Raw genomic sequence first — 57671 nt, 5'->3', positions numbered from 1 at the left:
CGCGGGCAGCGGCGCGGGCGGTCCTGGTGGCTCGGGCGGGCATGAGGGTGCGGCGTACCGGCCCCGGCAGTCGGAGTTCGGCGCCTTCTACTACCCGTGGCTGCGCGTACGCGACCCGATCAGCGGAGAGCTGGAGCTGACCCCGCCGAGCGGTCACCTGGCCGGCATCTGGGCCCGCACCGACGCGCTGCGCGGCGTGCACAAGGCGCCGGCCAACGAACCGGTACGCGGCGCCGTCGACCTGGGCTACCTGGTCACCCGACCGGAGCACGACGTGCTCAACCCCAAGGGCGTCAACGTGATCCGCTACTTCGCCGGTGAGGGCATCCGGGTCTGGGGCGCCCGTACGCTCGCCGCCGAGGCCAGCGAATGGCGCTACCTCAACGTGCGCCGGCTCAGCATCGCCATCGAGCAGGCCATCGCCAATGGCACCCGGTGGATGGTCTTCGAGCCCAACGACTTCACCCTCTGGCGCTCGATCCGGCGCGACATCGGGGCGTTCCTGACCCGGGTGTGGCGCGACGGCGCGCTGCTCGGACGCAGCCCCGAGGAGGCGTTCTTCGTCAAGTGCGACGAGGAGACCAACCCGCCGGACGTCCGCGACGCGGGCATGGTGATCGCCCACATCGGCATCGCCGTCGTCAAGCCCGCCGAATTCGTGGTGTTCAAGCTGAGCCAGTGGGCCGGCGGCACCGAGACCGAGACGATCGGAGGCTGACGACATGCCCACCACAGCCACCCCGCAACCGGGTGCCCCGGTCGACCCGTACCGGGCGTACAACTTCCGGTTGCTCATCAACGGCGTCACCAACGGCCACTTCACCGAGATGAGCGGTCTGGAGGTTAACATCCCCGGCCAGCCGTACCGGGAGCACGGGCTGGGCCGGATGCGGATGGTGCCGGGTCAGGCGGAGTACGAGCCGGTGACGCTGCACTTCGGGCTCACCGCGTCCCGGGAGCTGTGGGACTGGGTGCACGCCACGGCCCAGGGCACGCTCAACCGCCGCAACGTCTCGGTGGTGCTGCTGGACTCCGTCGGGACCGCCGAGGTGCTGCGGTGGAACCTGATCGACGCCTGGCCCACCCGGTGGCGCGGGGCGCACCTCAACACGCTCAGCCACGAAATCGCCATCGCATCGCTGACCCTGCGCTACGAGGGCCTGGAGTTGGAGACCGGCGGTGCCACCGCGCCGACGCCCGCGTAGCTGGCTGGCCGGCCGGCTGCGCTCGGCGGCCGGGGCAGTGCAACGCCTGGCCGGGCGCGTCGAATCGGCCGGCGCGACCGGGCACCGGCCGTCGGACGTCCGTGCGGATGCGCCACGCCGCTTCGGGGAGCCACCGCAGCACTGGTTGGACCTGGTGGCCGCACACGCCCCCGGTCTGCTGCAGGACCTGGACCTCGACGGGCCGCCGGCCGGGCACACCTCGACCGGCCCGCCCGTAGACGGTACGGACGGACACCACGGCCGGGAGGATGCGGTCCGTGGCGCTGGCGGTGGGGTGACCGGGCCCGTCCCGGGCTCGGACCGTCACCGGTCCACAGGCGACCCGTCGGGTGGGTTCGGGAGGTATGACGCTGCTGAGGTCAGTGGTCCGGCCGGCGTCGACGGCCCGGACGCCAGCTCATTCCGAGGTCCTGGTGCGGGCGTGTTCGAAGTGTCCGGTGCGAGTGATGGATCCGGCGGGCCCGGAGCCGGCGGTGGATTCAGCGAACCCGGTGCCGCCGGCCGGTTCGGGGGGCCGGAGGGTCGGCGGGCGACGGGTGCGTCCAGGGTCCGGGACGGCGGGTCAGGCGCAGCTGGTGGACTGGCCGATGCTGGCGCTCCCGGCACCGCCGGGGTGTTCGGCGCGGGGATGGAGTTCGGGGCGCCGAGTGGCCCGACGTCCGGCGGGTCGACGCCAGCCCGACTGCCCTTCCGCCGTGGGTTCGCTTCGTCGGACGGGCCGGGTGCGGCGGCAGGGTCGACCACCCCGGCGGGATCGGCGGCCGGATCGGGTGCCAGCTGGGGGCTCGGTGGACCGGCGCGACGGGCTGCTTCCGGCGGCGTTGCCGGCTCGGGTGGGGACGGACCGCCGGGATCTGGACAGGCGGGGGAAGTCGTCGCGCCAGCCCGGCCGATGATCCGTCCTGCGGTCCCTGGCCCACCCCACTCACCCGCGGACACCACCCCCGCACACGTCCGACCTGAACACCCCACCACGCCGTGGCCCCCCGGGTCGGGCCGGATCTTGGACGATTTCGGCCCCTCCAGGGGCACTTTCCCTCCAAGATCCGCTGCCGGATTCCAGCATGGGCCGGATGAACGGGGCAGCGACCGGTCCACGGCGGTCGGGAACGGACACTCGGCGGGAACGAGCCGCCTCGGGAGGCGCGGCGACGGATTCGAGGCCGGCCGGAACGGGTTCGACATTGGCGGGGACGGGTTCGACGTCGGCCAGGGCGGCCTGGGGACGGGCCGTGGTCGAGGGGGGCGGCCGGGCGTGACTTGGGCGGCCGGCGACGTACCTCGCGATCGGCACGTGGGCGAGGCCGACGAGCGAGCCGGGCGGACCGGCCAGGTGGGTGCGCGGCTCGCGAAGGGTGGTGGCCCGCTCGACGTGGCCCGCGCGGCCGGCAGCGGGCCCTGGCCGGCCCTGCCGGACGATCCGGCGTGGCCCGCGCACCCGTCCGGCGGGGCGGCGTTCACCGGCGGGCCGGACGCGGCCACCGGTGGGGCGCGGACCGCCGGGTCGGGGCGCGGCCCGGTCGGCGGAGGGTGGTCGACGGTGACCGGTGATCTGTGGCCGGCGCTGCCGGACGACCGGCTGCTGTGGACGGTGCCCGGGACAGCGCTGGACGCCACCGACCTGGGCCGGCTGGAGCGAGAACAGGCGGGCGACTGATGGAGCGCGTCGCCTTCCTCATCGACTCCTCCGGCGAACGGGTGGACTGCCTGCTCAACCCGGAGACCGTGCAGGTGACCCGGCTCGCCGGGGTACGCCACCGGTCGGCCGCCGGTGGCCAGCTCACCGGGGCCGGGCTGGCCGACGACCCGCTGGTGTTCACCGGCGGCGGCCGGACCGAGCTGGTGCTCGACCTGCTCTTCGACGTCGACTTCGTGGAGACGCAGATCCGTCCGGGTGACGTACGGGCGCTCACCCGGCCGTTGTGGATGCTGGCGGAGAACTCCACCGCCGAGCACGGGTGGCTGCGGCCGCCGCTGGTCCGGCTGGTCTGGGGCAAGACCTGGAACGTGCCCGGCGTGATCATCGCGGTGGCCGAACGGTTCGACGCGTTCACCGGCACCGGGTCGCCGCGACGCTCCTGGCTACGGCTGAAGCTGGTCCGGGCCGCCGAGACGGCCGATCAGGCGGAAGCCGGCTTCGCCGAGGAGCTGGCCGCGGCGAGCACCCCGACCGCCGCCCCGGGCAGCGCGGTGGTCGCCGCCGGTGACGGCGCCGCCGAGCCCGGACGCTCCGGGGTGCGCTTCGATCTGCTGGCCAACGACGCGCTCGGCTCACCGCTGCGCTGGCGGTTGCTGGCCGAGCACAACCGGATCACCGATCCGCTGGCCGTGCCGGCCGGCACCACCCTGGCCGTCCCGCCGGCCGGCTCCCCGACCGGCGGCTCCCCGACCGGCGGGTCGACGCTGGTCGGGGCGGTGGCCGGGATGGCCCGAGCGGTGGCCGACGCGGTGGGTGCCGGCGCGTCGTTCGTGGGCGCCTCGGTCGCCACCGCGCCAGCGGCCTGGGCGGCGGCGACCGGAACGACGCCGCCCGGCCCAGCACCGACCGGCAGCAGCCCGGGCGGCGCCAGCCCGGGCGGCACCGGGCCGGGCGGTGCGCCGTGACCAGCGTCGCGCCCCGGGCGCTGACCGTCCTGCTCGACGGCGCCGAGCTGGCCGGCGCGGCCCGCCAGCGGGTCCGCTCGCTGCGGGTGGCCGCCCGGCTCGACCAGCCCACCCAGGCCGAGCTGGTGCTGGCCACCACCGCTGGGAGCGGCGCGTTCGACCCCGCGGTGCGCCCCGGCACGGCACTCGACGTGCGGCTCGCGGATCACCCCGACGCGCTGTTCACCGGGGAGGTCACCTGCGTGGAGGTCGAGTACGCCGCCGACGGCGCGGCGGTGCTGCGCCTGCGGGCGTACGACGCGCTGCACCGGCTGCGCAAGCGACAGGATCTGCGGGTGTTCACCTCGGTGACCGCCGCCGAGCTGGCCCGGGAGCTGTGCGGCGAGGTCGGGCTGACGGTGACGGCGGAGACCGACGGGCCGCGGCTGGAGCGGCTGCTCCAGCACCGGCACAGCGATCTGGAGCTGCTGCGCGAGGTGACCGGCCGGGCCGGGCTGCACCTGGCCGCCGACGGTGACGGGGTCCGGCTGATCACCCTCGCCGGATACGGGCAACCGGTCGCGTTGGCCCTCGGCGCGGGCGTGCACACCCTGCGGCTGGCCACCAACCTGGACCAGGCCAGCGGCGCCAACGCGGCGCTGGGCTGGCATCCCCAGCGGGCCGAACCGATCAGCCAGCAGGCCGACGATGCGCGCTGCGGCCGACCGGCCGGTGACCGGCCGGACCCGGCGGACGTGGGCGCGGACGGGGTACGCACGGCGGTCGACCAGCCCGGCCGCAGCGACGACGAGCTGGCCGCGTTGGCCCAGGCGCGGCTGGACACCCGCGCCGCCGCGCTGGTCACCGCCGAGGGGGTGGCCGAGGGCGATCCGGCGCTGCGGCCCGGCCGGCGGATCGACCTGACCGGCGTGCCCGACCCGGTCGCCGGGGCGTACGTGCTGACCGAGGTGGTGCACACCGTGGACGGCAACGGGCACCTGACCCGGTTCTCCACCGTGCCACCGGCCGCGCCGTCCACCATGTCGACCGCCGGGGCGGTGGTCACGCTCGGGACGGTCACCGACGTCGCCGACCCGGACGGGCTGGGCCGGGTCCGGCTGACCCTGCCGGCGTACGGGGACCTGGACGCCGGGTGGCTCGGCGTGCTCTGTCCCGGAGCCGGGCGGGGCAAGGGCCTCGTCGCGCTCCCCGACCCCGACGACACCGTGCTGGTGGTGCTGCCCGGCGGCGAGCCGGCCTCCGGCATCGTGCTCGGCTCGCTGTTCGGGGCCGTCGAGCCGTACGACGCGGGCATCGACGACGGTCGGGCCCGGCGCTGGACACTGCGTACCGCCGGAGGGCAGTCGATCGTCGTCGACGACGTCCAGCGCAGCCTGCGGCTGGCCACCGAGGGCGGCAGCTGGCTGGAGCTGACCCCCGACCTGGCCACCCTGCACGCGGCGACCGACCTGGTGATCTCCGCTCCCGGCCGGGCCATGGTGGTCCGGGCCCGCAGCGTGGACTTCCTGCACGCCGAGTCGACCGAGGACCCGACCACCGCGGCGGAGCAGGCCCGCGCGCTCGCCCGCGCACACCACGAAGGAGGCGGCTGATGCGCTGGATCCACCGCGACTCGGTGATCACCTGCGACCACGACGGCCGGGTCGAGAACAGGCCCTCGCAGCGGTGGGTGACCGTCACTGGCGTGCCGGTGCTGGTGGACGACGACCCGGAGGGACGGAAGATCATCGCCTGCCCGAACTACGGCCCGACCATCAAGCCGTGCACCACGACGGAGAGCCTGCGCGTCGGCTACAGCGACTGGCTGCGGGTCGACGGGCAGCGGGTGGTGCTGTCCCACCTGGAGGGGTTCACCAACGGGACGCCGCCCAACGCGGTCCATCACACGGTGCGCGACCCGCGCCAGCGGTTCCTGGGGGCGGACCGGTGAGGGCCTTCCGCTTCGTCGGCGCCGGCTTCGACGCGGGGCGCAGCGGCGGCCTGGCGCTCACCGCGGCCGGTGGCCTGGCCATGACCGAGGGCGACGAGACCGTACGCCAGGCGCTGTTCCTGCTGTTGTCGACCACGCCGGGCGAGCGGCTGATGCGACCCGGGTACGGCTCCCGGCTGCATCGGCTGATCTTCGCGCCCAACGACGACACGACCGCCGGGCTGGCCATCCACTACGTGCGGCAGGCGATCGCCCGCTGGGAGCCCCGGGTCGAGGTGATCGACGTGGACGCCGGGCCGGATCCGGACGACGCGTGGCGGCTGGTGATCCGGCTGGACTACCGGGTGCGGGCCAGCCTGACCCCCGGGCAGCTGGTCTTCTCCGTGGACCTGCTCCCGATCGACGAACCGGCACCGGGAGGACCGTCATGACGCTGCCCGTGCCGCACCTGGACGACCGCGCGTTCCTCGATCTGGTCACCGAGGCCCGCGAGCGGATCCGCCAGTCCTGTCCGGCCTGGACCGACCTGTCGGCGCACGACCCGGGCATGGCGCTGGTGGAGGCGTTCGCGCACCTCACCGAGGTGATGATCTATCGGCTTAACCAGTTGCCGGAGAAGGCGTACGTCTCCTTCCTGAACCTGCTCGGGGTGGCCCGGCACGCGCCCACCGCGGCCTGGGCGGACGTCCGGTTCACCCGCAGCGGCACCGACCGGGGCGCGGTGCGGATCCCGGCCGGCCTGCGGGTCGCGGCGGCTCGCGGCGCCGACCCCCGGCCGGTCGTGTTCGTCACCACCGAGCCGGCGCTGCTGCCCGCCGGAGAGACCTCGGTGACTGTGCGGATGCACCACTGCGAGCCGGTCGAGGCGGAGCTGCTCGGCACCGGCACCGGTCAGCCGGGCCAGGTGCTGCGGGCGGCCCGGGCCCCGCTCGCGCACACCGCCGAGCCACTGGACCTGCTGCTCGGGGTGGAGGTGCCGGCCGGCACCGTGGAGCTGGGCGCGGCGGCGCGCGAGCATGACGGCCGCACGTTCGAGATCTGGCGGCCGGTGGACAGCTTCGCCGGGGTCGGCCCGCAGGCCAAGGTGTACCTCGTGGACCGCTGCTCGGGGACGGTCACCTTCGCCCCGGCGCTCGACCTGCGGCCCTCGGCCGGACCGGCCCACCCGGCGACCCCCGGCGATCCCGCGCCGACCGACCCGACCGCTCCCGCCGACCCCACGGCCGCACCGGGTGGCCCGGCGCGGTCGCCGGTGACCGTGGCCGCGGTCCCGCCGGCCGGACGGCAGATCCGGCTCTGGTACCGGGCCGGCGGCGGGCCCACCGGCAACGTGGCCGCCGGCACGCTGACCAGCCTGCGCGACCCGCTGCCCGGGATACGCGTCGACAACCCCGCGCCGGCGGCCGGCGGCCGGGAGATGGAGGCGCTGGAGTCGGTGCTGCTGCGCGGCCCGTACGAGTTCTTCGCCCAGCAGCGCGCGGTCACCGCCCGCGACTTCGAGGTGCTGGCCACCAGCTCCGGCGCGGTGGCCCGGGCCCGGGCGTTCACCCGCGCCGCCGTGTACAGCTTCGCCCGGCCGGGCGAGGTCGAGGTGGTGCTGGTGCCGTACGTGCCGGCGGAGGCCCGGCCGGGTGGCCGGCTGCCGGTGGCGGTGCTGCGCGAGCACGAGGTGCCCGAGGCGCGGCGCCGGGTGGAGGCGGACCTGGAACAGCGGCGGATGGTCGGTATCCGGTCCCGGGCGACCTGGGCACGATTCAAGGCGGTGTCGGTGCGGGCCCGGGTGGTGGTCCGGCGGGAGGAGGACGTTGACGCGGTCCGCCGGCGGATCCACGACCGGCTGCACCAGACGCTGAGCCCGCTGCCCACCGCGCTCAACCCGACCGGCTGGCCGTTCGGCGAGCCGCTGCGGGCGTCCAACGTGTACCGGCTGCTGGAGCACGCCGAGCCGGGCGTGCGTTACGTCGAGTCGGTGCGGTTCGTGGTCGACGAGGCGCCCGACGCCGAGGTGCGAGCCCTCGCCGTCGACCAGTACCAGCCCCGCACCTGGTACGCCGGGCGCGGCCCGGTGTTGTTCCGCTCCAGCAACGCGGGTGCGGGTTGGGAGCCGACCGGCCGCTTCGACGGCGAGACGGTGCTGCGGGTGGCGCCCGCCCCGGCGCCGACGCGGCCGGGCATCGTGCCGCGTCCCGGCTCGGTGGCCGTGGTGACACTGCGTGCCTCCGGCGGCTCCCGGGTGCACCTGAGCACCGACCTCGGCGAGACGTGGTCACTGCTGACCGACCTGGATTCGCGGATCTCCGACGTGGCCTGGCTGGATCGCGACGGCGCGGGTGCGCTGCTGGTGGCGACCGACACCGGCCTGTACGAGGTGTCCCTGCTGCCCGGCGCGGTGCCGTTGCAGATCCTCGTCGACCCGTCAGACGCCGACCGGGGGTTCTACGCGGTGCGCGCGTTCGTCTCCGAGCGGGGCGCACCGGGCGTGGCGGTGGCCGCGCAGGCCGGTTTCGGGGTGTACCTGTCGACGGCCGGTGGCCGGCCGGGCAGCTTCGCCCACGTCGGTCTCTCCAACGTGGACAACCGGGTTCTGGCGGTGCAGTACGACGGCCCGGCCACGCTGCTGTGGAGCGGCGCCGGCGAACCGGACCCGAAGAAGCCGGGCCAGGGCTGCCACCGCACCCGGCTGTTCGAGTCGGACGTGCAGTGGCAGTCGGTGCAGGCCGGCTGGATCGGTGGCACCTGCCGGGATCTCGCGTTCGCCGGCTCGCTGGCGGTGGCGGCCACGCAGAGCGGCGGCGTGCTGCGGCTGGACACGCTGGCCGCCCAGCCGCAGTGGCAGTCGGTGTCGGTCAACTGCGGGTTGCCGCTGCGCGACCGGACCCGGTTCGTACCGGTGGACGCCATCGCGGTGAGCGGCCATGCCGCCGGCAGCGGAGCGGCCGGCGCCGACAACCAGCCGGCGGAGCGGCTGATCCTGGCCGGCGGCGAGCGCGGCGTGTACCGCAGCGCCAGCGCGGTGGACTGGACCGCCAGCGCCAACCAGGCCACCGCCGACGTGGTGACCGTCCCCGACACCTGGCTGCTCTGCTCCGGCGAGCACGACATCGAGGTGGTGCGGCAGGATGCGACGCTCGGCGATTGAGCGGCTGCTGCCCGCCGCGTACCAACGGGCGTGCGTGCCGGGCAGTGTCCTGTGGGCGCTGCTGGAGGTTATGGAGGGGCTGCACGCCCCGGACGAGGCGATCCTCGCCGAGGTGGACGCCCTGTTCGACCCGTACCGGGCACCAGACGGGCTGGTCGTGCAGCTGACCCGCTGGGTGGCGATGGATCACGTGGTGGCCTCGCCCCGCCCGGACGCCCCGCTGCCGCTGCCGGTGGGCCGGTTGCGGGACCTGGTGGCCAACGGCGCGCTGCTGGCCCGGTGGCGCGGCACCCCGTACGGGATGTGCAGGGCCCTTGAACTGGCCACCGGGCTGCACGGTTTCGCGATCGACGAGCCAGCGGAGCAGCCGTTCCACGTCGTGGTGCGGGTGCCGGCGGCCGCCGCGGACCAGCTCGCCGTCATCACCCGCATCGTCGAGGCGGAGAAGCCCGCCTCGACCACCGCCGAGATCGTCGTCGCAGTCGTCGTCGCAGAGGAGTCGTCATGACCACCGAGTGGGCGGTCGTCGCCGCCGCCGAACAGTTCACCCTCGACCCGCGCAACAGCGGCGAGCTGACCTTCACCGTCTCCAACCCGGGCAACGCGCCGGACACGGTGGTGTTCGACGTGGCGCCCGGCGACGGATCCCAGCGGTCCTGGTTCACGGTGACCGAGCCGCAGCGGGTGGTACCCGGGCAGGGCTCCGTCTCGTTCCTGGTCAAGCTCGCCGTGCCGCCGGGCACCCCGCCCCGGCGCTACGACATGACCGGGTTCGCGTACTCGGCGAACACCGCGCCGGAGGAGAGTTCCCGCTCGAGCGGCCGGGTCACCTACGAGGTGCGGGCCGTCGCCCCGCCGAAGCGGACGCCCTGGCCGTGGATCGCGGCCGCGGCGGCGCTGGTGCTGGTGGTGGTGACCGTGGGGGTGGTGCTGCTGACCCGTGGCGGCGAGCCGGCCCCCGGCGAGCCGCGGGTGGTCACCGTCGAGGCGGAGAGCCTGGTGGACGCGGCGGTGGTGGAGTCGCCGCGGACGAGCGGGGCAGCCGTGGTTGCGCAACCGAACTGCTGCGGCGTGACCTGGTCGGGCGGCAAACAGCTGTTCTTCCAGGGGTTGGCCATCGGCGACCAGGTGACCGTGACGGTGCAGATTCCGGCGGATGCCACCTGGCGCTTCGCGGCGGTACGCACCACCTCGTTCGACTACGCCAACACCGTCTTCTCCATCGACGGCACCCAGATCGGCGGGGCGTTCCTCGGTTTCACGCCGACGGTGCAGAAGACGGAGTTCCTGGACGTCGGCACGGTCCGGCTGACCAAGGGCCCGCACCGCGTCACGTTGGTCGTGGTGGGCAAGACGCAGGGCACCAACCGCTACTTCGCGGGCGTCGACGAGATCCGGTTCAGCGAGGTCGCGCCGCCGGCCGCCACGCGATGAGCGGCCGGCAGAAGGCGCTGCTGGGGCTGCTCGCCGTCCTGCTGGTGGCGCTGTTCGTGGGCGCGGTCGGCACGGGCCGCGACGACCGGGGTGATCCGGGGGCCCGGCACGGGCTGGTCGACCGGCTGGGTGCGCTGGGCGGCGAGCGTTCCACGGTGGACCCGGCCACGGTCAGCGCCGACTGCGCCGAGCAGACCGGCCGGCTGGTCTTCTCCGGCAGCTGTCTGGTGCGGGTCGCCGACCCGGGCGGACTGCGCACCCTGGTGCTGCGCAGCGCGCAGCCGTTCACGGTCGTCGCGTCGGCGCCCGGCGACGCGGACCTCACCATCCGCGACGAGGTCGAGCCGGCGTCCGACGGCACCGGCGCGGTGGCGAAGGTCGCCGTCGACGAGGCCACCGAGGTGGCCGTGATCTGCCCGGGCCTGGGTGGCTGCACGGTCACCGTGGCCGCGTCCTGATCCGAGAGGAAGGTGCCGACGTGGGTGACCTGCGCAAGCCGTTCCTGCTGCTGGCGATGCTCGCCATCGTCCTGGCGATCGGGGTGGAGCTGGGCGCCGGGCTGCTGCTCGGGGGCGTCGACGCCAGCGCGGCGCTGTCGGACAGCGCCGGCGCGCTGGATGTCGAGCTCGACGACGTGTCCGGGGTCAGTGAGCCGTCCGGTCGGGGCACCGGCTACCTGGCGTTGATCGACGCGGTGGCGGTCTGGAGCACCGGGCTGTTCTGCCTGGGTCTGCTGCTGCCCGAACGGATTCAGGGCCGGGTGCAGGGTGTCGCCAGCCTGATCTTCTCGATCATCCTGATCATCGTCGGGCTGATCGCGTTGCTCATCGCGTTCGTGGAACTGATGATCATGGTGTCGCTGTTCCTGGCCGCGCCATTCGGCACGCTGGCCTACCTGGCCCTGTGGGGGTTCTTCCCGGTCGGCGAGGCGGCGGTGCTGTTGGGCTTGGTGCTGCTGCTGAAGCTGGTCTGGGCCGGGCTGCTGGTGCTGGCCCAGCCGCGCTTCCTGCAGAACAAGGGTCTCGTCCTGCTGATGGTCACCACCCTGCTGTGCACGGTCGTGCTGGAGTTCCTGCACAACCTGGTGCCGGTGATCCTGGTCAGCATCGTCGACGACGTCGCGGCGCTGGTCTTCGCCATCGTCGCCATCATCTGGGGGCTGGTACTGCTGATCGGTTCGATCCCCGCGATCGTCAAGGCCGTCCGGGTGACCGCCGCCCTGCCCGCCCGCTGACGTTCGCGGTATCGGCAACGGCCCGGCGGATTGTCTGTGACCCTGACGGCGTGGACAGGACGCCGGGATGCGACGCGGTGGAGTTGCGCGTACACGGCATCTCCGGGGTGACCGCGGAACGGATCCTCGACCACCCGATCGTGGTCCGCGTCGCCGGTGACACGCACGCGGGTTTCTTCCGGCCCCGACCGGGGAGCGGCGCCGCCGGCGGGGCCACCGCCGGGGTCGCCGCCGAGGCGTACCGCTGGGGTTCCCTGACCGCAGGCGCGGCGGTCCGGACGGCCTCGATGCTGCTGTTGCTGCCCTTCATGCTGGGTAACCTCGCGATCTGGCTGCGCCCCCCGGGGCGCGACCGGTGGGCGCTGCTCAGCGTGCTGTGCCGTCTGCTCGCCGGCACCCTCACCGCCACGTTCGTGCTGGCGATCACGGGCGTCACGCTGGACCTGGTCGGCTGGCAGTGCGTGCCATACCCCGGCTGCCGAGCCAGCCGTCCCTACCTGGCCTGGCTGTACGCGCTGCCGTCCGGCCCCCGGCTGGCGCTGTTGTCGGTCGTCCCCCTGCTCGCGCTGCGGGTCGTCTGGGCGATCAGCATCCGGTCGGCGCGGGCGCTCGAAGGGTTCAATCCACCGGCGGCGCCGCCGCCCTCCGACGGCCGGGTCGAGGGCCTCGCCGACGCGGGTTTCTGGCACGAGCAGACGATCGGGTGGCTGCGCCAGATCCACGTGGCGCTCGGCGTCGGCACGCTGAACCTCAGCCTGCTCGGAGGCATCTCATCGGGCGGGGCCACACCGGGACACGTCGCGCTGTTCGTGGCAGCGGGCGGGCTGCTCGCGTTCTGCGTGGCCCTGCTCTGCCTGCCCACGCCGCCCACCTCGGCTGGTGCCCGGCGGGTCCTGCTCCCGCTGTGGGCGGCCACCGTGACGGTGAGCGTGCTGTGCCTCGGCTCGGCCGTGCTCGCCGGTGCGGCACCGTCGGGCTCGGGCACACTGCCCGGGTACGAGAGCGCCGCCGCCGGGGTGGTCGCCGCGCAGGGCGTCCTGCTCGTCGTGCTCACCGTCGTCACGTACGTCCGCCAGCGTGAGGTCCGCACCGACCGCCCGTTCCTGCGCGGGCTCGGCGCCCCGATCATGGCGGCGGCCGCGGTGAGCGTCGGTGCGGCGTTCACCGCCACCCTGGTCTACCGGGTCGCCGACGCCCTCGACCACGGCGACATTCCCGACCCGATCCGACCCAACCCGCCGACCGTCGGCCCGCTGGAGCCGCCGGTCGCCTACTGGTGGGCGGCGCTCGCCGGGCTCGCCGCGCTGCTCATCGGCGCGGCCGTCACCTCGGCGACCCTCCTGTTCAGCCGACGGCGACGACGGCGGATGGCGACACGTGTCGTCGAGCGGGACTACCCGGACGTACCGCCGGACGACGCGCACCGGCTACGGATGGTCCGGGAGACCATCGCCCGGTCCCGGGTCACCGAGGAACTGGGACCGATGCTGATCGCCTTCCTGCTGATCGCGTCGCTCGGGTTGGCGACCGTCGCCCTCGACGTGATCGGGATCGGCCCCACCCAACTCGCCGCCCACGTCGGTGGGAACGGAGGCGCGGTGGCCCTGCTGACGGCGTATGTGACCGACGCGGGTGTCTGGGTGATCAGCCTGCTGGTGATCGGCCTCCTGATCCTCGGCTTCCGCGCGTACCGGTCGTCGCAGACCCGGCGGGTCGTGGCGGTGCTGTGGGACCTCGGCACCTTCTGGCCCCGCACGGTCCATCCGTTCGCGCCGCCCTGCTACGCCGCCCGCGCCGTCCCGGAGTTGGCGAAGCGCGTCACCGGGCTCACCGCGCACGGGCCGGTGATCCTCTCCGGGCACAGCCACGGCTCGGCTCTCGCCGCCGCCACCGTCCTGCAACTACCGCCGTCCGCGCTGGCCCGGGTATCGCTACTGACCTACGGCTCGCCGCTGCGGCGCACCTACGCACGGCTCTACCCCGCGTACCTGGGACCGCAAACCCTCTGTGACCTGGGCGAGCGGATCGGGTGGCGCTGGCGCAACCTGTGGCGGAACACCGACCCGATCGGCGGGCCGATCTTTCCCCGGGACGCGGGCGCGCCGCCGACCGGCGACGTCGCGGCGGCCGGCGACGTCGACATCCGGCTCCGCGATCCCCGCAGCCTGACCGTCGACCCGACGGACACCGTGCCACCGCCGATCGAGCGGCACTGGCCGTACCACACCCAGGGCGCGTACCAGGCGGCCGTCCGCACGCTGACCGATCGCTCCCGCTGACCGTCTCCGCCGTCACGTCCCGGCGCCGACCAGGGCGGCGGCCCGGTCCCGGTCGAGTGTCCCGTCGATGACCCACACCCGGTACCGGCCGTGCCGGGTCCCGCCGGCCGGCACCACGGCCGGGCGATCGAACGCGAACGCCACGCAGACCCCCGGATACATCGCGGTCCGCACGAACCACCGGTCGCCCGGGCCGAGACCCGCGAAGACCAGGGTGTACGCCCCACCGCCCGGCCCGGTGCCGGTCAACGCGACCCACGGCGCCGCGCTGCCGTTGACCGCCTCCTCCGCGATGGCGTCGGCGGTGAACACGACCGGTTCGCCGTCGGCGGCGGCCCGCCAGAAGAACCCGCCGTAGCCGGCCCCACCGGGGCGACCGTTGGTGGCCGGGCTGCCCAGGCGCACCTCCCGGTCGGCGGGGGCGGTGAGAGCGGAGTCCAGGTCGAGCCGCCAGACCTCCGGTGCGAGCATCGACGCGGCGAGGCGCCGACGCTCGGTCAGCAGCACCTGGCCGTGCGGGTCGCGCCACTCCAGCCGGTGTTCCAGCCGGTCGGCGGCCCGCTCCGACCAGCCGGTGTGCGCGATCCGCCCGTGGTCGTCGCGCCAGGTGTAGCCGACGTCGCGCACGTAGGTGCGCCCTCCCCAGAGGTTGCTGCCGTTGACGTCCTGCATGGCGAGGGAGGCGCCGAGGTGCCACACGTGGTCGGCGGGCAACGCGTCGGTGACGACCGTGCCGCCCAGGGTGCGTACCGGGTGCAGATACGGCCGTGGACCGTGCCGCGCATCCAGCGCCGGGTCGACCAGGTACCGGGCCACCTCCGTTCCGTCGACCAGCAGCGGCGCGGGATCGTGCCCGGCGCTCACGGCAGCTCCGGATGGGCGGGAACCGGGCGGCGGCCGGCGACGGCGTGCAGGGCGGCCACGGTGTAGCCGGCGAGGATCGGCACCGCGACCGGGGTGATCAGGACCGCGAGCAGCCCGGCCAGCGCGGTCACCCCGGTGAGCGCGGCCCAGCGGATGGGCGCGTCGAGGCAGGCGCGGGCGGCGGACCGGGCCGCGGCCCGCCACCGCCCGCCCCCGTTGCCGCCCACCTCGACGACGACCAGCCCGGCGTACCCGGCCAGGCCGGCCGCGACCAGCGCGGTCACCAGCAGCGCCGGCGGGCCGCCCGGCACCCGGCCGGTGGCCAGCGCCGCCAGATCGGCGGCGAGCAGTCCGGCGACGGCGAGCGCGAGCAGGCTGACCGGCATGCCGGGCAGCACCGACCGGCCGAACCGGCGCAGGGTCGTCCGCGCCGTCGGCCACGTGCCGGTACGGGTCCAGTCGTGCACCGCCGCGCTGGCGGTGCCCGCCGCCGCGGCGACGGTCAGCAGGGGTGCCGCCGCCAGCACCAGCAGGATGCCGAGCAGCGCCAGGTCGGCGGCGTCCCGGACGACGTCGCGCCAGTCCCGTCGCCCGGCGGTGTCCGCCCGCTCAGCCCTTGATGCCACTGGTGTTGATCCCCTCGACGAGCATCCGCTGGAACGCGACGAAGAACAGGAAGACCGGCAGCAGCGACAGCACCGACATGGCGAACATCGGCCCGACCGCGCTCTGGCTGGTCGAGTCGATGAACAGGGTCAGCGCGACCGGCACGGTGTAGTCCTCCAGTTGGGAGAGGAAGACCAACTGCCGGAAGAAGTCGTTCCAGGTCCAGATGAACGAGAAGATCGCCGTGGTGACCAGCGCGGGTCGGCTCAGCGGCAGGATGATGTGCCGGAAGATGCCGTACGGGCCGGCGCCGTCGATCCGCGCCGCCTCGTCCAGCTCGCGCGGGATGCCCCGCATGAACTGCACCATCAGGAAGACGAAGAACGCCTCGGTGGCCAGGAACTGCGGGATCAGCAGCGGCAGGTACGGCCACTCGCCGCCGACCAGGCCCAGCGTCCGGAACAGGATGTACTGCGGCACGATCAGCACGTGCTGGGGCAGCAGCAGCGTGCCGATCATGACGGCGAACCACATGCCGCGCAGCCGGAACCGCAGCCGGGCGAAGGCGTACGCGGCCAGCAGGCAGGAGATCCCGTTGCCGACCACGGTGAGCAGGCTGACCATGGCGCTGTTGAGGAAGAACCGGCCGAAGCTGACGTCGAAGTTGGACCACCCGGCGGTGTAGTTGCCCGGGGTGAACCGCTCGGGCAGCAGCCCGACGTTGTTGACGATCTCCTCCTGGGACTTCACCGAGGTGCCGATCATCCAGATCAGCGGGTAGAGCACCACGGCGACGATCGCCACCAGGATGAGCAGCCGCAGCACGGGCCGACCGCCGGGCCGTCGGCGAGCGCTCGGTGCTGCTCCGGTCGGCGCAACGGCCGTCGGGGTCACCGTCACCATCACCGGTCCTCCCCGTCGGAGTAGTGCACCCAGAACCGCCCGGTGCTGAACAAGATCGCGGTGATCACCGCGATGGCGAGCAGGAACACCCAGGCCATCGCCGAGGCGTAGCCCATCTCGAGGTCGGTGAAGCCGGTGATGTAGAGGTTCAGCGTGTACATCAGGGTGGAGTCGACCGGGCCGCCCGTGCCGTTGCTGAGCACGAACGCGGCGGTGAAGCCCTGGAACCCGTTGATGGTCTCCAGCACCAGGTTGAAGAAGATCACCGGGGAGAGCATCGGCAGGGTGACGTTGCGGAACTGGCGGAACCGGCCGGCCCCGTCGACCGAGGCGGCCTCGTAGAGTTCGGTGGGCACCTGCTTGAGCCCGGCCAGGAAGATCACCATCGGCGCGCCGAACTGCCAGATGGCCAGCACCATCAGCGTCTCCAGGGCCCAGTCCGGGTCGTTGACCCACGGCTTGCCCGTGATGCCGAAGAGGCCCAGCAGCGAGTTGAACGCGCCGTCGCGGTTGAACATGTTGACCCAGACGATGGCCAGCGCGACGCTGCCGCCGAGCAGCGACGGCAGGTAGAACAGCCCGCGGAACAGCCCGACCCCGCGCCAGGCCCGGTTGAGCAGCAACGCCACGCCGAGCGCCGCGGCCAGCTTCAGCGGCACGGCGATCAGCGCGAAGGTGAGGGTGACCCGCACCGCGTGCCAGTACGACGGGGCGGCGGTGAACATCCGCTCGTAGTTGGCCAGCCCCACCCACTCCACCTCGGAGAACGGGGTGAGGATGTCGTAGTTGGTGAAGCTCAGGTAGAGCGACAGCAGCATGGGGATCGCCGTGACGCCCATCAGGCCGATGAGCCACGGCGACAGGAAGACGTACCCCGCCAGACCTTCGCTGTGCCGGAGGCGTCCGGGCCCACGCCTCTCGGCATGGGCCCGGGCGGATCCGGGGCCGCGTCGGGTCGGGTCGGGCGCCGTGGTCAACGCCACGAACTGCTCCTCTCCTCGCCTTGCGGGTCGGTCAGGCGATGGCGGACTTGGCCGCCTGCACGAACTGGGCGGCGGCCTCGGCGGGGGTGGCCCGGCCGTACTGCGCGTTCTCGGCGGCCTTGATCAGCTCGGACTTGACCTTGCTGTGCCCCTTGATCGGCACCTGCGGCGACTCGCCGAACTTCTGGGTCAGCTCCGCCTCGACCGCGATGGACTGCTTCATGGCCGGGTCGGTGGTGTCGTCACTGACCACCCGGCGCAGGTCCAGGTTGGACGGCAGACCGCGGTCGGTGCCGAGCAGTGATACCGCCTCCTGGTCGTTGTTCAGGAAGTTGATCACGTCGACCGCGACGTCCTTGTTCTTGCTGCCCTTGAACACCGACCAGTACATCGAGGCCCGGGCCCACTGCGCGCTCGGGTCACCGGGGTAGGCGATCACGCCCAACTCGTCCTTGGTGTTCTTCTTCAGGTCCGGCATCTGGTTGGCCCAGACCCAGGAGGTCGCCGACTTGCCGGTGACCACCAGCTGCTTGGTGACGTCGCTGGAGTTGCCCTCGTGGATGACGTCGGCGGTCGGGGTGGCTTTGCGGTCCCGGGCGCCCTTCCAGAGGTCGAACCACTTGGTCACGTCCTCGGCGGTGAAGCCCAGTTCGGAGCCCTTGTAGAGATCCTGGCCCTGCTGCCGCAGCCAGACCCAGAGCGCCTTGTAGTCGGCGCTCGGGTCCTGGGTGCCGGGTACGCCGGTCTTCTTCGCAACCTTCTCGGCCCAGGCGATGTGCTGTTCCCACGACATCCCGGTGGTCGGCTCGGGCAGGCTGTTCTTGGTCAACAGCGTCTTGTTGTAGACCAGACCCTGGGTGTTCTCCCCGGCGGCCAGCCCGGCGAGCTTGCCGTCGACCACGCCGTACTGCCAGAGGCTCTTGGGGAACTTGGAGGTGTCCAGCTTGCCGGACTCCTGGTAGGACGTCAGGTCGAGTGTGGTGTTGCGGGCCGCGTACTCGGCCAGGTAGTTGTCGTCGATCTGGAAAAGGTCCGGCGGGTTGCCGCCGGCGGTGAGCGTGGCCAGCTTGTCGAAGTAGCCCTGGTTGGCCTGCCAGGTCTTCTCGAAGGTCACGTTCGGGTGCTTCTTGGTGTAGAGAGCCAGCGCGTCCTCGGTCAGCTTGGCCCGGGCGTCGCCGCCCCACCAGAAGATGGAGAGCTTGACCGGAGCGTTCGGATCGGCGGCGGGGTCGTCGTCTCCGCCGCAGGCGGCGGCGCCGAACATCAGCGGTGCGGCGACCGTCACGGCGAGCAGGCCACGCAGCAGGCGCCGCCGAGGCAGCGCGGTACGGTGACTGCGCCCGACGGACGCGTCAGTGGTGGGGGGCGTTGCGGGGTGCATGTGCGCTCACTCCTCGGCATTAGGAGGCGACGGCGTCACCGGTGGCCGCGGTCGGGACGCCCGGGCCCGCAGGGCAATGCGGGTCCGGGCCACGCGGCGCGGCCAGGGGACGTGCCGGTCGGGCGTGCGGGCCCGGGCCGGTCGAGTCGCGGATGACCAGGTCGGTCTGGAGCATTACCTGTGCGGTGGTACGACGGACGCCGAGCGCTGTGCCGGCACCCAGCCCTCGCGCGCCGCGCGGTGACTCGGTGTCCTGTTGCAGCAGCATGTCGACGGCCGTCCGGCCGGCGGCCCCGGTGGGTGTGGCCACCGTCGTCAGTTTGGGGCGGGTGAGCCGGCTCAGGGCGATGTCGTCGACCCCGACGACGCTGACCTCCTGCGGCACCCGGACCCCGAGCGCGTCCAGCCCCTCGATGAGGCCGATCGCCATCAGGTCGTTGTAGGCGAGCACCGCGGACACGCCGCTGCGCCGCACCTGCTCGGCGACCGCGGACCCACCGGTCTCGGTCGGCGCGTTCGGGCCGAGCACGGTCAGGTCCGCGCCACCCGCCCGGGCGGCCGCGCCGGCGGCTCGACGCATCTCCCGGTTGGTCCACGAGCTGCGCGGGCCACCGAGCAACGCGATGCTGCGGTGCCCCAGGCCGACCAGGTGCTCGATCGCCGCCCGGGCGCCCTGCCCGACGTCCATCAGCACGCAGGGCAGGCCGGTCACCTGGCGGTTCACCACCACCAGCGGCACCTCACGGCTGAGCTGCTCGATCAGGCTGTTGCTCATCCGAGGACTGCACAGCAGCACCCCGTCCACCTGCTTGGCCAGGGCGTGGACCAGCTCCTCTTCCGCGGTCGGGTCCTCGTTGGTGTCGGCCACGAAGACGTGGTAGTCGCGGTGCCGGGCCTGGCTCTCCGCCGCCTTGATCAGCGGCGGGAAGAACGGGTTCGCGATGTCCGCGATGATCAGCCCGATGTTGTGCGTCCGCCCGGTGATCAGGGCTCGTGCGGCCCGGTTCGGCCGGTAGCCCAGATCCTCCGCGCAGGCCAGCACCCGGACCCGGGTCTCCGGGTTGACCAGGTGCGGAGCGGAGAAGGTGCGGGACACGGTGGAGATGTGCACACCGGACGCCCGGGCGACGTCCCGGATGGTGACAGGCACGGCGGCCCCTTCGTCCGATGTGGTGGCGGTCACGTGGGTGTGGCCAATTAATGCAAACGGTTGCTCCAGTGTCAACGGTGAATGGTTACGGCTTTGTTGCGTCCGCACTCCCCTTGGTGACCTAATGCCTCGCAAATACGCACATTCACCGCCGATTACGTCGTCGTCGTTGACGTCGTCGGATCGACCGTGATTACTTCACTGCAAACCTTTGCAGGATCACCGGGGAGGCGACCGCATGTCACCGAGAGCGGACGGCCGGGTCCGGTACGCCGTCGTGGGCACCGGCGCGCGGGCGGAGATGTTCGTCCGGGCCCTGGTGCTCGACCACGCCGACACCACCGAGCTGGTCGCCTTCGCCGACGTCAACCAGTCCCGGATGGACGCGCACAACCGCTGGCTCACCGAGCTGGGCCACCGCCCGGTGCCCACGTACCCGGCCGGCGACTTCGCGGCCATGCTGGACAAGGAGCGCGTCGACGTCGTCCTGGTCACCAGCGTCGACGTCACCCACGACGAGTACGTGGTGGCCGCGCTGCGCGCCGGCCAGCACGTCATCACCGAGAAGCCGATGACCGTGGACGCGCCCCGCTGCCGGCGGATCCTGGACGCCGTGGCGGAGACCGGCGGCCGGGTGACGGTCGCCTTCAACTACCGCTACAACCCGCTGCACGAGCAGGTACGCCGACTGCTCGCCGACGGCGCTGTCGGCGAGATCGGCTCGGTGCACTTCGAGTGGCTGCTCGACGTTAGGCACGGGGCCGACTACTTCCGCCGCTGGCACCGGGACAAGGCCGTCTCCGGCGGGCTGATGGTGCACAAGGCCAGCCACCACTTCGACCTGGTCAACTGGTGGCTGGCCGCCACCCCCGTCGAGGTGTACGCGGCCGGGCGGCTCTTCTTCTACGGCGAGGACGGCCGCCGGCACGGCTACGCCCGCGACTACGACCGGGCGCACGGCTCCCCCGCCGCCGTCGACGACCCATTCGCGCTGCGGCTGGACGGGCACCCTCGACTGCGTGAGCTCTACCTCGACGCGGAGGCCGACGACGGCTACCAGCGCGACCGCAACGTGTTCGCCCCCGGGGTGAGCATCGAGGACGACATGGCGGTGCTCGCCCGCTACTCCACCGGCGCCACGATGACCTACCACCTCACCGCGTACGCCCCCTGGGAGGGCTACCGGGTGATGGTCAACGGCAGCCGGGGCCGGCTAGAGCTGGAGGTGACCGAGAACGACTTCGTCGACCGGGGCACCGCCGGCGCGGTCAAGGGCGCCGCGCTGCACGGTGCCGAGGCGCCGGCCGAGGGCGGCGGCGCGACGCTCACCCTGCGCCCGTTCTGGGCGCCGCCCCGGCAGATCCCCGTCGAGGGGCGCACCCGACACGGACACGGCGGCGCGGACGCCCGGATGACCGGCGTGCTCTTCGGTGGCCGCGCCGACCCGCTGGACCGCGCCGCGACCGCCGACGACGGCGCCCTGGCCCTGCTCACCGGCCTGGCCGCCAACCGGTCCTTCGAGACCGGTCAACCGGTCCGGGTCGCCGACCTGCTCACCCCCCGCTGACCCACCGACGAGGAGCGCATCCCCCGTGCCGACGTTCGACAACACCGACCTGCTCCTGCCGCCCGAACCCGGCCAGCGCGCGCTTGCCCGGGAGCTGTACGCCCTCGCCGCGGAGCAACCCATCATCTCGCCGCACGGGCACGTCGACCCGGCCCTGCTCGCCGAGGACCAGCCGTTCCCCGACCCGGCGCAGCTGCTCATCGTGCCCGACCACTACCTGACCCGGATGCTGCTCAGCCAGGGCGTACCCCCGGCGGACCTGGGCGTGCCCAGCCGCGACGGCAGCCCGGTGGAGACCGACGGCCGGATAATCTGGCGGCGCTTCGCCGCGCACTGGCACCTGTTCCGGGGCACCCCGTCTCGGCTCTGGCTGGAGCAGACCTTCCGCACCGTGTTCGGTGTGCACACCCCGCTCGGCCCGGCCACCGCCGACACCCTCTACGACGAGCTGGCCGCCCGCCTCGCCGAACCGGACTTCCGACCCCGAGCGCTGTTCGAGCGGTTCGGCATCGAGGTGCTGGCCACCACCGAGTCTCCGCTGGACGACCTCGGGCAGCACGCCAAGCTCGCCGCCGACGGCTGGGGCGGGCCGGGCGGGCGGGTGGTCACCACCTTCCGCCCGGACGACGTGGTGGACATGGAGTTCGACGGCTGGTCGACCAACGTGGACCGGCTGGGCGAGCTGGCCGGGGAGGACACCGGCACGTACGCCGGCTACCTGGCGGCACTGCGGGCGCGCCGGGCCGCGTTCATCGCCGCCGGCGCTACCTCGTCGGACCACGGCCACCCCACCGCGCGCACCCTGGACCTGGCCCCGCAGGAGGCCGAGCGGCTGTACGACCGGGGCCGGCGCGGCGAGGCCGACGCTGCCGACGCCGAAGCGTTCCGAGCGCACATGCTGATGGAGTTCGCCCGGATGTCACTCGACGACGGCCTGGTCATGCAGCTGCACCCCGGAGCGGTGCGCAACCACAACCGCTGGCTGCACGCCCGGCACGGCCGCGACGTCGGCGGGGACGTCCCGCAGGCCACCGAGTACGTGCACGCGCTCGCCCCACTGCTGGACCGCTACGGCAACGACCCCCGGCTGCGGGTGGTGCTCTACACCCTCGACGAGGACACCTTCACCCGCGAGCTGGCGCCCCTCGCGGGCGGATACGCCGCGCTGCTGCTCGGCGCGCCCTGGTGGTTCCTGGACTCCCCCGAGGTGCTGCGCCGGTTCCGGGAGACGGTCACCGAGACCGCCGGGTTCTACAACACCACCGGGTTCGTCGACGACACCCGGGCGTTCTGCTCCATCCCGGTCCGCCACGACGTGGCCCGCCGGGTGGACGCCGGCTTCCTCGCCCGACTGGTCGCCGAGCACCGCCTTCGGATGGACGAGGCGGCCGAGACCATCGTCGACCTGGCGTACCGGCTGCCCAAGCGGGTCTTCAACTTCGGGGAGGCTGACCAGTGACGGTGCGGATCACCTCCGTCGAGGTGCACGACGTACGGTTCCCGACGGCCGCGCGGGGTGACGGCTCCGACGCGGTCAACCGGGGCGACTACTCGGCGACGTACGTGGAGCTGGGCACCGACGCCGGGCCGACCGGCGCCGGATTCACTTTCACCAACGGCCGGGGCAACGAGATCACCTGCGCGGCGGTCCGCGCGCTCGCCCATCACGTCCAGGGGTGCACGGTCGAAGAGATCGCCGCCGAGCCGGTGGCGTTCTGGCGTTCGCTCAGCGCCGACGTGCAACTGCGCTGGCTGGGCCCCGAGAAGGGCGTCATCCACATGGCGACCGGGGCGCTGGTCAACGCTGTCTGGGACCTGCGGGCCACGCTGGCCGGCAAGCCGATGTGGCGGTTCCTCGCCGAGCTGCCCACCGACGACCTCGTCGCCAGCGTCGACTTCCGGCACATCACCGACGCGCTCACCCCGGACGAGGCCGCAGCCATCCTCGACAAGGGATTGACCGGAGGGGATGGCCGGCTCGCTGAACTCAAACAGATCGGTTTCCCTTCGTACACCACCTCCGTCGGCTGGCTGGGCTACCCCGACGACAAGGTGCGGGCGCTGACCCGGCAGGCATACGACGACGGCTGGCGGGCGATGAAGATGAAGGTCGGCGGCCCGCTCGCCGACGACCTGCGCCGGGCCCGGATCATCCGGACTGAGATCGGCCCGGACGCGCTGTTGATGATGGACGCCAATCAGGTCTGGGACGTCGACGAGGCGATCACCGCGATGACCGTGCTGGCCGAGGTGGACCCGTACTGGATCGAGGAGCCGACGCACGCCGACGACATCCTCGGCCATGCCCGGATCGCCCGCGCGGTCGACGAGCTGACCAACGGCCGGTGCCGGGTGGCCACCGGCGAGGTGGCGGCCAACCGGGTGATCTTCAAGCAGCTGCTCCAGGCCGAGGCGATCGGCGTGATGCAGATCGACGCGTGCCGGGTCGGCGGGGTCAACGAGGTCCTGGCCGAGCTGCTGCTCGCGGCGAAGTTCGGGGTGCCGGTCTGCCCGCACGCCGGCGGCGTCGGCCTCTGCGAGTACGTCCAGCACCTGGCGATCTTCGACTACCTGCGGGTGGGCACCGGCCTGGACGGGCGGATGATCGAGTACGTCGACCATCTGCACGAGCACTTCGTCGACCCGGTACGCACCCGTGGCGGCCGCTACCTGCTGCCCGAGCGGCCCGGCTACAGCGCCACCATGAAGCCGGCGTCGATCGCCGAGTTCCGCTTCCCGGACGGCCCGGCGTGGCGGTGACCGACGGCGCCTCCCGGCTCGGCCTGGGAGTGCTGCGCCGGCTGCCCGCCGCGGCCCGACCGCTGGTGCGTCCGGGCACCGTGCCGACCGGTGTCGTACACCTCGGTCTCGGTGCGTTCCACCGGGCGCACCAGGCGGTCTACACCGAGGCCGCGATCGGCGCGGCCGGTGGCGACTGGGGCATCCTGGCGGTCGCCCCACGCAGCACCGCCCTGGTCGAGGCGCTCGCCGCGCAGGACAACCTGTTCAGCGTCAGTACCCTGTCCGCCGCCGGCAGCGCCACCCGCGTGATTGGCGCGCTGAGCGGGGTACGACACGCGGCCAGCGACCCGGACGCCGTGGTGGCGCTCTTGGCCGACCCTGCGGTGCGGGTGGTGACGCTGACCGTCACCGAGAAGGCGTACCAACTCGACCCGGTGACCGGCCACCTGTGCCCCGATTCGGCGCTCGCCGCGGACCTGGCCGGCGGCCGCCCGCCGAGCACCGTGCCGGGGCTGCTGCTGCGCGGGCTGGCCGCCCGGGCCGCCGCGGACGCCGGGCCGGTGGCGCTGGTCAGCTGCGACAACCTGCCGGCCAACGGGCGGCGGCTGCGCGGCCTCGTCGACCAGGCGGTCGGCCGGGCCGTCGGGGTGCCCGCCGGGCTGGTCGACTGGGTGGCCGGCAATGTCACCTGCCCGGGCACCATGGTGGACCGGATCGTGCCCGCCAGCACTCCGGAGACGATCGACGCGGCCCGCCGGGCGCTCGGCGTGACCGACCTGGCGGCGGTGGCCGCCGAGCCGTACGCGCAGTGGGTGATCGAGGACGACTTCCCGGGCGGGCGGCCGGGTTGGGAGCACGCCGGGGCGGTGCTGACCGGCGACGCCGGCCCGTGGGAGCGGTTGAAGCTGCGCACCCTCAACGGCGTGCACTCGGCCGTCGCGTACCTGGGGGCGCTGGCCGGCCGGGAGACGATCGCCGACGCGCTGGAGATCCCGCACCTGACCGACGTGCTGCGCCGGCTGATCGCCGAGGACGTGGCGGCCAGCTTCACCCCACCGGACGGGGTGCGGGTGGTCGACTACGGCGAGCAGGTCCTGGCCCGGTTCGGCAACCCGGCGATCCGGCACCGCACCCTCCAGGTGGCGATGGAGGGCTCGCAGAAGCTGCCGCAGCGGGTCCTGCACACCATCGCCGACCTGCGCGCGGCCGGGCGGTCCGCACGCTGGGCCGCGCTGGTGGTGGCCGCCTGGTTACGTTTCGCGCTGGGCCACGCCGACGACGGCCGGCCGCTGCCGTTCCAGGATCCCCTGGCCGAGCCGATCCGGGCCGCGCTGGCCGCCGGCGCGCAGAGCGCGGCCGGCGCGGTGGACGCGGTCTTCGCGCTGCGCGAGGTCGTCCCGGCCGAGGTGGCCGAGGACGACGAGGTACGGGCCGAGGTGACCGGCTGGCTGACCGCACTGTCGCGGCACGGCGTCGAGGAGACGCTGGCAGGTGCCCGGTGAACGGGCCGGCGCTGGCAGGTGCCCCGTGAACGGGGCGGCAGCGCCGACCCGGGTAGCGGTGATCGGGGCGAACGGGCACGGCCGGTGGCACCGGCGGGTAATCGCGCCGCTGCACGCCGCCGGTCGGCTGCGGCTGGTCGCCCTGGTCGACGTCCGGCCGGTGGAGGTAGACCCGGACGCGCCGGTGCCGCCCGGGGTGGACGTGTTCACCGACCACCGCGCGATGCTCGCCGCGACGCGCCCGGAGGTGGTGGTGATCTGCACCCCGCCACACACCCACCTGCCGATCGCCCGGGACGCCCTGGCCGCCGGCGCGGACCTGCTGCTGGAGAAGCCGCCGGTGCTGTCGCTGACCGAGCACGAGGAGTTGACCACGGCGCTGGCGGCGGCCGGTCGGGTGGCCCAGGTCGGTTTCCAGGCCCTCGGCTCGGCGGCGCTGACCGCGCTGACCGACGCGCTGGCCGCCGGCCGGCTGGGCACGGTCACCGGCATCGCCACCGTCGCCGCGTGGCAGCGGCCGGACGGCTACTACGCCCGCTCCCCGTGGGCCGGTCGCCGGAGCGTGGACGGCCGTCCGGTGCTGGACGGCGCCCTGGCCAATCCACTCGCGCACGCGGTGATGCAGTGCCTGGCGGTCGCCGAGGCGCTCGGCGGTGCGCCGCCGTGGCCGGTTGCGATCGAGGTGGAGCGCTATCGGGTACGACCGATCGAGGTGGAGGACACCGCGGTGCTGCGGGTCCGGTTCCGCGCCGGGCCGCCGGTGCTGGCCGCGGTCACCCTGGCGGCGGAGGAGTTCGTGGCGGGCGAGGTGGTGGTCACCGGCACGGCGGGGCGGGCGGTGCTGGAGTATCCGACAGACCGGTTGCGCCTGCCCGGGGACGTGGTGACCCGCCGGGTCCCCGGACGGCGGGGGCTGCTGGAGAACCTGCTCGCCCACCGGACCGACCCGGTGGGGGTGCCGCTGATCGCGCCGCTGACCCGTACCGCCCCGTTCACCGCGTTGCTGGACGCGCTGCGGGCCGCGCCGGAGCCCCGACTGCTCGACGGCGAACTCGTCTCCGTGGTGGGCGACGGCGGGGAGCGGGTACGCCACCTGCGGGACGTGGTCGACGTGCTGCGCCGGGCGGCCGAGCGGGGGTTGCTGCCGGGTGAGCTGGCGGTGCCGTGGGCGGTGCCGGCGTACCGCGCGGAGCTGGCGGGATAGGAGGCGACGGCAACCGGAGTGCAAACACCGCCCGGACTCGTTCGGGCCGCATCGGACGGATCCCCGGATACCCGACCCGCGACGGTCGGGGCAATGCCGGTCGAGCCCGACAACTGCAACATTCCTGCACACATCACATATTGACTCTTATAAATCTATGAACCTACCGTTCCTGGTGACTGCCGAACCACCACCAGCGAACGGGAAGAATCGATGCGCAGAGTCCTCACCGCCGCTATGGTGACCGCCCTCCTGCTCGGTGCCGCTCCGGCCGGCGCCGCCCCCCGCCCCGACCCCTCAGGCGCCGCCGACCGGCTGTCCCGGGCGGCCCACCACCTGGGCCGGCAGGTGCTGCCCGAACGCGACGGCTGGGCGGCCGAGGGTATCGGGACCACCGGCGGCTCGGCGGCGACCCCCGAGCGGACCCGGGTGGTCCGCAGCCGGGCCGAGCTGGTCGCCGCGCTCGGTGGCGACAACGCCAGCAACGCCACCGACGCCACCCCGAAACTCATCTACGTGGACGGCACCGTCGACGGCTTCGAGGGGCCCGACGGCACGCCCCTGAGCTGCGCGGACCTGGCCGACCCGGAGTACCGGCTGGACGCCTACCTGGCCGCGTACGACCCGGCGGTGTGGGGCCGGGTGCCGCCGGCCGGGCCACTGGAGGAGGCCCGGGTGCGCTCGGTGGCCAGCCAGACCCGGCAGACCCAGCTCAACGTCGGCTCCAACACCACGATCGTCGGGCTGCGCGGCGCCCGGTTGACCGGGCTCACCCTCATGATCGACCGGGCGTCGAACGTCATCGTCCGCAACCTGACCTTCGTGGACGCCCGGGACTGCTTCCCCGCCTGGTCACCGACCGACGGCGAGGCCGGCAACTGGAACAGCCAGTACGACCAGATCTCGGTACGCCGCAGCGAGCACGTCTGGGTCGACCACAACACCTTCACCGACGGCGACAACCCGGACAGCGCCCAGCCTACCCACTTCGGACGGCCGTACCAGGTGCACGACGGTTCGCTGGACGTCACGCACACGGCCAGCCTGGTCACCGCCTCCTGGAACCGCTTCATCGGGCGCGACAAGCTGATGCTGATCGGGTCGTCCAACACGGTCGGCCCGGACGTGGGTCGGCTGAAGGTCACCCTGCACCACAACCTGTTCGACGGCGTCCTGCAACGGCTGCCGCGGGTGCGCTTCGGCCAGGTCGACGTCTACAACAACCACTACCGGCTCGGCGGGGACGACTTCCAGTACGCGCTCGGCGTCGGCGTGCAGTCCGCGCTGTACGCCCAGGACAACTTCTTCACCCTGGACGCGGCGGTCGACCCGGGCGACCTGCTGTACGACTGGGGCGGCACCGCGCTCACCGAGCGGGGCACCTGGGTCCGCCAGGGCGGCGGCCCGGCCCGGCCGGTCGACCTGCTGGCGGCGTACAACGCGGGCCACGACCCCGACCTGGGCGCCGACGCCGGCTGGACGCCCACCCTGCGCCGCGGCCCGGTCCTGCCGGCGCCGCTCGTCCCGCTCCTGGTCGGCCCGCTCGCCGGCGCGGACCGGCTGCCGGTCTGACCGACCGGCCGGCACCCCACCCCACCCCACCCCGAGGAGATCCCGTGCGCATCCCGCACCTACCCCGAGCGGCGCTGGCCGCGGCCGGCGCCGGCCTCACGGCCGTCGCGCTCGCCGCCGGCGTGACCACCGGCGCCCGGGCGGCCACCCTGTTCGGCGACACCTTCGACGACGGCAACGCCGACGGCTGGTCCAAGTCCGGCGGCGACTGGTCGGTGGTCACCGACGGCACGCCGGCCTACCGACAGGCCAACACCGGCAGCGAACTGGCCCGGGCGTTCGCCGGGCAGACGAGCTGGACCGACTACCAGGTCCAGGCGCGGGTCAAGCCCCTGTCGTTCAGCGGCGCCAACCGGCTGGTCGCGCTGGCCGCCCGCTCCGGCAGCGCCACGAAGATGTACCGGCTCGCGCTGACCAACGCCAACCGGGCCGAACTCCAGGTGGTCAACGGAAGCTCCATCACCGTGCTCGGCTCGACCGCGCTCACCGTCACCACCGGCACCTGGTACACGCTGCGCCTGGAGACCGCCGGCAGCACCGTGCGCGGCTTCGTCAACGGCGCGCAGGTCGGCGCCGGCACGGACACCGCGTACGCGGCCGGCCGGATCGCGCTGGTCACCGCGTACGCCAGCGCGGTCTTCGACGACGTCGCGGTGGACGGCGCCGGCGGCGGACCGACCACCCCGCCCACCACCACGCCACCGCCCACCGACCCGCCACCGACCGACCCGCCGCCCACCACCCCGCCGCAGACCGGACTGGCCGGATGGGCCACCCAGAACGGCGGCACCACCGGTGGTGCCGGCGGCGGCACGGTGACCGTCACCAGCGCGACGGCGCTGGCCAGCGCGGTGCAGGGCGACGCGCCGGCGACCGTTCGGGTGAACGGCACCTTCAGCTGCTCGACGGAGATCCGCAGCGGCTCGAACAAGACGATCATCGGAGTGGGTGCCAGCTCCGGATGGTCCGGCTGCGGGCTCAACCTGCGCGACGTCAGCAACGTCATCGTCCGCAACCTGAACATCTCCAGGGTGCGGGCCGGGGTCGGCAACGGTGACGCCATCCACATGGACAACGCCACCAACGTCTGGATCGACCACAACGACCTGTCCAGCGACACCACCAGCGGCACCGACTACTACGACGGTCTGCTGGACATCACGCACGGCTCGAACTACGTGACCGTCTCCTGGAACAGGCTGCACGACCACGTCAAGTGCTCGCTCGTCGGGCACAGCGACAGCAACTCCGGCGAGGACACCGGCCGGCTGAAGGTGACCTACCACCACAACGCGTTCAGCAACTGCTTCCAGCGCAACCCGCGGGTGCGCTTCGGCAACCCGGTGCACGTGTACAACAACTACTACGTGAACACGGCCAACCCGTCCTACAGCTACGGCATCGCCACCACGAACGGCGCCGGCGTGCTGGTCGAGGGGAACTACTTCGAGAACATGACCGACCCCACGCACGTCGGCGAGGGCTCCTCCCCCACCGGCAACCTGGTGGCCCGCAACAACCAGTTCGTCAACTCGGGCACCCCGCAGACGGCCGGCTCGGTGGCCGTCATTCCCTACCCGTACACGATGGACGCCGCGAGCGGCGTCAAGGTGACGGTGACCGCCGGCGCCGGCACCGGACGGATCACCGGCTGACCCCGACCGCCCCCACGACCGGGTCGACGCCCGCACGGCGTCGGCCCGGTCCGGTGCGGTCGGGTCGGCGACGCACGGGACCATCAACCTGGTGAAGATCGGCTATAAGTGACGCATGGACTTCCCGCCGCACCTGGGCAGCATGCCGATGCACGCGATCACCGAGATCCACGGCGAACCGGGCCTGCTGGAACGCTTCCGGTTGGAGATCCACCAGTTCGACGACGCCGCCCGGGCCCGGCTGACCGCCGCGCTCGACCTGGCCGCCGACCTGCACCGCGACGACCGGCGGGTTCGCGAGCCGTACCTCAACCACCTGCTGCGGGTGGCCATCCGGTTGATGCACCACTACCAGGTGCGCGACGTCGACGTGATCGTCGCCGGGTTGCTGCACGACGCCGTCGAGGACCACCCGGCCGAGTTGGCCGACGGGGGCGGCGACCCGCGCGCGGGAGCGCTGGCCACGCTAGCCACCCGGTTCGGGCCGCGGGTGGCGACGCTGGTCGCCGCCGTCACCAACCCGGTGTACGACCCGCAGCGCGACCGCAACACGCAGTACCGCGAGCACCTGAGGGTCAGCCTGGACCGGGAGCCCTGGGCGCGGGTGATCAAGGTGTCGGACTTCACCGACAACGGGGTGGGCGTGATCCACACCGTCGGGCCGAAGGTCGTCTCCTCGGCGATCAAGTACCGGCCACTGGTGCCGCTCTTCCGCGACCTGATCGGCCGGCCCGACACGCCGCTCTCACAAGCGGTGAAGCGACACATCTTCAGTCAGCTCGACCTGGCCGAGGAGCGGTTCAGCGCGATCCTGGACCAGCCCGTCCACCCGAACTGACCGGCCGGCATCGCCTTCATCGGCCCGGTCGGGGCTCGCGGTGCACCACCTCGCGGCCGGCGGATCAGCGTCGAATCCGGGGCGGGGTGCGCCCGATGGCGATATACCTCTGAGTCATAGATATACCCGTGAGGTATATCGGTCTGCCGCGAGTCCCCGCCTCGTCCGTCTGCGGACCGCGTGGTCCGGGTGATCGACTACCGTGCGACCCGCCCGGCTGGCTCCACTGATGCGCCCTCATCCGAGTGCAGACCGCTCCGCACCAGGTGCGCCAGCCAGGGTGTCGGGGCGACGCCGAGCTCCCGGCCCAGGTCCGCACGGAACAGCTCGAATCGGCGTACCGCCTCGTTGATGTTCCGCTCGGCCAGGTGTACGGCGATCAGCGTCCGGGTGGCGCTCTCCCGCAGCGGCTCCAACTGCACGGCGGTCAACGCCACCTGCACGGCCTCGCTGAACCGGCCCTGCGCGGTGAGCCGCTCGGCGAGCGCCTCCAGCGCGTGCAGCTGCGTCTGGCGCAGCCGTTCCCGCTCGGTCAGGACCCAGTCGTCGTACCAACCCGGCAGCAGCTCGCCGGTCGCCAACGCCGGCACTCCGTCGCCGGCGCTCACCGGCGACCCGCCGGCCAGCAGCGCGGCCGCCGCCGCACCCAGGGCGGCCACGTCGCTGGTCACCCCGGCGGCCAGGGACAGCCGGTCGTCCTCCTCCAGCAGCGGCTCGGGGGTGACCCGGTGCAGTCGCCACAGCATGGTGCGCAGGTTGGCCCGGGCCCGCTCCTCGTGCGAGCCGGGCCAGAGCGTGCCGGCGGCCTCCGCGCGGGCGCACCGCGGGCGTACCCCTAGGTAGGCCAGCAGCCGACGGGCGCCCTGCGACACCGCCACCGGCCGACCCTCGCGTTCCAACCCGAACCCGCCGAGCAGGCGCAACGCGTACCGGGGAGGCGGCCCCGCGTCGGCCTCGGGTGCGCCGGCGCGGAGGTCGTGTGTTACCTCGTGAACAACCATGCCTGCGCCCTTTCGCACCCGATCGTACCGTGGCAGTTCCACGCTCGGGTGTGGACGGTCGACGCGCCAGCGCTGTGTCGTCACACCGACCCGGCGAGCGGCGTGGAGCAACCGTTCGCCGGAGTCGGTACCGGCCGTTCAGCGCAGCTTGCTCAGCGTCTGGGCGTAGCCGGTCCACTCCGCGGCGTCTCCGACGTCGGCGCGCACCTGGGCCTCCTTCATGATGGCGAGGACCTGCTCGGTCGGCGCTTCGGCCAGCTTGCCGAGCGTGCTGATCCCGGCGCGGGCCAGCGCCGCCCGGGCGTCTTGCCCACCACGGCGATGACGCCCGGCGAGCGCTGGGCCAGCGGCGCCGGTGGCGGCACGATCCGGACCTCGATGAACGGGAATGCTGCTGTCGGTGCCACAGGTCCTCCCGGACGGAGTTGCTGCTGCGGTCGGTAGGCGGCTCCCGGCCGCTGCGGCGTCCTGCGGCCGGGAGTCTCAGGTGTTCACGGCGGCCAGTCCGATGCCACTGCGGGCGAGCCACTGGCCGGCCCGCGCGAACCGGGCGGCCCGCCGCTGCGCGTCGGTGCCGCTGTCGCCGCCGGGCCAGCCGTCGTCGTCGAACGTCTCGATGGGAACCACCCAGACGGCGACGACCCGGTGCCGCCGCCGGACGTCGTCCGGGGCGGGCACGTCCAGCCCCAACTCCTCGGCGCGCGCCCGCACCAGGCGGGTCTCGACGAGCAGGTCGGCCAGGGAGAAGCCCCGGTCGCGGACCAGTACGGCGGCGGCGAACGGCAGCGGGCGCGGGGTCGGTGGGGCGGCCGGCGGGGCCGCGTAGCGCAGCTTGACCGTGGCGCCGGCGGCCTGACCGCGCATCCGCGCCACCAGGTCACCGGCGTTGGCGGCGCCCACGCCGGCGAGCAGCCGGTCCAGGTGCACGTCGGTGAACGCTGCGGGCTGGTGCAGCCCGGCCCGCAGCCGGGTCACCAGCCGGGTCCGGCGCTCGGTCTCCAGCTGCGCCGGGTCGGCCGGCAGCGCGCCAAGGTCGGCGATGATCTGCGGGTCGACGTCGAAGGCGGGAACCGCGACGTCGAGGTCCTCGACCCGGTCCCGGGCGGCGCTGGTCCGCACCACGAGGCTGCCCCGCCAGAGCGCGTCGATGCGCAGCGCCGAGCCACCGAGACCGTGCAGGCTTACCCGCAGCTCGGTCCGGGTGGTGCCGCCGGAGCCCAGCCACTCCCCCTCGGCCAGGGTGACCGGGGCGGCGGCGAAACCGAGGGTCAGCTCGTCGAAGACCGCCGCGTACGGAGGCCCGACCGGCATCGCCTCGGTGTCGTACGCGGCCTCCACCAGGTGGGCCAGCGACGCGTCGTCGAAGACCGCGGCGCGGGTGCCCGGATCGGCCAACCGCACCAGCACCCCGTCGACGAAGTCCACCGCACCGGCCTCCCCGCTGCCCGCGCCGGTGCACAGTGCCCGGCTCGGCACGAGGATCGCGAAGGGCGCGTCACCCGACCGTCACCGCCACCGTCGCGCCCCGGAGCGACCCCGACTGTCGGGATGTACGCAGCCGCACAGCGGGGCGGCGTGACCGGGCCGCGGTGTTGCCGAGAAGCGTTATGACTCAGAGTCATTCTTATACCTCTGAGTCATAACGCTCGTTGGGCCATACGCACCCCGACCCGGCCGCCCTCCGTGAGGTGGTGGTCAGGAGAGCGAGGCTTCGTGCAGGACGACGCGTAGCGGATGCGGTGCGGTGGTGGCGACGTCGCCGAGAACGGCGAGCAGCAGGGCGTACTGGCCGGCCGGCTCGTCGGCGAGCAGCTGGCCGGCGTCGTTGATCAACAGGGTGAGCGGGCCGGCGTCCAGCCGGTCCCGGAGCACATCGGCGAGGGCGTCCCAGGTGCTGCCCAGGTGGGCCGGCAGGGCCAGCGCGTCGGTCAACGCGGCGAAGAACGCGGGCCGGGTCCGGCTCGCCCCACCGGCCAGCACCGACGCGCCGGGTACCTCCGGGGCGCCGCCCCGGCACACGGTCAGCCAATCGGGCGTCCGACCACCGTCCTGGTCGACCATCTCCCGTACCTCCTGATCTGGCCTGAGCTGACGGCGGGACCGGCCGCGGTGACCAGCCGGCCCCGGGTCGGTCAGAGCCGGTAGAAGTCGGTGTAGTGGTTGGGCGAGAACCAGGTGACCCCAGTGCTGCGGTTCACCACGATCCGGTACGCGTCCCGGGCGGCGCCCTGGGTCCGCGGGTACACGTCGTACTCGTAATAGGTGGCGTTGGTGGGCAGTTGACCCTCGTAGTTGTAGAACCGGCCGCCGGCGAAGTTGGATTTGCCGCCACTCCAGGAATACCAGGCGCGGCTGGTCGGGAAGCCCTTGGCGGACCATCCCGAACGGGCGGTACGGGCATCCGCGCAGCGGCTGATGGTGCAGGAGCTGTAGACCGCCGCCGAGGCGGAGTCGGTCAGTTGGGGGGCCACCACGGACGGGCCGACCAGAGCGGCCGCGACCATGGCGAGGAGCAGGGCGAGGGTGGTGGTACGCCGGCGGATCGCGCCGAGCGTGGCCAGCGGGGACACGAGGGTGGACACAGGCTGCCTCCAGACCATCCGATCCATCGATCCGCATCACTGTCGGATCGGAACCAGTCTCATCGTTGACAGTCCCCCGGCAACAGTCCTCGGCGCGCAAACTGCTCCACAATGTTCGGTGAACCCCCGGGCAATCCGTCTTTTCGCTGGCGCAGCGGTGCGGGCTCGTGGCGGCGTGGCGGCGGACATATCGGTCACGGGTTGTTAGCGTGAGATGGAGATCCGTGACGATGGAGGGGTGGCATGACGGACGCCCCCGACGGGACGCCGAAGCCCGCGGATCGGTGGCGACAATGGGGTACCCGCGGGCTGAGCGTCACCCGGGACGCGAGCGTCACCGGTTGGCGCTGGTGGACGCGGACCTGGGACCGACTGGTCGCCGCGCTCCAGGACGAGGCGCCCGTGGGGCCCGGCGCAGCAACGGCGCCATCCGGCCCGCTCGTCGAGCAGCGCCACGTGCCGCGGCTGATCGCGGTTCCAGCCCGCGGGTACGTGTACTCCTTCTACGTCCGCGCCACCTTCGCCTGGTCGTCGCCGAAGAGCCTGCGGGCCGAGGTGCTGAGCTGGTACGTGCGGTACTTCCAGCCGAACGCGATCCAGCGGCTGACCCGGCTCGCCGCCGACGCTGCCCGGGACCTGGCGCCGAACCGGGCAGGAGACCTCGAACTGGCATTGCAGCGGGCGCTCGCCGACGACCCTGTCTGGCGCTACCAGCGGGGCGACATCGTCATCACCTGCCAACCCGACGCATCCGTCCGGCTCGACGAGCGGATCATGCCGGCGCTCCAGCCGCACATCGACCGGCTGGTCAAACTCGAGTACCAGTTCGACGAGCAGCTTCGGCGGGCCCGATACGCCGAGGAGCTGAGCCGGCGCTGGGCGGAGATCCTGGCCCAACACGCCAACGTAACCGGCGACCAGGACTTCGCCGACGCCCGCGACCACATGCTCACCGCGCAGAAGGAGGCCGCACGCTGGATCAGCGAACTCCTTCACCACCGCTCCACACACCCCACCGACCCGATCCCCTCCCCCTTCATCCCACCCCAGCCGAACCGCCCCAGCCCCTGATCCGCCGCCCTTCCCGACCCTGACTGGCCCATCTCATCCCTCGGCCTTGCGTCCTCGGGGTGGCCTTGCCGGGCGCCATGACGCCGCCGCCTCGTCGACGGTGCAGCCAGTTGGCAGCCGTTTCAGGCGGCTCGGACGTCACGACCCGAGCTGCCAAGCAGTGCCTTCCGCAGTGCCGCTGACTGCTCCACCGATCCACCCCGGACGCCGAGACTCTGCCGGGCCGCCCGGTAGTAGCCGTCGCGGGCCTCGTTGACCCGGGTGAGCAGCTCGGAGATGTCCTGCGGCGCATCGACGATCCCCCTCGCGAGCCGTTCGACCTGCCAGACCGCGTCCCGCCAACCGGCGGCAGCGACGACCGTCGGCTCGTCGCCGAGCAGCAGCAGGTTCTCCCAGACGATCGTGCGTCGGGCGTCCGCCTCGGCCAGCCGAGCCAGGCCGTCCTCGCGGTCGATGGGGTGGCTGTGCGATCCCGGCCGGTGGTCGGCCGTCATCCGCAGCGCGATGGCGTGACTCTCCTTGATGGCGTGCGCGTAGTCAACGTACGCGTCCAGCCGCCGCTCGTCCCAGCGGACGCTCTGGCTCCGCCGCCACCGCGCCCGGTCGGCCAACGAGGTGGCGAGGATCGTGCCCAGGGTGCCGACCAGTACGCCGAGGAGCGCCGGAAGCTGCGTCAGAAGGGTGCCCACGCCGCCGAGGCTGCCAGCACGGAACAAGCCCCGCCAGCCCCTACCCGGTGTGCCGCACACGAACGCTATGCGTCGCCGATCAGTGCTCTCAGTGCCGCGCAGTGCTGTTCGTAGGCCTTCTGCCCGGCCTCGACTATCCGATAGGTGGTACTGCCCCCACGGCCACGACCGACCTTCGTCGAGGCGACATAACCAGCCGCCTCCAACGTTGACATCTGCTTGGACAGATCCGACTCAGTGATCTGCAGGTGGTCCTTCAGGAACCGGAACGAGACCGAAGGGGCGTTGGCCAGGACGGCCATGGCCGCTAGGCGCTTGGGCACGTGGATGATCGGGTCCAGTCCGTCGATCATCGCAGGCGTGCCCGCGTCCTGGCGGCAGCCGCGGCATACCGCCGCTCGTAGACGGCCAGGCCTACCGTCACGAGGACGAATGCCGCCCCGGCGGCAGCCGGGACGCCGACCAGCCACCAGACGAGCCCGACGACGAGAGTGACCACGGGTAGGGCAGCAACGTATTCGCGCCACACTGCGGCGATCTCGGTGGGCGGCGTTCCCTTGCCCGGCATCGGGAGCGCGCCGTGCCGACGCCGCATCCAGACGACGAACAGGGCCTCGACGGCGATCAGGACGGCGAGCGACGCCACGAACAGGACAGCATTCTCACGCCACCAGACGAACGTGCCGATCATGGCGGCGGCCCAGGCGCCAACGGAGGGCGCGTACCACCAGGGGGTGGGCGGATAGTTCACGTAGGGCGCGGCGGCACCGCGCTCGGCCGCTGTGAGCTGCTCCTCCACACCAATACTTTCCATGGCGGAAAGCATAGGCGAACACTTTCCACTTGTGCAAGTTATGGGTCCAACGCGCTGGCCGGCGCGGATGCCCGAGTCATCAGCCCCGGAAGATGCGGGTCGCGAGGATGGCCAAGGTTTCGCGGCGTACCGCGGCGGCCTCGCGCACCAGGCGACGGTGGGCGAAGCGGACCACCAGGATCCCGGTGGTCGCCAGCAAGGCGTCCCGGCGCAGGTCGATCTCCCGCTGGTGGGGGTCGCCGTGGGTGGCGGCCCCGTCGAGTTCGATGTTGACCCGCTCCCGCTCGGCGAACATGTCGAGGTAGATGGTGCGTCGCCCGAGGCGCATGGGCACCTGTCGGCGGAACGCCGGCATGCCCGGGCCGGTGAAGACGTGCTCGTGCCCCCAGATCTCCAGCGGGCTGCGGCAGCCGTCGGCGAGCCTGGTCAGCAGCCTTCGCAGCGCTGCCCGATCGACCAGCTTCGGCGCACCATCCAGGGCCTCGGCCAACCGCTCGGGCGTGGTCAACCAATTGTTGACCGCCTGGATCACCGGTGCCCGCCGCTCGCTGTGCGGCAACGCCGGCCATGAGTCGATGAGGGCCTGCTCGAGCCGGGTGACCGTCAGTCCGCGTCGGATCACCACGTGCGGCGGGCTGATGACGAAATCCCGGCGCCGATGCACGACCAGTCCGGGTCGGGTGCGCAGGCTGGCGCTCGCCGGTGTGCTCAGGTGCACCAGGTCACCGACAGCCTGCGGGCACAGTCCCCACGCGCCCAGCGCGCTGAGATGACTGAGTGCGCCGCGGCCGTCAGCCCAGGCGAGAGCCGCACGCTGCCCCAGGGCAGGGTCGAGCCGACTCAGGGCAGGACCATCGGAGCGACCATCGACCAGGTGCACCGCCACGAAGACCTCGGGCAACACCCGCACCAGGTCACCGTTACGGCACGCCTGATCCAGCGTCCACTGTGGCACCACCTGCGTGGCCGCTCCACGCGTCACCAGCCCGGCGCCCAACTCCACCAGTTCCCGAAGCACCGAGTTCACGCCACGAACCGTGCAGCCCCACGCCAACCTCCCGCAACCAGTCACCCCTGCCCCTGTGCACACCCACCAACCTGTGGACGACGCCCCTCGCCGCTCGATTTCTGCTAGCCGCACCGATCGGTGGCAGCTCAGCGGGGAAGGCGTCGGCGTGTCGAGTTGCTCAGCTGCCAACGATCACGAAGAGCAGGTCAACTCGGGACGTCGCGGTGGCGGAAGGCGGCGACGCCGACGGCGAGCAGCGCCGCCGCCACCGCGGCGAGCACCACGAGAGGCAGCACCGCCGGGTCGACCGCGGGCACGGACGGCACATGGGTGTACGGCGAGACGTTGAGCGCGACCTGCGGCAGCTCCAGCACCGCGCCGAGCTGCCCCAGGAGTAGGAAGACCAGCAACGCCGTCCAGGAGAGCACCACCGACCGGCGGGGCAGCAGGCCGAAGAGCGCGGTCACCACCCCGGCCACCACGAGCAGGGCCGGCAGCCGCAGCAGCGCGGCACCACCCAGCGCGATGGCCTCGCCGAGCGGGTCGCCGGTGACCAGGCCGTAGCCGAGCCCGGTGGTCAGGCCGGCGAGCAGCAGCAGGGCGAGCGCGCCGAGCGCCGCGGCGAGGACCTGGGTGCCGAGCCATCGGGTACGGCTGACCGCCGTGGCGAGGGCGGCCTCCAGCACCCCGTCGGCTTCGTCGCCGCGTACCCGGAGCAGGGCCTGCACCACGTACGCCCCGATGGTCAGGGCGAAGAGCCCGAGCATCGCGGCCAGGTACGCGTCGACCAGGTCGGCTCCCCCGCCCATCGCGTTGATCGCCTCGGCGGCGGCCGGATTCTGCTCGATCATGGCGTTGAACTCGTCGGCGGCGACGCCCATCGAGACGCCGAGCACGGCGATGCCGACCGCCCAGCCGAGCAGGGTGCCGCGCTGCATCCGCCAGGCCAGCCCGGCCGGGCTGAGCAGCCACGCCGCACCGTTCGCGGGCTTGCGCCGGGGGGCGACCAGCCCGGCGCCCTGGTCCCGCTGCTCCGCGAGGGCGTACGCCAGCGCCACCCCGGCGAGCAGCAGCGCGACGGGCAGGGCGAGCACCCACCAGCGTTCCCCGCCGAAGGCCCGCACCTGGTTGCCCCAGCCGAGCGGGGAGAGCCAGGACGGCCAGGCGCTCTCCACCCGGGTGCCGTCGGCGCTGGTGTCGCCGAGCACGTCGCCGGCGGCGCGCAGCACGAAGGAGAGCCCGACGACGGCGGCGGCGAGCGCGTTGGCGCCCCGGGAGCTGACCGAGACCTGCGCGGTGACCGCGGCGACGCCGGTGAAGGCCACCCCGACGCCGCCGACCGCGCCGGCCGCCGCGACGGAACCGGCCAGCGGCAGACCTGCGCCGGTGAGGGCGACGGCGAGCAGCGCCGCGGCCGCCACGTTCGCCGCGACCACGACCAGCAGCGCGGCGGTGAGCGGCGCGTACCGGCCGACCACCGAGGCGCCGAGCAGCTCGGCGCGCCCGGTCTCCTCGTTCTGCCGGGTGTGCCGGATCACCGCGAAGGTGCTCAGCAGCGCGATGATCAGGGCCAGCGTCACGTACGTCTCGGCGACCACCACCGCACCGACGTCGGTGCCGGCGATGGGGCCGTTGAAGGCCCGGGCGACCAGGCTGGACGCGGATGTGGCGGCGTAGCCCTGACGGGCCGCCTCGTCGGGGTAGATGCCGGCGACGCTGCCGGCGAGGGCATAGCCGAGCAGGGGCGTGCCGAGCACCCAGATCGCGAGGCGGATCCGGTCGCGGCGCAGCACGAGCCGGGCCAGCCGGCGGGTGCCGGTGAGGGCGGTCACCGGACACCGGCCTGCTGGACTTGCGCCGACTCGGGGTCGGCGGTGGCGCGGCCGTCGCCGTAGTGGCGCAGGAACAGCTGCTCCAGGGTGGGCGGGGTGCTCGTGAGGGCGCGGACGCCGAAGTGGATGAGCTGCCCGAGCAGCTGGTCGAGGTGCGCCGGCTCGACCTCCAGGTGGGTACGCCCGTCGACCTCGCGTACGTCGTGCACGCCGGGCAGCGCGTCCAGGCCGGTCACCGGGCGGGCCGTCTCGACGATCACCGCCGTGCGGGTGAGGTGGCGCAGCTCGGCCAGGCTGCCGGACTCGACGGTGCGACCCTCGCGGATGATGCTGACCCGGTCGCAGAGCGCCTCGACCTCGGCGAGCACGTGGCTGGAGAGCAGCACGGTGGCGCCGGCCTGCTTGATCCGCCGCACCTCGTCCTGGAACACCGCCTCCATGAGGGGGTCGAGGCCGGAGGTCGGCTCGTCGAGCACGTACAGCTCCACGTCGGAGGAGAACGCGGCGACGATGGCGACCTTCTGCCGGTTGCCCTTGGAGTACGTGCGGCACCCGCGGGTCGGGTCCAGATCGAAGCGTTGCAGCAGCTCGTCGCGGCGACGACGGTCGAGGCCGCCGCGCAGCTCGCCGAGCAGGTCGATCGCCTCCCCGCCGGAGAGGTTCGGCCAGAGGCTGACGTCGCCCGGCACGTACGCCAACCGGCGGTGCAGGCGCACCGCGTCGCGCCAGGGGTCGGCGCCGAGCACCCGCGCCTCGCCGGAGTCGCGGCGGAGCAGCCCGAGCAGGATCCGGATGGTGGTGGACTTCCCGGATCCGTTGGGCCCGAGGAAGCCGTGCACCTCCCCCGCCTCGACCCGCAGGTCGAGCCCGTCGAGTGCCCGGATGCCGCCGAACGTCTTGACCAGGTTGTCGATCGAGATGACGGGCATCGCCCCTCCAACTATTGGATGCGTCGACCGTCCCCACTGTACTGACCGTCGGTCAGCACAATCAACGGTGACGTCAGCCACCGGGTCAGGACGCCGGTTAGGCTGGCCGGCATGACCGCCGATCCCGCGGACGACACCCGCAGCCGGATCCTGCGCGCCGCGCTCGACCTCTTCGCCGAACACGGCTACCAGCGCACCTCGCTGCGGCAGATCGGCGAACGGCTGCGGTTGACCAAAGCCGCGATCCTGTACCACTTCCCGGCCAAGGAGCACCTGCTTGCGGCACTGGTCGAGCCGCTGCTGGCCGACCTGGAGGCGCTGCTCGACGCGGCCCAGGCGCAGCCCACGGAGCAGGCCCGGTGGACGGTGCTGGAGGGCTGGGTGGACACCATGCTCGCCCACCGCCGGCCGCTCGGCATGCTCTTCCACGACATCGCGCTGGTCGGGCGGAACGACACGTACCACCGGTTGATGGGGATCGCGATGCGGGCCAACGACCTCATCGCCGGACCGGACGCCGGGCGCCGGGAGCGGGTCCGGGCGGTGCAGGCGGTCGCCACGTGCAGCGACCCGATCGTCTTCTTCACCGACGTGCCCGACGAGGTGCTGCGCGCCGACATGCTCGACGGCGTACGCCGCCTGCTGGCGGGGCCGGCGGCGGCCGCTGCGGTCCCGGCGGGCGCGGCCTCAGGGTCCGGGCGCTCGCCGGATGCGACCCTTGGCACCGACGCGGGTGACCGTCGGCGGAGACCGGGCCGGCCGCGGGCGATGGGCCGGGAGCAGGTCGAGGTGGCCCGGCGGATGCACGCGGCGGGCACCCACTCGGTGGACGCCATCGCCGCCGCCCTGGGCGTCTCGCGGGCCACCGTCTACCGCCACCTGGACGCCGAATAACGAGACGGTTTTAGCGACGGTTTCGAGACGGTTGTGAGTCAGGCGGCCAGGGTGGCGTAGCGGCCGTTGCGGTGCAGCAGGCTGTCGTGGGTGCCAGCCTCGACGATCCGCCCGTGGTCCAGCACCGCGATCTGGTCGGCGTCGCGCACTGTGGAGAGCCGGTGCGCGATGGTGATCGTGGTGCGCCCCTCGGCGAGCACGTCGAACGCCCGCTGCACGGCCCGTTCGGTTTCGGTGTCCAGCGCGCTGGTGGCCTCGTCGAGGACCAGGATGCGCGGGTCCCGCAGCAGCGTGCGGGCGATGGCCAGCCGCTGCTTCTCACCGCCGGAGAACCGGTGGCCGCGCGAGCCGACCACCGTGTCGTACCCGTCGGGAAGGCCGGCGATCAGGTCGTGGATCTGGGCGGCGCGGGCGGCGTCCTCGATGTCGGCGTCGGTGGCGTCCGGCCGGGCGTAACGCAGGTTCTCCCGGACGGTGGTGTGCAGCAGGTACGTCTCCTGGCTGACCACGCCGACGATGGCGGCCAGGTCGGCCAGGCGCAGGTCATGCAGGTCGACCCCGTCGACGGTGACCCGGCCGGCGGTCGGGTCGTGCAGCCGGCTGACCAGCCCGGCGAGGGTGCTCTTGCCGGAGCCGGTCTCGCCCACGAGGGCGAGGCTGGTGCCGGCGGGCACGTCCAGGGTGACCCCGGCGAGGGCGGCGGTGTCGCTACCCGGGTAGCCGAAGGTGACGTCCTCCAGGCGCAGGTGGCCGCGGACCCGGGCGGGGTCGAGTCGGACCGGCTCGGCCGGGTCGGCCACGTCGATCGGCAGGTCGAGGTATTCGAAGATGCGGGCGAACAGCGCCAGCGAGGCGGTCAGCGACACGCCCACGTTGAGCAGGCCCATCAGCGGCCGGAACAGGCCGCCCTGCAATGCGGTGAAGGCGACCAGGGTGCCGATGCTCAGCGTGCCGGCGGTGCCGGGCAGGCCGGCGGCGAGGTAGATGACCGCCGGTACGGCGGCGAAGATGATGCTCATCGAGGCCATCCGCCAGCGACCGGCCAGTTCGCTGCGCAGTTCCAGGTCGACCAGGCGGGCCGACGAGGCGGTGAACCGGTCGATCAGCGCGGGCCCGGTGCCGAGGGTCTTGGCCAGTTGGACGCCGCTGATCGACAGCCCCTCCTCCACGGTGACGTTGAGGTCGGCGAGCTCCCGCTGGCGCTGGGCGGTGATCTCCCGGCGCATGCGGGCGACCCGGCGGGTCAGCCAGATCGCCGGTGGCAGCACCACGAGGGAGACCAGGGAGAGCTGCCAGGAGAGCGCGACCATGGCGACGGCGGTGGCGATCACGGTGGTGAGGTTGGCCGCGACGGCGGTGGCGGTCGAGGTGACCACCGACTGCATGCCGCCGATGTCGTTGGTGATGCGGGACTGCACCTCGCCGGTGCGGGTCCGGGTGAAGAAGCCCAGCGACTGCCGCTGGAGGTGGCTGAAGACGTCGGTGCGCAGTCGGTGCATGATCTGCTGCCCGACTCGGGTGGAGATCCAGGTCTGGATGACGCCGAGGGCGGCGGTCACCGCGGCGACCGCGACCATGCCGAGGACCAGCCAGACCAGCAGGGTCACGTCGCCCTGCGGCAGGGCCCGGTCGATGACGGCACGCAGCAGGAACGGGGTGGCCATCGCGATGATCGAGGAGGCCACGATGATCGCGGTCACGGCGGCCAGCGCGGGCCGGTGGGCGGTGAAGAGCCGGCCGATGCGGCGCAGTGACACCTGGCGGGCCTGCGCCTTCTCGTCGGCGCTGACGGTGCGGTGGCCGCGGTCGCGGCCGGTGGGGGTGGATTCCAAGGGGCACTGCCTCTCGTCGGGAATATTGCTGAGGTTACCTCATCATGAGGTAGCAACCGCATCCCCTGCTACCGTATTCCCCGTGACGGAGCGCACGGCGGACGGCGACGACGAGAGCCTGGCGGAGACGTTCTGGGCGGTGGCCGGGCGACTGCGTCGGCAGGCGCGGGAGTCGTTGGCGCCATGGGACGTCACCCCCAGCCAGTCCCGGGCGCTCGGGGTGCTGGCGCGGCACGGTGAGCTCCGCCCGGGCGCCATCGCCGAGCACCTGCGCATCGCGCCCCGCTCCGCCACCGAGGTCATCGACGACCTCCAGACCCGGGGGCTCGTCGAACGCCGGCCCGACCCGGCCGACCGGCGGGCGACCCTGGTCGCGCTCACCGGGGAGGGCAACCGGGTCAGCGCCGCCATCCGGGCCGCCCGCCAGGCCGAGGCCGACCGCTTCTTCGGCCACCTGGACGACGCCGATCGCGACCAGCTCGCCCGCATCCTGCGCACCCTGCTCGGCTGAGCTGCAAGGAAGGGCACCTTGTTAACGCCTGGTGTAGAGGAAGGGGCCCTTCCTAACAATGAAGCCGTGTTTGCCCACCCCGCGCCCGGGTAGCCAGCGCGGCCCGTCCGGTAGGCGGGACCGGCCACGACACGGTCGGGCGAGGTGACAGGAGGATGTCCGTGCCGCTGGTGTCCCATCTGACTCACCACCCCGCCTGATGTGCGGGATCAGCGGCGAGGCTCGGTTCGACGGCAGGCCGCCCGATGCGGCGGCGGTCACCCGGATGACCGAGGCGATGCGGTCACGCGGCCCGGACGGCGAGGGCCTGTTCACCGACGGCTGGGTGACGCTGGGGCACCGCCGGCTGACCATCATCGACCTGTCCGACGCGGGCGGCCAGCCGATGGTGCGCGAGGACCTGGGCCTGGCGCTGGTCTTCAACGGCTGCATCTACAACTATCCCGAGCTGCGCGAGGAATTGACCCACGCCGGGTACGCCTTCCACTCCACCAGCGACACCGAGGTGATCCTGGTGGCGTACGCGCACTGGGGTGACCGCTTCGTCGACCACCTGGTCGGCATGTTCGCGATCGGGCTGGTCGACCGGGCCCGGCGGCGGCTGGTGCTGGCCCGTGACCGGCTCGGCATCAAACCGCTCTACCTCGCCGAGACCCCCGGGCGGCTGCGGTTCGCCTCCACCCTGCCGGCGTTGCTGCGTGCCGGCGACGTGGACACCAGCGTCGACCCGGTGGCGCTGCACCACTACCTGTCCTGGCACTCCATCGTGCCCGCGCCACGGACCGTGCTGCGCGGCGTACGCAAGCTGCCGCCGGCCACCATGCGGGTGATCGAGGCGGACGGGCGCAACCGGGAGGAGGTGTACTGGCGGCCGGACTACGTGCGGGAGCCGGCCGACGCCGGCATGGACGCCGCCGACTGGCGGGCCGCCGTGGGGGACGCGCTGCGCACGGCGGTACGCCGGCGGTTGGTCGCCGACGTGCCGGTCGGGGTGCTGCTCTCCGGTGGGCTGGACTCCAGCCTCATCGTGGCGCTGCTCGCCGAGGCCGGCCAGCGGCACCTGCGCACGTTCAGCATCGGTTTCGACAGCCGCGGCGGCGAGTCCGGCGACGAGTTCCACTACTCCGACCTGGTGGCCCGCGCGTACGACACCGACCACGACCGGATCCGGCTGTCCAACGACGACCTGGTGCCCGCCGTGCGGCGCGCCGTTCAGGCGATGGCCGAGCCGATGGGCAGCCACGACGTCGTCGCCTTCCACCTGCTCTCCGAGCAGGTGGCCCAGCACGTGAAGGTGGCCCAGTCCGGGCAGGGCGCCGACGAGGTGTTCGCCGGCTACGGCTACCACCAGCCACTGACCGAGGCGCCCCGGCACGGCGCCGCCGAGACGTTCGCCACCGCGTTCTTCGACCGCGACCACGACGAGCTGCGCCGGATCGTCGGCCCGGCGTACGCGCTGGACCACGACGCCAGCCGCGACCTGCTGACCGAGCACCTCGCCGCCCCCGGTGCGCAGACCGCGCTGGACGCGGTGCTGCGCCTGGACACCCACCTGATGCTGCCGGACGACCCGGTCAAGCGGGTGGACAACATGAGCATGGCGTGGGGCCTGGAGGTGCGCACCCCCTTCCTCGACCAGGACCTGGTCACCCTGGCCGCGCACTGCCCGCCGGAGCACAAGGTGGCCCAGGGCGGCAAGGGCGTGCTCAAGGAGGTCGCCCGGGAGGTGGTGCCGGCCGAGGTCATCGACCGGCCGAAGGGCTACTTCCCGGTGCCGGCGCTGCGCAACGTGGACGGGCCGGTTCGGGAGCTGGTGGCCGAGGCGTTGCAGGCGCCGGCCGCGCGGGAGCGGGGCCTGTTCCGCCCGGAGTACGTGGCACGGCTGCTCGCCGAGCCGGACCGGGCCGAGGCTGCGGCCGGCAGCAACAAGCTGTGGCAGCTCGGGCTGCTGGAACTCTGGATCCAGACGCACGGCATCCGCTGAGCTGTCAGCCGGCGCGGTGTGGTCAGTCGGTCGACAGAGCCGCCGCCCGCCCGCTGAGGAATGCCTGTTCGGCCGCGTTGTCGGTCAGCGCGGCTGCCCTCCGGTACGCCACGGCGGCCTCCCCGCCCCGGCCGAGCCGAGCCAGCAGGTCGGCGCGGACCGCGTGCCGTACGTGGTAGCCGTCCAGGTCGAGCCGGTCCACCTCGGCCAACGCCACCGCCGGTCCGGCCACCTCGGCGAGCGCGACCGCCCGGTTCAGCGCCACCACCGGGCCGGGGGCCACCGCCAGCAGGTGGTCGTACAGCTGGAGGATCTGCCCCCAGTCGGTGTCGGTGGCGCGCGGCGCGGCGCTGTGCACGGCGGCGATCGCGGCCTGGATCTGGTACGGCCCCGGCTGGTCGCGGCGCAGACAGCGGCGGACCAGCGACTGTCCCTCGGCGACCAGCGCGGCGTCCCACCGGGCCCGGTCCTGCCGGGGCAGCGGAACGAGGTCGCCGTCGGTGGTGGTCCGCGCGTCCCGACGGGACTCGGTGAGCAGCATCAGGGCGAGCAGGCCGAGCGCCTCCGGCTCGTCCGGCATCAGCTCGACCAGCAGTCGGGCCAGCCGGACCGCCTCGGCGCACAGCTCCGTGCGGACCAGTCGCCGTCCGGTGCTGGCCGTGTACCCCTCGTTGAAGATCAGGTAGAGAACCGCGAGCACGGCGTGCAGCCGGTCGGGCAGGTCGGCGTCGCGCGGAACGCGGTACGGGATCCGCGCGTCGCGGATCTTCGACTTGGCCCGGACCAGCCGCTGCGCCATCGTCGGCTCGGGCACCAGGAAGGCGCGGGCGATCTCGGCGGTGCTCAGACCGCCGAGCAGGCGGAGAGTGAGCGCGACCCGGGCGGCCGGGGCCAACGCCGGATGGCAGCAGGTGAAGATCAGACGTAGCCGGTCGTCGCTCACCGGTGTCTCCTCGACGGGTGGGTGGGCGGCGTACAGCAGGGCCGCCTGGGCGTGCCGGTCGGCCCGGGACGCTTCCCGGCGCAGCCGGTCGATGGCCCGGTTCCGGGCGGTGGTGATGATCCAGCCGGCCGGGCTGGGTGGCGGGCCGGTCTGCGGCCACCGTCGCAGCGCGATGGTGAAGGCGTCCTGGACGGCCTCCTCGGCGAGGTCGATGTCGCCGAGGAGGCGGACCAGGACGGCGACCGCGCGGCCGTACTCCGCGCGGAACACCGACTCCACGTTCTCCACGGTCAGTCGCCGGCTCCACCCTGGAACGGGCGGACCTCGACCGGCAGGGTGGTGGCCAGCGCGTAGCGGCGGCCCCAGTCCAGGGCGGCGTCCAGGTCCGGAACGTCGATGATGGTGATGCCGCCCAGGTACTCCTTGCCCTCGACGAACGGCCCGTCGGTGACGAGCACCTCGCCGTCGCGGGGGCGCAGCACGGTGGCGGAGTCCGGGCTGTGCAGGCCCTGCCCGAAGACCCATGACCCGGTGGCGGTCAGCTCGTCACGCAACTCGCCGAGCTGGCGCATCACCCCGGCCAGGAACTCCGGCTCCGGCGGCAGCTCACCCTGCGGCTGGTGGATGCTGAGCAGGTAGAGAGTCATCGTTCCTCCTCGCGGGGCGGCCGGCCCGTCGCCGACCTCTCATCCTCCACACGAACGGCCGCCGGCCGGATCGACAGACCGCCCGGAAGAAATCCGAACGCCGGCCGCGTCGGCCGAGGTCGCGGGGCGATCGGACGGCGGCGGCGGTACGCCAGGTGACGGCAGGGTGGCCAGCGTGTGCGGGCTGTGGTGTCGCGCCATCCCGGGCCGGGCGCGATGGTGTAGAAAGGCGGAGTGAGCGCAGCGGTGACGCAGGTGCCGGTCGTTGACCGTGGGGCGGTCCACGGTGGCTGAGCACGCCCAACCGCCCACGCCCGTCACCGCCGGCGCCGCCCTGGTGCGGCTCGGCGACGTGCCGTTGGCGGATCTGCTGGCCGGCGCCGGTGACGGTGTGCTGGCCCACGTGCTGGCCACGCTGGTCACCGAGGGTGACCCGGCCCGGCCCGGCGACGTGTCCGCGTTCGAGTCGAGCTTCTGACCGTGTCGGCCGACGCCTCGCCGTCGGCCGACCGACGCCGCCCTGCCGCGGAGGTGGCACCGGCGGCCGGACCGCCCACTGCCCCGACCGCGCCCCGGGTACGCCAACTGGTGCTGAAGGTGCACTCGCGCTGCAACCTGGCCTGCGACTACTGCTACGTCTACCGGCACGCCGACCAGGGCTGGCGGGACCGGCCCCGGGTGATCGCGCCGGCCACCGTGGCCCGGGTGGCCCACCGGCTGGCCGCCCACGTCGCCCGGCACCGCACCGACCGGGTCCGCGTGGTCCTGCACGGCGGGGAGCCGCTGCTGGCCGGCGTCGCCGTGCTCGACCGGACGGTGCGTACGCTGCGCGCCGCGATGCCCGCCGGCACCACCCTCGACGTCGCGATGCAGACCAACGGGCTGCTGCTGGACGAGACGGTGCTCGCCTTCTGTCACACGCACGGCGTTGACGTCGGGGTGAGCGTGGACGGCGGCCGGACGGCCAACGACCGGCACCGCCGGCACGCCGACGGGCGGGGCAGCTTCACCGAGGTGGCCGCCGCGCTGCGCCTGCTGGCCCGACCCGAGCACCGGGCCCGGTACGCCGGCCTGCTCTGCACCGTCGACCTCGCCAACGATCCGGTCAGCGTCTACCGGAGCCTGCTGGAGTTCGACCCGCCCCTGCTGGACCTGTTGCTGCCGCACGGCAACTGGAGCACTCCCCCGCCCGGCCGCCACCCCGACGACCCCGCCACCCCGTACGCGGACTGGCTGATCGCCGTCTTCGACACCTGGTACCGGGAGACGCCCCGGCGCACCGGGATCCGGCTGTTCGAGTCACTCATCGCGGTGCTGCTCGGCGGGCGCAGCGGCACCCAGGCGCTGGGCGTTGCCGAGCCGGACATCATGACGATCGAGACCGACGGCACCATCGAGGGCACCGACACCCTCAAGACGACCACCACGTCGGCGATGCGTACCGGGTTGGACGTCTTCCGGCACAGCTTCGACGAGGCGCTGCGCCACCCGTCGCTGGCCGGGCGGCCGACCGGGTTGGCGGCTCTCGCGGCGGCCTGCCGGGCCTGCCCGGTCGTCGGCGCGTGCGGCGGTGGCCTGTACGCGCACCGCTTCCGCGACGGCGCCGGCTTCGCCCACCCGTCGGTCTACTGCCCCGACCTGTTCCGGTTGATCCGGCACGTGCGGTCGGTGGTCGCCGCCGACCTGGACGCGCTGCGCCGCCGCGCCGCCGCCCAGCCCGGCCCGGCCGAGGCGGCACCGCGCGACACGGTCCAGACACCGGTCGCGGGCCGCGCGGCGGAGGCGGTGGGCGCCGGGGCGATCGTGCCCGCGGGGCGGTGAGCCGTGTCGGGGCCGCTGTCCGGGACGCAGTTCGCCGGGCTGGCCGGCGGGCACGGTGACCCCACCGCCCTCGACGTGCTGCGCGGCGGGCAGTTGGGCCGACGCAAGCTGCTGACGGTCGCCGCCGCCCGCGCGTACGGCGACGACCCGCTGGCCCGGCGCGGCCTGGAGCTGCTCACCCGGGCCGAGCGGGCCGACCCGGCGGCGGTCGCCGAGGTGCTGGCGCACCCGCCGCTCACCGGCTGGGCGCGCGCGGCCATCGACCGGCCCGCCGACGCCGGCTACCTGGCCGCGCTCGCCGCTGCCGCGGCGACCCGGGCGGGTCTCGCCTTCGAGCTGACGCTGCCCTGCCCGGACGGCACGCTGCTACTGCCCACCCTCGGCGGCGCGGTGGATCTCACCCCCGGCCCGACGGTGGTGAGCGCCCGGCACGGCACCGTGCGGATCGTCCCGCGGGACGGGCCGGCGCGCTGGCTGCCGGCGCGGCGGATCGCCCCGGCCGCCGGCGTCGAGGTCACCATCGACGACCAGGACCCGTGGCGGCGCCGCTACCACCACCCGCCCGCGCCCCGACTCGCCGACGACGCCGCCGCCGACCTGAGCCGGCTGACCGGGCAGGCGTGGCGGTGGCTGCGCGTCAACCTGCCGGCCCACGCCGACGGGCTGGCCGGGTTGCTGCGCTCGCTGGTGCCGCTGCGGCCCCCGCCGTCCGGGCACGCGGTGAGCGCGACCAGTCGGGACGCGCTGGGCGCCATCGCGCTGTCCGTGCCGGCCGACCCGAAGACCCTCGCCCTGCTGCTGGTGCACGAGCTGCAACACACCAAACTCGGTGCGCTGCTGGACCTGGTGCGGCTGCACGGCCCCGGCGGGCCGGCCCGCTACCGGGCGCCGTGGCGGCTCGACCCCCGCCCGGTCGGCGCCCTGCTCCAGGGCGCGTACGCGCACCTGGGGGTGGCCGAGGTGTGGCGCTGCCGGCGGGCGGAGGGCGTGACCGCCGCGTTCGAGTTCGCGTACTGGCGGGAGCAGACCGCCCGCGCGATCCGGCAGCTCACCGACGCGGTGGAGCTGACCGACGCCGGGCGGAGCTTCGTGGCCGGCATGGCGGGCACCCTGCGCGGCTGGCGCGAGCCGGTCGACGAACGGGTCGAGTCGGCGGTGCGCGACATCGCCGACGGCGGCGCGGTGCGCTGGGGCCTGGCCAACCTGACCCCCCACCCGGATGAGGTCGACCGCGCGGTGCGGGCCTGGCGGCGCGAGCAGCCACGCCCGGACGACGGGCCGCCGCCGACGGTCGCGCCACGCCCGGCCGCCCCGGCGCTCGCCGTGGAGACCGGACCGGAGGCTGCGGTACGTGGGCGACTGCTGACCGGCGACACTGGTCTGTCCATGCTGGACCCGCCTGACCGGGCTTACGCGGAAGGCGATCCGGTGCGGGCACTGGATGGGTACCGACGACGACTGAGCGACGATCCCGGGGACACCGACGCCTGGGTGGGACTGGCGCTCGCCGCCCGGCGAACCGGGCATCCGGCCGCGGCCGTTGTCCTGGCGACCCGCCCGGACCTGGTTCGCGCGGTCCACCGGGCGGTGCCCGACGCCGACCTGCTGGCGTTGGCGACGTGGTGCCTCGACGCCCCAACTTCTCCATGACCCGCGCCGTGCGCAGGTCGTCGCTCATCTCGCCTCGCCTCCGGTGGCCGCCGGGTAGCGGGCGCCGTTGAAGGTGACTCGCAGCGCGTACACGGAAGCGCCGGCGGTGATGAACAGGTGGTTGCGTTTCGGCCCGCCGAAGGTGAGGTTGGCGACCGATTCGGGCAGCAGAAGCTTGCCAATGAGGGTGCCGTCGGGGTCGAAGCAGTGCAGGCCGTCCCAGGACGCGGCCCACACGCGCCCGGCGTCGTCGACGCGGAGGCCGTCGAAGCGGCCGAAATCGCATTCGGCGAAGACCCTCCCGCCGGTCAGGTAGCCGTCGGCGGTGACGTCGAAAACGCGGATGCGGCTCGGTTCCTGCCGGGTGTCGACGATGTAGACCTGCTGCTCGTCGCCGGAGAAGGCCAGGCCGTTGGGGCGGCAGAAATCGTCGGCGACGATCCGCAGGTCGCCGGTGGCCGGGTCGAGGCGGAACACGTGGCACGCGCCGCCGAACTCGTTCTCGCCCTTGTTGCCCTCGTAGTCGGAGTGGATGCCGTAGCTCGGATCGGTGAACCAGATCGTGCCGTCGGCGCGTACCACGACGTCGTTGGGGCTGTTGAGCCGCCGACCCTCGTAACGGTCGGCGAGCACGGTGATCGTGCCGTCATGTTCGGTGCGGGTGACTCGCCGGTTGCCCTGTTCGCACGTGACCAGCCGGCCCTGGCGGTCCACGGTGTTGCCGTTGGCGTAGCCCGAAGCGTGGCGGTAGACGCCGACCGCGCCGGTGGTCTCGTCCCAGCGCAGCAGTCGATCGTTGGGGATGTCGCTCCACACCAGGTACCGGCCGGCTGGGAAGTACGCCGGGCCCTCGGTCTTGCGTGCGCCCGTGTGCAGCCGTTCGACGACGAAGTCGCCGTCCAGGTAGCGGAAACGCTCGTCGAGCAGGTGAAACTCCGCCGGAACAGTCTCGACCATCGCCATGCCTCCCAGATTTCGCCGATCACGTTCGGGCCAAGCCTACTCGGACCGAACCTGGTATGGTCAACAGGCTGGTTTGCGGGATTATGTTTTGAAGGAGCGGCTGCGTGGTAGACGACATCGACCGTGCGTTGTTGGCGCGCCTGCAGGACGACGCCACCCAGTCCTACGCGGCGCTGGGGAAGGCGGTGGGTCTGTCGGCGGGCTCGGCGCACGACCGGGTGCGCAAGCTCCGCGAACGCGGCGTGATCCGCCGCACCACCATCGACGTCGATCCGGCCGCCGTGGACCGCGGCGTGTCGGCCTTCGTGATGGTCGACGGCAACACGTGGATGGGCGACACCTGTGCCGCCCTCGCGGCCATGCCCGGCATCCAGGAAGCTCATGTCATCGCCGGCGCGGCCTCGCTGCTGGTGAAGATCCGCACCGCGACAACCGAAGACCTTCAGGCGGTGCTGCGCGGCATCTTCGACATCGACGGAGTCACCGGCACCCAGACCATCGTCGTGCTCGAGACGTTCTTCGAGCGTCCGGTGAGCGTGCTCGACCAGGCCACCCCGCCGTCCCCGCCGGGTGTGCGGACAACCCCCTAGAGCAGGGCCGGTTCGATGTAGGCGTTCGCGCGCTCCCGCTGGCGGGCCTGCACCACCCGCGGGTTGTCCCCACCGAAGAGCTGCACCAGCTGCCCGAACGCCTCGTCGTAGAGGGCGCGCCCGGCGTCCGCCTCGCTCTCCGTGGCGAGCCGGCTCAACGCCAGGTTGACCGACGCGGAGAGGGTGTCCGGGTGCTCGGCGCCCAGCGCCCGGGTCAACTCCACGTACGCCGTGGTGTCCAGCAGCAGCGCGGTGTCCCGGTCGCCGAGGGCGAACAGGTCGTTGGCGAGGTTGAGGGTGGCCAACAGGGTGTGCGGGTGCCGCTCGCCGAGGGTGGCCAGCAACTGGTCGCGGACCCGCTGGGCGAGGTCCCGGGCCTGGACGTGGTCGCCCTGCTTGCGCAGCAGCACGCCGAGGTTGTTCAGGCAGGCCAGGGTGATGGCGTGTGTCTCGCCGAGCACCTCGTTGTAGCCGTCCCGCAGCCGCCGGGCCACCCGGAGCGCGGTCTGGTTGTCGCCGACCGCCGACCAGGTGGTGGCCAGCGCCATCTCGGCGGACAACGTGTCGGCGTGCTCGCCACCGAGGATGCGCTGGTAGCGGACCACGGTCCGTTCGATCAGCCGGTGCGCGTCGGCGAAGCGGCCGAGCTGGCGCAGGGTGAGCGCCAGCTCCTTGGCCGTCCGGAGGGTCTCCGGGTGGTCCGCGCCGATCACCTTCTGCTGGACGGTGTAGGTGCGTTGCAGCACGCTGTGCGAGCGCCACAGCTCGCCGGTGTCCCGTAGCCCCCGCCCATAGTTGCTGGCCGAGGCCAGGGTGGACGGGTCCTCCTCGCCGAAGCGGGCCCGCCGCCGCTCATGGATGTGCTGGTCCAGCAGGGCGGCACCGCGAAAGTCGCCGACCAGCCGCAGCGACACGGCGAGGTTGTTCTCCGCGGTGAGGGTCCGGCCGCTGTCGTCGCCGAAGGTGCGCACGCTCAGCTCCAGGGTGCGCCGGTCCTGCGCCTCGGCATCGTGGTAGCGGCCCTGGGCACGCAGGTCGGCGCCCAGGCTGCGGGCGGTCATCAGGGTGTAGAGGTGCTCCTCGCCGAAGATTCGCCGCTGCCGGTCGTACACGTCCCGGTCGATCTCGTACGCCTGGTCGAAATGGCTCTGCGCGCGCAGCACGTTGGCCAGGTGGAAGCGCATCCGCAGCTTGGTCGGGTCGTCATCGTCGGTGTCGCGCCAACCGGCCAGCGACTCCTGCGCCAACGTTCGGCTGGTGTCGTAGTCGCCGCGCCGGTAGAGGTAGCGCACGATGTCCACGACCAGTTGCCGCGCCTCGTCCATGGTGGACAGGTGCAGCCCGCTGGGGCGCACGTGCGGCCACAGCTCGGCGTACCGGGGCCAGTTGACCGGCTTGTCCGGGTCCCGTGGGCTGGCCGCCGCGAGCAGCGACTGGGCCTGCCGGCGGGCCTCCTCCGCGTCGTCGAGCTGATCCTGGATGACCAGTTGGACCAGCCGGTGGATGCGGACGGAGTTGTTCTCCGCGTCCACCTGGGCCAGCCCGTAGCGACCCAGCTCGGCGGTGACCAGGCCCTGCAGGATCGGGTCGGTCAACGTCGGGTCGAACGGGGCCATGAAGCTCGCGAAGCGCTCGCCGGTGAGCATGGCGACCGGGATGGGCTCCGGCGCGTAGAACGAGCAGAGTTCCAACAGCCGGGCGGCCGCCGGCTTCTCGGAGCGGAGCTGGGCCAGGGTGACCAGCCAGGTGGCGGCGAGCGTCTTGGAGTAGCCGGCGGACTGCCGGCCGTCGAGGATCCGCAGCAGCCCTGGCGTGTCCAGCGAGGCGAGGTACCGGTCGACCTGCATCGCGGTGGCCCGCAGGTACGCCGCACCCTGCTCGACCGCGAGCGGCAGGTCCCCGAGTTTCTCGGCCACCTGCGTCGCCTCGCCGTCAGTGAGCCCGCGGACCCGGTCACGCAACAGCTGGACGCTCTCGGCGCGGTCGAAGACGCTCAACTCGGTCGCGGTGGCGTACTCGCTCCAGCTCTGGTCGCGGGTGGTGAGCAGCACGTGGCCCGGGCCCTGCGGCAGAAGCGCCCTGGTGCCCCGGGTGGGTTCGTTGGCGTTGTCCATGATGATCAGCCAGCGCCGGTCCGGGCCGCCCCGGCGCAGCGCGTCGAGCACCCGGCGGACCGCGTCGGCGCCGCCGCCGCTGCCCAGCCCCATCGCCTGGCCGAGGTCGGCGAGGCCGCCACGGATGCGGTCCTCGCTGTCCGCCGGGATCCACCAGACCAGGTCGTAGTCGCGGCCGAAGCGCAGCGCGTACTCGGCGGCGAGCTGGGTCTTGCCGACTCCGCCCAGGCCGTGCACCACCTGTGTCGTCGAGTCCGGTGCGGCGGTGAGCCGGTCGCGCAGCGCCTCCAGCTGGGCGGCCCTGCCGACGAACGGGGTGCCGTGCTGGCGGACGTTGGACACCGCCGGGAACGGGCCGGGGAACCGGCCGACCGCGCGCCCGCCGACCGCGACCGCCGAGGCGCCGGCCGCCTCCAGCAGCCGGGTCCGGGCGGTGGACGGATCGACGTCGGTGAGGTCCACGGGGCTGCGGTCGCTGTATGGCACGGGCAGCCGCGACTCGTCCACCCGCAGCGGCACCAGCAGGCCACCGCCGCCGAGCTGGTCCCGGCCGGAGGCGGTCTTCCACACCTCGGCGGCGAGCGAGGTGCCCGCGTAGTGCCGGGTGAGCACGGCCAGCACCCGGCTGGCGCCGCCGACGGCCCGGTCGAACTCGGCCCGCCCTCCGGCACGCAGCGGGACGTCCACCGCCCGGCGGTCCACCCGCAGCCCGGCCTCCTCCAACTGGTCGGTGATCCACTCGGCCCAGAGCCGGTCGGCGGACGCGTAGCTGACCAGCACGGCCTGCTCGGCGGTGAGCCGGCTGCGCTCGAACTCGGTCAGCGAGCGGCGCCGGTCCTCCTCGGGCATCGGATGCAACGTGGTGACCCGGCCCCCGGTGACCACCGAGGCGAGCTGCTCGTACGCGGCGAGCAGGGTGCCCACCTGCTCGGGCCGGTCGCCGAAGGCGGCGAGGATCTCCTCGTAGGCGTAGAAGGCGCGGTACGGCACCTCGATGGTGTTCCAGTAGCGGGCCGCCGCCGAGTCGGAGAGGTGGTCGAGGAAGGGTGCGAACTCGGCCCGGACCAGGTCGCGGCCGGTCTCCAGCTTGCGCAGTTCGGCGTCCTCCACCCGCATCGGCACCGGCAGCAGCAGCGGCGGGTCGTCCGGGCGCTGGCCGCGGATGGAGCGGGCCACCGCCGCCGCGCCGCGGATGCTCTGGGTGGACATGGTGAAGCAGTTGACCACCAGGTCGGGCAGTTGCACGGTGCAGATGCCGGCCACGTCGCTGAGGCCGGTGCGGCTGTCGATCAGCACCACGTCGTACTCGGCGCGCATCTGCGCGCGGACCGCGTCGATGAACGACGCGCCGCCCTGCCGCTCGTAGAAGTTGGCCCAGTCGAACGTGCTCACCAGCCGGGAGTACGCCGAGTCCTGCTGCCCGGCGGCCACGAAGTCGATGACGCCGCCGTGGCTGAAGTCCCAGTTCAGGGAGACCGCCCGTCGCTGGATCTTGCCGTGCCCGGTGAGCAGCTCCTGGGAGTCCTCGTCCCGGTTGCGTTGCATGGTGGCGATCGAGTAATCCCAGATCATCTCGATCACGCCCGGGGTGGCCCGCAGCTCCTTGTCCCGCAGGAACGGGTGGAAGTAGCGGTGCAGGCCCGGGGATTCCAGATCCCAGTCGACCACCAGCACCTGCAGGCCCTGACTGGCGAGGATCCAGGCCACGTTGGCGAGCGCCATCGTCCGGCCGGTGCCGCCCTTGTACGAATAGAAGGTCACGATCTGGCCGCGTGCCGTCTCGTTCACCGCCATGGCCTGCCTCCCCTAGGGACCTTCGAGGATCGGGCGTTGGCCGGAGCCGTCCGTGGGTGGCTCCTGGTAGACCGTGCCCGTGCGGTAGATCCGGCCCTGTTCGACCACCAGCACGTCCTCCAGCTCCTCCTGGAAGCGGGCGGAGGTCGCGATCTCGGTGCGCCACAGGTCGCGGGTGTTGTGCAGCACGTGATGCGGGAGCACCCGGGCCAGCGTGTCCCACATCTTGCGGTTACCACCGGACGCGGCGTCGTCGGCGGCCGTCCAGGGTACGAGCACCGGCGCCCGCGGCGAGGCCACGTCGCGGTCGTAGCGGATCAAACTGAGCTGGTAGCGCGGCAGGTCGGCCGACCAGACGTCGACCACCAGCACGACGATCTGGTTGTGGGCCCGGGCCCATTCCCGGACCGCGGCCAACTCCTCCGCATCCTCCACCGTCCAGCCGTAGCTCTTGGTGGTTGCGATGGCGCCGGCCCAGCTGCCGATCGGCACCTCCAGCTCGGGCCGGTACGGCCGCCAGTCCCGGGAGACCGCGCCGTAGCGCTCCTCGGCGCCGGGACGGCTGTCGGCCAGCTCGGCGGAGCTGCCGGCGACCAGCACGATGTGCACGTGCCGCGCGCTGGTGGCCCGCTGCACGGCGCCGGCCACGGCCGGCCCGGTCTGCGCCTGCGGGCGGGCCGGCTGACCGAACGCGCTGGTCACCTTGGCCAGGGTCGGGCGCTGCGCCGGCTGGTGCAGGGTGTGGTCGCGCGCGGTCTGCACGATGTGCTTGGCCAGCGCGTCGACGAAGTCCCGGTACTCGTCCTCGTGCCGGCGGCGTTGCTTGAGGGTGAGCAGCCCGTCCTGGGCGTAGACCGTGCCGGTCGGGAAGTTGCGGTACTGGTAGGTGCCGACCACCTCGGGCAGCCGGTCGCAGGGGATCCACTGCACCGGTACCAGCGCTGGCGGGCGGACCTGGAACTGCCGCTCGTGCTCGTCGATCCGGTCGGCGAAGACCCGGAACTCTCGGCCACAGTAGTCACTGACGACGTACCGGGGGGAGGTGAGCGCGATCAGGCAGGCGCTGGTGGAGAGAGCGCCGGCCAGGGCGTCCGTCCAGGTGGTGCCCAGCAGCATCTGCCCGTCGATGAACCCGGCCTCGTGCCAGCGGACCCCGGCCAGCCCGGCCACCGCCTCGCTGAGATCGCC

Annotated in this window: 51 protein-coding genes (2 of these 51 only partly in view); 29 read left to right on the top strand and 22 right to left on the bottom strand. The window is 73.2% G+C overall.

Annotation, left to right across the window (positions count from 1 at the left end):
• The 13 genes from ACWD5O_RS13820 to ACWD5O_RS13760 all read left to right on the top strand — a co-directional run.
• Positions 1–718: the 3' portion of a phage tail sheath family protein gene (locus ACWD5O_RS13820; protein ID WP_450085480.1), read on the top strand. It extends 521 nt beyond the left edge of the window; the window shows 718 of its 1239 coding nt (coding positions 522–1239); its start codon lies beyond the left edge, outside the window; the stop codon is at positions 716–718.
• 4 nt (positions 719–722) lie between these two features.
• The gene (locus ACWD5O_RS13815) at positions 723–1205 is read left to right on the top strand and encodes a phage tail protein (protein WP_089020755.1); all 483 of its coding nucleotides are present in this window, start codon (positions 723–725) and stop codon (positions 1203–1205) included.
• 1315 nt (positions 1206–2520) lie between these two features.
• Positions 2521–2883 (top strand): hypothetical protein, encoded by a 363-nt coding sequence (locus tag ACWD5O_RS13810; RefSeq protein ID WP_450085479.1) that lies wholly within the window; start codon positions 2521–2523, stop codon positions 2881–2883.
• Positions 2883–3830: a CIS tube protein gene (locus ACWD5O_RS13805; RefSeq protein WP_450085478.1), complete on the top strand. Its 948-nt coding sequence runs from the start codon at positions 2883–2885 to the stop codon at positions 3828–3830. Before ACWD5O_RS13810 ends, ACWD5O_RS13805 begins: the two co-directional genes overlap by 1 nt.
• Positions 3827–5422, top strand: a complete 1596-nt coding sequence (locus tag ACWD5O_RS13800) for a contractile injection system protein, VgrG/Pvc8 family (protein ID WP_450085477.1) — start codon at positions 3827–3829, stop codon at positions 5420–5422. Before ACWD5O_RS13805 ends, ACWD5O_RS13800 begins: the two co-directional genes overlap by 4 nt.
• Positions 5422–5760: a hypothetical protein gene (locus ACWD5O_RS13795; RefSeq protein ID WP_354962293.1), complete on the top strand. Its 339-nt coding sequence runs from the start codon at positions 5422–5424 to the stop codon at positions 5758–5760. Before ACWD5O_RS13800 ends, ACWD5O_RS13795 begins: the two co-directional genes overlap by 1 nt.
• Positions 5757–6191, top strand: a complete 435-nt coding sequence (locus tag ACWD5O_RS13790; protein ID WP_354962294.1) for a GPW/gp25 family protein — start codon at positions 5757–5759, stop codon at positions 6189–6191. The genes ACWD5O_RS13795 and ACWD5O_RS13790 overlap by 4 nt, the downstream gene beginning before the upstream one ends.
• Positions 6188–8899, top strand: coding sequence for a putative baseplate assembly protein (locus ACWD5O_RS13785; protein ID WP_450085476.1), 2712 nt, complete (start codon positions 6188–6190; stop codon positions 8897–8899). Before ACWD5O_RS13790 ends, ACWD5O_RS13785 begins: the two co-directional genes overlap by 4 nt.
• Positions 8880–9407: a phage tail protein gene (locus ACWD5O_RS13780; RefSeq protein WP_450085475.1), complete on the top strand. Its 528-nt coding sequence runs from the start codon at positions 8880–8882 to the stop codon at positions 9405–9407. The genes ACWD5O_RS13785 and ACWD5O_RS13780 overlap by 20 nt, the downstream gene beginning before the upstream one ends.
• Positions 9404–10333, top strand: a complete 930-nt coding sequence (locus tag ACWD5O_RS13775; RefSeq protein WP_450085474.1) for a hypothetical protein — start codon at positions 9404–9406, stop codon at positions 10331–10333. Before ACWD5O_RS13780 ends, ACWD5O_RS13775 begins: the two co-directional genes overlap by 4 nt.
• Positions 10330–10791, top strand: a complete 462-nt coding sequence (locus ACWD5O_RS13770; protein WP_450085473.1) for a hypothetical protein — start codon at positions 10330–10332, stop codon at positions 10789–10791. Before ACWD5O_RS13775 ends, ACWD5O_RS13770 begins: the two co-directional genes overlap by 4 nt.
• 20 nt (positions 10792–10811) lie before the next feature.
• Positions 10812–11567: a hypothetical protein gene (locus ACWD5O_RS13765; RefSeq protein WP_450085472.1), complete on the top strand. Its 756-nt coding sequence runs from the start codon at positions 10812–10814 to the stop codon at positions 11565–11567.
• A gap of 50 nt (positions 11568–11617) precedes the next feature.
• Complete coding sequence (locus tag ACWD5O_RS13760; protein ID WP_450085471.1) at positions 11618–13846, top strand: hypothetical protein; 2229 nt, start codon at positions 11618–11620, stop codon at positions 13844–13846.
• A gap of 12 nt (positions 13847–13858) precedes the next feature.
• Here ACWD5O_RS13760 and ACWD5O_RS13755 read toward each other — a convergent pair whose 3' ends face one another.
• The 6 genes from ACWD5O_RS13755 to ACWD5O_RS13730 are packed head-to-tail and all read right to left on the bottom strand — an operon-like array spanning position 13859 to position 19733.
• Positions 13859–14710, bottom strand: coding sequence for a DUF6807 domain-containing protein (locus ACWD5O_RS13755; RefSeq protein ID WP_450085470.1), 852 nt, complete (start codon positions 14708–14710; stop codon positions 13859–13861).
• The gene (locus ACWD5O_RS13750) at positions 14707–15336 is read right to left on the bottom strand and encodes a hypothetical protein (RefSeq protein ID WP_450085469.1); all 630 of its coding nucleotides are present in this window, start codon (positions 15334–15336) and stop codon (positions 14707–14709) included. Before ACWD5O_RS13750 ends, ACWD5O_RS13755 begins: the two co-directional genes overlap by 4 nt.
• Positions 15320–16219 (bottom strand): carbohydrate ABC transporter permease, encoded by a 900-nt coding sequence (locus tag ACWD5O_RS13745; RefSeq protein ID WP_450085468.1) that lies wholly within the window; start codon positions 16217–16219, stop codon positions 15320–15322. Before ACWD5O_RS13745 ends, ACWD5O_RS13750 begins: the two co-directional genes overlap by 17 nt.
• Complete coding sequence (locus tag ACWD5O_RS13740) at positions 16219–17202, bottom strand: carbohydrate ABC transporter permease (protein WP_450085467.1); 984 nt, start codon at positions 17200–17202, stop codon at positions 16219–16221. The genes ACWD5O_RS13745 and ACWD5O_RS13740 overlap by 1 nt, the downstream gene beginning before the upstream one ends.
• 31 nt (positions 17203–17233) lie before the next feature.
• Positions 17234–18583: an ABC transporter substrate-binding protein gene (locus ACWD5O_RS13735; RefSeq protein WP_450085466.1), complete on the bottom strand. Its 1350-nt coding sequence runs from the start codon at positions 18581–18583 to the stop codon at positions 17234–17236.
• A gap of 19 nt (positions 18584–18602) precedes the next feature.
• On the bottom strand, positions 18603–19733 hold the full coding sequence (locus ACWD5O_RS13730) for a LacI family DNA-binding transcriptional regulator (RefSeq protein ID WP_450085465.1): 1131 nt from the start codon (positions 19731–19733) through the stop codon (positions 18603–18605).
• 238 nt (positions 19734–19971) lie between these two features.
• On the opposite strand from ACWD5O_RS13730, the gene ACWD5O_RS13725 reads away from it, so the two are divergent.
• The 8 genes from ACWD5O_RS13725 to ACWD5O_RS13690 all read left to right on the top strand — a co-directional run bounded on the left by ACWD5O_RS13725 (position 19972) and on the right by ACWD5O_RS13690 (position 30813).
• Positions 19972–21300 (top strand): Gfo/Idh/MocA family protein, encoded by a 1329-nt coding sequence (locus tag ACWD5O_RS13725; RefSeq protein ID WP_450085464.1) that lies wholly within the window; start codon positions 19972–19974, stop codon positions 21298–21300.
• 25 nt (positions 21301–21325) lie between these two features.
• Positions 21326–22759 carry a glucuronate isomerase gene (gene uxaC, locus ACWD5O_RS13720; RefSeq protein WP_450085463.1) on the top strand — a complete coding sequence of 478 codons (1434 nt, stop codon included), beginning with the start codon at positions 21326–21328 and terminating at the stop codon, positions 22757–22759.
• Positions 22756–24060: an enolase C-terminal domain-like protein gene (locus ACWD5O_RS13715; RefSeq protein WP_450085462.1), complete on the top strand. Its 1305-nt coding sequence runs from the start codon at positions 22756–22758 to the stop codon at positions 24058–24060. The genes uxaC and ACWD5O_RS13715 overlap by 4 nt, the downstream gene beginning before the upstream one ends.
• Positions 24051–25544, top strand: a complete 1494-nt coding sequence (locus tag ACWD5O_RS13710) for a mannitol dehydrogenase family protein (RefSeq protein WP_450085461.1) — start codon at positions 24051–24053, stop codon at positions 25542–25544. The genes ACWD5O_RS13715 and ACWD5O_RS13710 overlap by 10 nt, the downstream gene beginning before the upstream one ends.
• A gap of 25 nt (positions 25545–25569) precedes the next feature.
• Positions 25570–26748, top strand: coding sequence for a Gfo/Idh/MocA family protein (locus tag ACWD5O_RS13705; protein WP_450085460.1), 1179 nt, complete (start codon positions 25570–25572; stop codon positions 26746–26748).
• Between the two features lie 213 nt (positions 26749–26961).
• Complete coding sequence (locus ACWD5O_RS13700) at positions 26962–28320, top strand: pectate lyase family protein (RefSeq protein WP_450085459.1); 1359 nt, start codon at positions 26962–26964, stop codon at positions 28318–28320.
• A gap of 44 nt (positions 28321–28364) precedes the next feature.
• Positions 28365–29975, top strand: a complete 1611-nt coding sequence (locus tag ACWD5O_RS13695; protein WP_450085458.1) for a pectate lyase family protein — start codon at positions 28365–28367, stop codon at positions 29973–29975.
• A 115-nt stretch (positions 29976–30090) separates the two neighbouring features.
• A complete protein-coding gene (locus tag ACWD5O_RS13690; RefSeq protein ID WP_354962314.1) occupies positions 30091–30813 on the top strand; it encodes an HD domain-containing protein in 723 nt (240 codons plus the stop codon).
• A gap of 197 nt (positions 30814–31010) precedes the next feature.
• Here the strand turns inward: ACWD5O_RS13690 and ACWD5O_RS13685 are convergent, their stop codons facing one another.
• The 4 genes from ACWD5O_RS13685 to ACWD5O_RS13670 all read right to left on the bottom strand — a co-directional run bounded on the left by ACWD5O_RS13685 (position 31011) and on the right by ACWD5O_RS13670 (position 34396).
• Positions 31011–31814, bottom strand: coding sequence for an AfsR/SARP family transcriptional regulator (locus ACWD5O_RS13685; protein ID WP_450085457.1), 804 nt, complete (start codon positions 31812–31814; stop codon positions 31011–31013).
• Between the two features lie 483 nt (positions 31815–32297).
• Positions 32298–33290, bottom strand: a complete 993-nt coding sequence (locus ACWD5O_RS13680; RefSeq protein ID WP_450004927.1) for a hypothetical protein — start codon at positions 33288–33290, stop codon at positions 32298–32300.
• A 219-nt stretch (positions 33291–33509) separates the two neighbouring features.
• Positions 33510–33875, bottom strand: a complete 366-nt coding sequence (locus ACWD5O_RS13675; protein ID WP_354962318.1) for a barstar family protein — start codon at positions 33873–33875, stop codon at positions 33510–33512.
• A 71-nt stretch (positions 33876–33946) separates the two neighbouring features.
• Positions 33947–34396 carry a ribonuclease domain-containing protein gene (locus tag ACWD5O_RS13670; protein WP_450085456.1) on the bottom strand — a complete coding sequence of 150 codons (450 nt, stop codon included), beginning with the start codon at positions 34394–34396 and terminating at the stop codon, positions 33947–33949.
• Between the two features lie 243 nt (positions 34397–34639).
• On the opposite strand from ACWD5O_RS13670, the gene ACWD5O_RS13665 reads away from it, so the two are divergent.
• Positions 34640–35467, top strand: a complete 828-nt coding sequence (locus tag ACWD5O_RS13665; RefSeq protein WP_450085455.1) for a hypothetical protein — start codon at positions 34640–34642, stop codon at positions 35465–35467.
• A 122-nt stretch (positions 35468–35589) separates the two neighbouring features.
• Here the strand turns inward: ACWD5O_RS13665 and ACWD5O_RS13660 are convergent, their stop codons facing one another.
• The 6 genes from ACWD5O_RS13660 to ACWD5O_RS13635 all read right to left on the bottom strand — a co-directional run bounded on the left by ACWD5O_RS13660 (position 35590) and on the right by ACWD5O_RS13635 (position 40740).
• Complete coding sequence (locus tag ACWD5O_RS13660; RefSeq protein ID WP_354962321.1) at positions 35590–36156, bottom strand: hypothetical protein; 567 nt, start codon at positions 36154–36156, stop codon at positions 35590–35592.
• A 65-nt stretch (positions 36157–36221) separates the two neighbouring features.
• Complete coding sequence (locus tag ACWD5O_RS13655) at positions 36222–36509, bottom strand: transcriptional regulator (RefSeq protein WP_354962322.1); 288 nt, start codon at positions 36507–36509, stop codon at positions 36222–36224.
• On the bottom strand, positions 36506–36982 hold the full coding sequence (locus tag ACWD5O_RS13650; protein WP_354962323.1) for a hypothetical protein: 477 nt from the start codon (positions 36980–36982) through the stop codon (positions 36506–36508). Before ACWD5O_RS13650 ends, ACWD5O_RS13655 begins: the two co-directional genes overlap by 4 nt.
• A 67-nt stretch (positions 36983–37049) precedes the next feature.
• Positions 37050–37997: an endonuclease domain-containing protein gene (locus ACWD5O_RS13645; protein WP_450004929.1), complete on the bottom strand. Its 948-nt coding sequence runs from the start codon at positions 37995–37997 to the stop codon at positions 37050–37052.
• 188 nt (positions 37998–38185) lie between these two features.
• Positions 38186–39811: an ABC transporter permease gene (locus ACWD5O_RS13640; RefSeq protein ID WP_450085454.1), complete on the bottom strand. Its 1626-nt coding sequence runs from the start codon at positions 39809–39811 to the stop codon at positions 38186–38188.
• The gene (locus ACWD5O_RS13635) at positions 39808–40740 is read right to left on the bottom strand and encodes an ABC transporter ATP-binding protein (protein ID WP_354962326.1); all 933 of its coding nucleotides are present in this window, start codon (positions 40738–40740) and stop codon (positions 39808–39810) included. The genes ACWD5O_RS13640 and ACWD5O_RS13635 overlap by 4 nt, the downstream gene beginning before the upstream one ends.
• 111 nt (positions 40741–40851) lie before the next feature.
• Between ACWD5O_RS13635 and ACWD5O_RS13630 the strand changes: the two genes are divergently transcribed.
• On the top strand, positions 40852–41634 hold the full coding sequence (locus ACWD5O_RS13630) for a TetR family transcriptional regulator (protein WP_354962327.1): 783 nt from the start codon (positions 40852–40854) through the stop codon (positions 41632–41634).
• A gap of 38 nt (positions 41635–41672) precedes the next feature.
• Here ACWD5O_RS13630 and ACWD5O_RS13625 read toward each other — a convergent pair whose 3' ends face one another.
• A complete protein-coding gene (locus ACWD5O_RS13625) occupies positions 41673–43466 on the bottom strand; it encodes an ABC transporter ATP-binding protein (RefSeq protein WP_450085453.1) in 1794 nt (597 codons plus the stop codon).
• An 82-nt stretch (positions 43467–43548) separates the two neighbouring features.
• Here ACWD5O_RS13625 and ACWD5O_RS13620 point away from each other — a divergent pair, with 82 nt between their 5' ends.
• Positions 43549–43977 (top strand): MarR family winged helix-turn-helix transcriptional regulator, encoded by a 429-nt coding sequence (locus ACWD5O_RS13620; protein ID WP_450085452.1) that lies wholly within the window; start codon positions 43549–43551, stop codon positions 43975–43977.
• Positions 43978–44176: 199 nt separating this feature from the next.
• The gene (locus ACWD5O_RS13615; protein ID WP_354962330.1) at positions 44177–45961 is read left to right on the top strand and encodes an N-acetylglutaminylglutamine amidotransferase; all 1785 of its coding nucleotides are present in this window, start codon (positions 44177–44179) and stop codon (positions 45959–45961) included.
• Between the two features lie 22 nt (positions 45962–45983).
• Here ACWD5O_RS13615 and ACWD5O_RS13610 read toward each other — a convergent pair whose 3' ends face one another.
• Positions 45984–47192 (bottom strand): RNA polymerase sigma factor, encoded by a 1209-nt coding sequence (locus ACWD5O_RS13610; RefSeq protein ID WP_450085451.1) that lies wholly within the window; start codon positions 47190–47192, stop codon positions 45984–45986.
• A 2-nt stretch (positions 47193–47194) separates the two neighbouring features.
• Positions 47195–47551 (bottom strand): YciI family protein, encoded by a 357-nt coding sequence (locus ACWD5O_RS13605; RefSeq protein ID WP_450085450.1) that lies wholly within the window; start codon positions 47549–47551, stop codon positions 47195–47197.
• Between the two features lie 271 nt (positions 47552–47822).
• Between ACWD5O_RS13605 and fxsA the strand changes: the two genes are divergently transcribed.
• Genes fxsA through ACWD5O_RS13590 form a run of 3 tightly spaced genes read left to right on the top strand, consistent with a single transcriptional unit; the run spans position 47823 to position 51022 of the window.
• Complete coding sequence (gene fxsA / locus ACWD5O_RS13600) at positions 47823–48029, top strand: FxSxx-COOH cyclophane-containing RiPP peptide (RefSeq protein WP_354962583.1); 207 nt, start codon at positions 47823–47825, stop codon at positions 48027–48029.
• Between the two features lie 2 nt (positions 48030–48031).
• Entirely contained in the window at positions 48032–49372 is a 1341-nt protein-coding gene (locus ACWD5O_RS13595; protein WP_450085449.1) for an FxsB family cyclophane-forming radical SAM/SPASM peptide maturase, read from the top strand.
• A gap of 3 nt (positions 49373–49375) precedes the next feature.
• A complete protein-coding gene (locus ACWD5O_RS13590; RefSeq protein WP_450085448.1) occupies positions 49376–51022 on the top strand; it encodes an aKG-HExxH-type peptide beta-hydroxylase in 1647 nt (548 codons plus the stop codon).
• 24 nt (positions 51023–51046) lie between these two features.
• Here ACWD5O_RS13590 and ACWD5O_RS13585 read toward each other — a convergent pair whose 3' ends face one another.
• The gene (locus tag ACWD5O_RS13585; RefSeq protein ID WP_450085447.1) at positions 51047–51979 is read right to left on the bottom strand and encodes an SMP-30/gluconolactonase/LRE family protein; all 933 of its coding nucleotides are present in this window, start codon (positions 51977–51979) and stop codon (positions 51047–51049) included.
• A gap of 110 nt (positions 51980–52089) precedes the next feature.
• Here ACWD5O_RS13585 and ACWD5O_RS13580 point away from each other — a divergent pair, with 110 nt between their 5' ends.
• Positions 52090–52575 (top strand): Lrp/AsnC family transcriptional regulator, encoded by a 486-nt coding sequence (locus ACWD5O_RS13580; protein ID WP_354962335.1) that lies wholly within the window; start codon positions 52090–52092, stop codon positions 52573–52575.
• Here ACWD5O_RS13580 and fxsT read toward each other — a convergent pair.
• Together fxsT and ACWD5O_RS13570 are read right to left on the bottom strand one after the other, a co-directional pair.
• On the bottom strand, positions 52572–56483 hold the full coding sequence (gene fxsT, locus ACWD5O_RS13575; protein ID WP_450085446.1) for an FxSxx-COOH system tetratricopeptide repeat protein: 3912 nt from the start codon (positions 56481–56483) through the stop codon (positions 52572–52574). The two genes, ACWD5O_RS13580 and fxsT, sit on opposite strands and share 4 nt — an antisense overlap.
• Before the next feature lie 12 nt (positions 56484–56495).
• Positions 56496–57671: the 3' portion of a TIR-like protein FxsC gene (locus ACWD5O_RS13570; RefSeq protein WP_450004936.1), read on the bottom strand. Its footprint extends 66 nt past the window's final position; only the last 1176 of its 1242 coding nucleotides appear in the window; the start codon falls outside the window, past its right edge; it ends in the stop codon at positions 56496–56498.

It is taken from the genome of Micromonospora sp. NPDC005161 (assembly GCF_053599855.1).
Note: the sequence above shows the minus strand (reverse complement) of the source record. Positions and strands in the feature narration are given on the sequence as shown.

Bases quoted from the DNA above. Each gene is read 5' to 3' on its own strand.
- ACWD5O_RS13815 (WP_089020755.1), top strand. From the start codon at position 723: ATGCCCACCACAGCCACCCCGCAACCGGGTGCCCCGGTCGACCCGTAC.
- ACWD5O_RS13805 (WP_450085478.1), top strand. From the start codon at position 2,883: ATGGAGCGCGTCGCCTTCCTCATCGACTCCTCCGGCGAACGGGTGGAC.
- ACWD5O_RS13795 (WP_354962293.1), top strand. From the start codon at position 5,422: ATGCGCTGGATCCACCGCGACTCGGTGATCACCTGCGACCACGACGGC.
- ACWD5O_RS13785 (WP_450085476.1), top strand. From the start codon at position 6,188: ATGACGCTGCCCGTGCCGCACCTGGACGACCGCGCGTTCCTCGATCTG.
- ACWD5O_RS13780 (WP_450085475.1), top strand. From the start codon at position 8,880: ATGCGACGCTCGGCGATTGAGCGGCTGCTGCCCGCCGCGTACCAACGG.
- ACWD5O_RS13775 (WP_450085474.1), top strand. From the start codon at position 9,404: ATGACCACCGAGTGGGCGGTCGTCGCCGCCGCCGAACAGTTCACCCTC.
- ACWD5O_RS13770 (WP_450085473.1), top strand. From the start codon at position 10,330: ATGAGCGGCCGGCAGAAGGCGCTGCTGGGGCTGCTCGCCGTCCTGCTG.
- ACWD5O_RS13745 (WP_450085468.1), bottom strand. From the start codon at position 16,219: ATGGTGACGGTGACCCCGACGGCCGTTGCGCCGACCGGAGCAGCACCG.
- ACWD5O_RS13735 (WP_450085466.1), bottom strand. From the start codon at position 18,583: ATGCACCCCGCAACGCCCCCCACCACTGACGCGTCCGTCGGGCGCAGT.
- ACWD5O_RS13725 (WP_450085464.1), top strand. From the start codon at position 19,972: ATGTCACCGAGAGCGGACGGCCGGGTCCGGTACGCCGTCGTGGGCACC.
- ACWD5O_RS13700 (WP_450085459.1), top strand. From the start codon at position 26,962: ATGCGCAGAGTCCTCACCGCCGCTATGGTGACCGCCCTCCTGCTCGGT.
- ACWD5O_RS13690 (WP_354962314.1), top strand. From the start codon at position 30,091: ATGGACTTCCCGCCGCACCTGGGCAGCATGCCGATGCACGCGATCACC.
- ACWD5O_RS13685 (WP_450085457.1), bottom strand. From the start codon at position 31,814: ATGGTTGTTCACGAGGTAACACACGACCTCCGCGCCGGCGCACCCGAG.
- ACWD5O_RS13675 (WP_354962318.1), bottom strand. From the start codon at position 33,875: ATGGTCGACCAGGACGGTGGTCGGACGCCCGATTGGCTGACCGTGTGC.
- ACWD5O_RS13665 (WP_450085455.1), top strand. From the start codon at position 34,640: ATGACGGACGCCCCCGACGGGACGCCGAAGCCCGCGGATCGGTGGCGA.
- ACWD5O_RS13655 (WP_354962322.1), bottom strand. From the start codon at position 36,509: ATGATCGACGGACTGGACCCGATCATCCACGTGCCCAAGCGCCTAGCG.
- ACWD5O_RS13650 (WP_354962323.1), bottom strand. From the start codon at position 36,982: ATGCTTTCCGCCATGGAAAGTATTGGTGTGGAGGAGCAGCTCACAGCG.
- ACWD5O_RS13635 (WP_354962326.1), bottom strand. From the start codon at position 40,740: ATGCCCGTCATCTCGATCGACAACCTGGTCAAGACGTTCGGCGGCATC.
- ACWD5O_RS13630 (WP_354962327.1), top strand. From the start codon at position 40,852: ATGACCGCCGATCCCGCGGACGACACCCGCAGCCGGATCCTGCGCGCC.
- ACWD5O_RS13615 (WP_354962330.1), top strand. From the start codon at position 44,177: ATGTGCGGGATCAGCGGCGAGGCTCGGTTCGACGGCAGGCCGCCCGAT.
- ACWD5O_RS13605 (WP_450085450.1), bottom strand. From the start codon at position 47,551: ATGACTCTCTACCTGCTCAGCATCCACCAGCCGCAGGGTGAGCTGCCG.
- ACWD5O_RS13585 (WP_450085447.1), bottom strand. From the start codon at position 51,979: ATGGTCGAGACTGTTCCGGCGGAGTTTCACCTGCTCGACGAGCGTTTC.
- fxsT (WP_450085446.1), bottom strand. From the start codon at position 56,483: ATGGCGGTGAACGAGACGGCACGCGGCCAGATCGTGACCTTCTATTCG.